The organism is Lentzea kristufekii (assembly GCF_033949925.1).
In the GTDB taxonomy this organism is placed as follows: Bacteria; Actinomycetota; Actinomycetes; order Mycobacteriales; family Pseudonocardiaceae; genus Lentzea; species Lentzea kristufekii.
Genome location: NZ_JAXAVV010000011.1, coordinates 1 through 54,808, shown reverse-complemented (window position 1 = coordinate 54,808; position 54,808 = coordinate 1). Strand labels below are relative to the sequence as shown.

Sequence of the window (54,808 nt, the reverse complement as noted above, 5' to 3'; positions counted from 1 at the left end):
CGTCAGCGCCCACCCGCCGAAACCCTTGTGGTGCGTGACGAGGCCCGCGACCGCCAGGTCGATCAGCTCGGACTCCACATCGGACTCTTCGAGCCCCGTGAACGACGCCACGCGGGTGAGTCCGGTGGTGCCGACGCAGCGCAACGCGTGCAGCACCGACAGATCGTTGCTCATGAGGTCGCCTCCCGCCGGCGCGCACCAGCCGCGTACCCGGCACCGCGGCCGTGGGCGCGCGCGACGATCACGCCGTCCCGCACGCTGATTGCGGACTCGGTGTCGTCGCCGGGATCGGTGAGGCCGATCGCCGACGCCACCAGCGCGTCGTCGTCGAGCACCAGCCGGACGTGCTGCCAGACCTCGGGCGCGAACACCCGCCTCAGACAACCGACGGCGTCCGTCACCCGGAGCCGGACGAGGCGCCCGGTCTCCTCCGGATCGCCGGTGACGACGGCCAGCGTGACCTGTTCGCCGGGCTTCGCGGACCGCACGGCTTCCTCGGCCGCGCCGAGACGCCCCGCGCCCAGCACCACCACCAGTCCGTTCGAGAGATCCACCCGTTCACCGCTGATCTGATCCACGAGCCCCTCGGGCGCGGTCCAGGCGTCCGCACATGTCCGCGCCGGGGCGACGTACGGCAGGTGCGGCGGCGCCCAGGTGTCCTCCAGGCCGATCTCGGCCAGGTGCCTGCACGCGTGCGCGACGTCGAACGGGTCACCGAACCCCGGCGACGTCTCGGCCCGGTGGCCGGCGCCGTCCAGCATCGTCAGCACCAGCTCCGCCAGCCGCACCCGCCGGGCCGGCGCGCCCCGTTCGAGGGCGATGGCCAGCAACAACGCCTCCAGCCGGGCGAGCTGCGCCAGCACGGCCGGACCGTGCGCGTCGTCGAAGACACCGTCCAGCGACCGCAACTGCAGCCGGCCGCCCGGCGCCGAGTCGCCCACCAGCGGCAGCCGTTCAAGCCAGACCCTCGCGAACACCCCGAGCGCGTCGACCCTCGACGTCGGCGACACCGTCGCCCGAGGTTCACCCGCGGAGGCCTTCTCGATCAGGTCGATCAGCACCGCCAGGTAGAGCGCGCGTTTGCTCGGGAAGTTCGAGTACACCGCCCCGCGCGTCAGCTCCGCCCGTTCGGCGATCCGGTCGACCTTCGCCGGCTGGAAACCGTGCTCGGCGAACTCCTCCCTAGCTGCCGCCAGCACCGCGGCACGCGTGCGCGCCTGCTGCTGCACCCGAGTCAGCCGAACCATCGCCACTCCCCGCCGAACGCAACTGAGATGTTCTGAACATCCAGATTACCTCAACATCCGATTGACAGCCGCAAGGCGTACAAGTACCTCCTCCACCCGCTGGACGGCCCAGGCAGCTACGAGCGCCGAGCCGCCCGTGCTGTCATGACGCTGGTCGAATCGACGCTGATGGGCATCGGCTAGAAGCGTCCATCGGCCTGCGTCACCGGATCATCACCGTCGGCGGATCAGGCCGATGTCGATCGCGGTCGCGACGGCGGCGGTGCGTGAGTCGACGCCGAGTTTGGTGTAGGAGCGGGCGAGGTGCGACTTCACGGTGCCTTCGGTCAGGTGCAGGCGCGCCGCGATGGCCCGGTTGGACAGCCCGTCGGCGACCAGGGCGAGCACTTCGATCTCCCGCCGTGTCAACGCGGCGTCGGGCATGCGCATCCGGTTCAGGAGCCGGTCGGCGACGGTGGGGGCCAGGGTGGTTCGCCCTGCTGCGGCAGTGCGGACTGCGGCGGCCAGGTCGTCGGGAGGGGCGTCCTTGAGGAGGTACCCGGTGGCGCCGGACTCGATGGCGGGCAGCGTGTCGGCATCGGTGTCGTAGGTGGTGACGATGAGAACGCGGGGCGCGCCGGGATGAGCGGTGATCGCGGCAGTCGCCTCGGCTCCGGTCATTCCGGGGCCGAACCGCAGGTCCATCAGGACGACGTCGATGTCGCCCTCGGTGGCGCGCGCCACGGCGGCTTCGGCGGTCGCGGCCTCGGCGACCACGACGAAGCCGGGCTCGGTCTCCAGCACGGCTCGCAGCCCTGCACGGACCACAGGATGGTCGTCGGCGAGCAGGAGACGGATCGGGGTGTCGGTCATGGAAGGACCTCGGGCTGCGTGTCGGTGGATCGCGGCAGGGGAAGCCGAGCGGCCACGGCGGTGCCGTGGCCGGGGGCCGACTCGACGGTGAGGGAGCCGCCCAGCGCGCGGGCGCGGGTGCGCATGGCAGCCAGGCCGAAGCCTCCCGCGCCGGGATCGGGAGCGGGAAGGCTTTCGGGGTCGAAGCCGGTTCCGTCGTCGACGACGCCGAGCGCGATCTCGTCGCCCAGGTGGCTCAGGGTGATCTCGACGGTGGTGGCGTTCGCGTGGCGGACGGTGTTCGCGATGGCGGCCTGGGCGATGCGCAGCAGGGCGACCTCGTGTGCCGTCGGCAGCGGGACCGGATCGCAGGTGAGGTGGACCCGCGCGGTGATGTGATGGCGGGCACCGGTGGTGGCGCACAAACGCTCCAGGGCGTCTGCCAGCGTGCTGTCGTCGAGGGCGGGTGGGGTGAGGGCGGCGACGAAACGGCGTGCTTCGGCGAGGTTGTCCGCTGCGGCCTGGCGGGCTTGGCCCACGTAGCGGGCGGCGTTGCCCGAGGTGTCGGGCAGCAACCGTTCTGTGGCGTGCAGCAGCAGCTGGATGCTGGACAGCCCTTGGGCGAGGGTGTCGTGGATCTCGCGGGCCAGGCGTTCCCGTTCGGCCAGCACCCCGGCGGTGTGCTGGGCGCGGGCCAGGTCGGCACGGGTCGCGGTGAGCTCCTCGATCAGGCGCCTGCGTTGCTCGCTCTCCCGGTAGAGCGCCTGGTAGCCCCAGACCACGGCGACCGCGACGGCGGCGCCGAGCATCGGGCCGATCGCGGTGACCGGGCTGAAGACGCCCTGGTGCGCGCCGAAGGCGATGACCGCGGCCAGCGCCGTGGCGATCACCGCGACCAGGCCGGCTCGGCGTGGCAGCAGGTGGAGCTGGAGGAAGTACAGGGGGAAGGCCACCCACACGGCGTCGGCGGTCAGCAGCACCAGGACCAGCCACATGGCGCTTACGGCGCCCAGCCATCCCGCGGCGGCAAGCCGAGACGTGCGGACACGGGGTAGCACCGGTCCAGCCGCGTACACCACCCCGCAGACCACCGCGACCGCGACGACCGCTGAGGCCTGCGGATCGCCCCCGGCCACGGCCCGTGCCACTGCCAGGACGAGCAACGCGATGAGCAGGAGGTGCAGGCACCAGGTCAGTACCCGGTTGGTCGGTGTCAGAGCGGGAGCGGCGGCGTTCACGGTGTGTCCAGGCTACGCGGGCCGCAGCGCAGTCACCTCTGTCGAAAGGTGGAGCCGGAGCGCTCTCTTCCGGCTCGTGAAGTGCCATCCCCGGCCAGATGCCGCGGCAGGGCGCTGACGGCGACCGTGGAACCGTACCGATCCCCGCTGGAAGGACAGATCGAGGTCTTGTTCGTCGCCTGGAGAGAACTCAGGTTCGCCAAGGGGCGTTTCGCCCTGATGGGAACCGTGATCGTGCTGATCACCCTGCTGGTCGGCCTGCTGTCCGGACTGACCGCCGGACTCGGCCGGCAGAACGTCTCCGCCATCACCGGCCTGCCCGCCGACAGGATCGTCTTCGCCGCACCCAGCGGTGATCAGGGGCTGTCCTACGCCAACTCCACCGTCACCGAGATGCAGTGGCGGCGATGGGCCACCACCCCCGGAGTCACCACCGTCGAGCCCCTGGGCATCACCACCACCAAGGCCACCGCAGGTGACCGGAGCACCGGTGTCTCGGTCTTCGGCGTCCGAAGCGGATCCCACCTCACCCCGGACAGCGGGAAGCTCACCGAGCACTCCGCGGTGCTGTCCGCCACGGCCGCCGCCGACCTGGGAATCCGGTCCGGTGGCAGCATCGTCCTGAGTGGACGGCAGCTGACCGTGGCCGCGGTGTCAGGCGACGCGTCCTTCAGCCACACCCCGGTCATCTGGACCACCCTCGACGTCTGGCGCGCAACGGCGCCGCCCGCCGGCACCGGCGGCGATCCGACCGCGACCGTGATCGCCCTCACCACCACCTCCGACGCCGATCTCGCCGCCGCCGACCAGGCTGCGGGAACCAGGACGGTCTCGAAGGACGACTCCTTGTCCGCGATCGGCTCCTACGCCTCCGAGAACGGCTCCCTGCAACTCATGCGCGGCTTCCTGTTCGCCATCTCCGCCCTGATCATCGGCGCGTTCTTCACCGTCTGGACCATCCAGCGCAGTGGTGACATCGCCGTCCTCAAGGCGCTCGGCGCCACCACGGCCGGGCTGCTCAAGGACGCGCTGGGCCAGGCCGTCGTCCTGCTCGCAGGCGGAACCCTCGTCGGAACCGGCCTCGCCGCCGGCCTCGGTGCCGCCATCTCCGGCTCCACCGTTCCCTTCGTGCTCACCCCCGCCACCGTGCTCGTCCCGGCCGCCGTGATGATCTTGCTCGGGGCACTGGGAGCCGCACTCGCGATCCGCCGCATCACCTCAGTCGACCCGCTGACCGCCTTGGGAAACACCCGATGAGCCTCACCCTGACCGACGTCACCCTCACCTACCCCGACGGTGGCTCCCGCCTCACCGCACTCGACCAGGTCACCCTGGACGTCCCCCGAGGAAGCCTGACCGCCGTGGTCGGCCCCTCCGGCTCCGGCAAGTCCAGCCTGCTCGCGGTCGCCGCCACCCTGATCACCCCCGACACCGGCACGGTCACCGTCGACGGCACCACGACCACCGGCATGACCCGCGGCGAACTCACCGATCTGCGCCGCCACAAGATCGGCATCGTCTTCCAGCAGCCCAACCTGCTGCCCGCCCTGTCCGCGTCCGAACAGCTCCAGGTCATGGCTCAGATCGACGGCCGCTCCCCGGTCAAGGCCCGCACCCGCGCGATGGAGTTGCTCGACGCCGTCGGCCTCGCACCACAGGCGCAGCGCCGCCCGCACCAACTCTCCGGCGGCCAGCGCCAGCGTGTGAACATCGCCCGCGCCCTGATGAACGACCCCGCTGTCCTGCTGGTCGACGAACCCACCAGCGCCCTCGACCACGACCGTGGAGCCGCCGTCATCGATCTCATCACCCGTCTCACCCACCACCAGGCCACCGCCACCGTCCTGGTCACCCACGACCGCGGCCACCTCACCGGCGTCGACCGGATCGCCGAAGTCCAAGATGGACGCCTCCGCCTCCTGTCCCGAGCCCGCTGAGGGCTGGGCCCGGACGTCGCCATCGAGGCCTGAAAAACGAAAGGCGCCGGGCTCGCCCGGCGCCTTTTCATGCCTACGGCCTTCTCCCCCAGCGGAAGTAGGCGAGCGGCCCGGCGAAGTTCACCAGGATCGCCAAGGCCCACCACGCTTTGCGGCCGCGCACGAACTCGCGGGGCCGCAAAGCGAGGTCCGTCCACGCCGCACCGGCGAGCGCGACCTGCACGGCGCCCATCGCGACGAAGACCTTCCGTTGTGCGTGTGTGAGATCACTCCATCGTCTGGCCATGATCAGATCCGTTCGGGCGTGGTGATGTGCACGTCGGTCACACCGGCGACCGCGCGGGCCAGCACCTCGGCCACGTGCCGGTCGGCCGGGTCGTTCATCTCGTCCACGATGGACACCCTGCCTCCGCTCACCTCGACCTGCCACCGGTGTGCGGCGCCGAGCACGCCGAGGCGATGGCGGATCTCCGCCTCGATGATCCAGTCCGCGCGGCTGATGGAGCGCAGCATGTCCCGCCGGGTCACGATGCCGGCGAGACGACCTTCGTGCACGACCGGCACGCTGCGCACACCGTGGTCGAGCATCAGGTCGGCGACCTCCGCCAGGTCGGTGTTCGGCGTGGCGGTCACCGTCGGCTTCGTCATCACCTGGGCCACCACGTCCCCTGGTGCGTGCCGGGGAACCACCGGTTCGCCGTGCACGAGCCGGCGGGGGTCCTGCGGCAGCCGGTCGCGCAGCAGTGCGGCCTCGTCCACGACACCGACGAAGGTGCCCGTGGCGTCAACCACGGGCAGTGCGGTGAAACCGTGCTCGGCCAGCAGCCGGGCAGCGTCGCGAGCGCCTGTGTCCGGGCTGACCACCACGACTTCGGTCGTCATCACGTCTCGGGTCCTCATCAGTCGCTCTCCCTTCACCCGAAGATCTCGGTCTGGCGGGGGTGGGTCGTGTCGTTCCACTTCGGCTGCAACCGGTTCTGCACGTCCACGACACCCGGCAGGGCGCGCACGAGGTGGTCGGCGATGTCGACCTCGCTCTGGCGTTCGAGAGTTCCCTGCAGTGCCACGACGCCGTCGGTCACCTCCACGTCGATGGTGTCCGGGTCGACCCACAGAGTTCGGCCGAAGATCTCGTCGCGGATGGTCGTCCTCAGCTCGTCGTCTTCACGCAGGTAGAGTTTCAGCAGGTCACGTCGGGACAGCACACCGACGAGGGCGCCGTCGCCGTCCATCACGAAGAGCCTTCGGACGCCGGCCTCGGCGAGTTCCCCGGCGGCCGCACTGGCCGTGGTGTCCGGCGAGACGCTCCTGACCGGGCTGGTCATCACGTCCTTGGCGGTCAGTCCCGAGGCCTGTTCCCAGCGGTGCCTGGTAGCACGCCCGGCGAACAGACCTGGTGCTTCTCCGGTGCCGCCGCGGAACTCCTCCTTCGGCGTCAGGTCGGCTTCCGACACGACACCCACGGGGTAACCGCCGTCGAGCACGGGCAAGGCGCTGATCTTGTTGTCCTCCAGCAGTCGCACCAGCTCCTTGAACGAGCTCTCGATGTCCGCGCTGATCACCTCACGCGTCATCAGCGAGGAAACAGTCGGTTCACGCATGACACCCTCCGGCGATCCGTTCGTTCATGTGTGGTCCAGCGTTGTCGCGCGCGGGGCGTCCGGACACGTGCCAAAGGCGCCACCGCGCGGGACAGCGGTCCCGGTCGGCAGGGGACCTAGGCCCCTCACCCGCATCCGTCGACGCTGCGAGGTTTGAGCGTGGAACTCAGACCTGGAGGTGAACCCGGATGAACCGCGGTCAGCCGGACGAGAACACGCTGCGGGCGGCGGTGGCGCTCGCCTGCCGCGCGCCGTCGGTGCACAACTCACAGCCGTGGCGCTGGGAGCTCGGTGCGCACAGCCTGCACCTGTACGCCGATCGCGCGCGCAGCCTGCCGGCGGTGGACCCGCTGGGGGCGGACCTGATCATCAGCTGCGGGGCCGCGCTGCACCACCTGCGCGTGGGGCTGGCGGCACTCGGGTGGCGGGCGATCGTCCACCGGCTGCCGAATCCCGGACAGCCCGACCACCTCGCGGCGATCGAGTTCCAGGCCTCTGGCCCCACCGAGTCGCACGTCGCTCTCGCGGCGGCCATTCCCCGCAGGCGCACAGACCGCCGAGCCTTCTCGTCCTGGACGGTACCCCCGGGCATCACCGCGCAGCTCACGTCCTGTGCCCTGGCAGAAGGTGTTGAGGCGCAGGAGGTGCTGGGGCGTGCGCGCGACGAACTGCTCATGGCCATCGCCAAGGCCGCCGGCGCGCAGGAGACCGATCCGGGATACCGGGCCGAGATCCACGAGTGGACCGGTGTGTATCCCGGCGCCTCGGCGGGTGTGCCCGCAGCGAACATCCCGGCGGGCTCACGGCAGTACGGAAACCTCCACATGCGGGAGTTCGCACCCGGCGAGCTCGCGCAGACCGACCGGCTGCTGCTCAGCGAGGACGCCGGATCGCTGATCGTGCTCAGCACCTCGTCCGACGACAGCCTGTCCCGGCTGCGGGCGGGCGAAGCGACGAGCGCCGTCCTGCTCGAAGCCACATCGGCCGGGCTCGCGTCCTGCCCGCTGAGCCAGCCGCTCGAGGTCGTGGAGACCCGGGAACTGGTGCGCGACCGCGTTCTGGGCGGCTCGACCTGTCCGCAGCTGGTGATCCGGGTCGGCTGGGCCGGGTTCAACGCCGATCCACTGCCCGCCACGCCCCGCCGCCCCGTCATCGACGTCCTCACCCGACAGGAGCAGCCGTGAGCACCTACATCCGCGACTTCACCACGCTCGGCAAGAACGACACGGCGATCGCCGGCGGGAAGGGCGCGAACCTCGGTGAGTGCACCCGCGCGGGCCTCCCGGTGCCTCCCGGTTTCGTGGTGACCGCTGAAGCATTTCTCACGTCGATGAGCCAGGTCCGAGAGGACCTCGCCGCGGAGCTCGCGATCGCGCTCGACCACTCGGCGACGCCCGATCGGCTCGCCGAGTCGGCAGAGCGGATGCGTGAAGTGGTGCGCAAGGCCGGGATCTCCGACGACGTGCGGCACGCGGTGCTGCAGGCGTACCGCGAACTCGGTCAGGACGAGTCCGTGGCGGTCCGGTCCTCGGCCACCTCGGAGGACACCGCCGGCTCGTCGTTCGCGGGCATGAACAGCACGTTCACCAACACCCGAGGCGCCCACGCCGTGCTGGACCGGCTCCTGGACTGCTGGGTGTCGTTGTTCGGCACACGTTCGATCGCCTACCGCGCCGAACAGGGCATCACCGACGAGCCGGCGATCGCCGTCGTGGTGCAGAGGATGGTGAACTCCGAACGGTCCGGTGTCATGTTCACCGCCGATCCGTCGACCGGCGACCGCGACAAACTGCTCGTCGAGGCGTCGTTCGGACTCGGCGAGGTCGTCGTCAGCGGAGCGGTGGAGCCGGACACGTACGTGCTGCGCCGCAACGGTGACGACGTGTCTCTTGTGGACACCCGTGTCGGGCGGAAGACTCACAAGCTCGTCCGCGGCCCGGACGGCGCGGACCAGCGCATCGAGCTCGATGCCGAGGAATCTCACGCTCAGGTGCTCACCGAAGCCGAGGCAGTCGCGATCGGGCGGCTGGGGTTGCGCGTGCAGCGGCACTACGGCGAGCCGCAGGACACCGAGTGGGCGATCGCCGACGGCAAGACGTGGCTGGTGCAGTCGCGGCCGATCACCACGCTCCCGGACACCGCGCCGCTGTCCGACGGCCCGCTGGTCGCGGGGCTGGCCGCCTCCCCCGGCATCGCGTCCGGACGTGTCCGGGTCCTGAGCTCGCCCGACGAAGGTTCACGGTTGCGCGACGGCGAGGTGCTCGTCGCCGAGATGACCAACCCCGACTGGGTGCCGACCATGCGCCGGGCGTCCGCGGTCGTCACCGACGGCGGCGGCATCACCTGTCACGCCGCCATCGTCGCCCGTGAGCTGCGGGTGCCGTGCGTGGTCGGCACCGGTGCGGCCACCACGGTGCTGAAGGAGGGGCAGCAGGTCACGGTCGACGGCAGTGCGGGCGAGGTCCGCGCCGGTTCGGCACCGATCATCACCGCGCCGCGGATCGTCGCGCCCGTCATGCCGTCCACCGAGGCTCTGGGCACGCGGGTGTACGTGAACCTGGCGCTGCCCGAGCACGCCGCCGAGGTCGCCGCGATGCCCGTCGACGGTGTCGGGCTGCTGCGAGCGGAGTTCATGCTCACCGAAGCGCTCGGTGCGGAACACCCGCGCCGGTTCCTCGCCCAGCACGGAACCGAGGACTTCCTCAACGCCATGGCGTCGTCACTGCTGCAGATCACCCATGCGTTCGCACCGCGTCCCGTCATCTACCGGACGATGGACTTCCGCACCAACGAGTTCCGCGAGCTCAAGGGCGGCGACGAGTTCGAGAAGCACGAGCACAACCCGATGATCGGTTACCGCGGCTGCTACCGGTACGTCGACGACCCGATGCTGTTCGGTCTGGAGCTCGAAGCCCTTGCCCGCGTGCGAGAGCAGACGCCGAACCTGCACCTGATGATCCCGTTCGTGCGCACCAAATGGGAACTCGAAGCCTGCCTGGAGCAGATCGACCGCAGCCCGCTCGGCCGCCACCGCGGCCTGCACCGGTGGGTCATGGCCGAGGTTCCCTCGGTGGCGTACTGGATTCCCGAGTACGCGCGGTCCGGCATCGACGGCGTCTCCATCGGCAGCAACGACCTCACGCAGCTGATGCTCGGCGTCGACCGCGACTCCGAGCTGTGCGCGGATCTGTTCGACGAGTCCGATCCCTCCGTGCTCGACATGATCGGCCGCATCGTCGGTGCCGCCCGCGACGCCGGCATCACCTCATCGCTCTGCGGGCAGGCCCCGTCCAACAAACCCGAGTTCGCCGAAAAGCTCGTGGAATTCGGCATCACCTCCATCTCGGTGAACGTCGACGCCGTTCCGGCGGCCAGGGCGGCGATCGGATCCGCGGAACGCCGGCTGCTGCTGCGCCACGCCCGCTGAAAGCGCACAGCAGTGCAGGTGACAACAGGTTCGTCGACCTGCGGGCGCCATCCGCCGATGGTGCCCGCATCCCCGTCCACTTCCAGCAGGAGACCATCATGCCGGTTCGCGTAGCCATCAACGGATTCGGTCGCATCGGGCGGGACGTGCTGCGCGCCGCCATCGACCGCAACGACACGGCGATCGAGATCGTCGCCGTCAACGACATCACCACGCCGGAAACCCTGGCGCACCTTCTCGCCTACGACTCGACCTACGGGCCGTGGCGCAGGCACGTCTCCGCCGAGGGGAACACCATCACGGTGGACGACCACAGCATCCTGGTGACCAGCGAGGCAGATCCGAAGGAACTCAACTGGGGTCTGCTGGGCGTCGACATCGTCATCGAGGCCACGGGCCGGTTCCGCACCAGGGAGACGGCCGGCGTCCACATCGAACGCGGCGCGCGGAAAGTCCTGATCACCGCGCCGGGCAAGGACGTCGACGCCACCATCGTGCTGGGAGTCAACGACGACATCTACGAGCCGGGCTCCCACCACATCGTCTCGAACGCTTCCTGCACCACCAACTGCGCCGCCCCGATGGCCGCCGTGCTCGACGAAGCGTTCGGCATCGTCGAAGGCGTGATGACCACGATCCACAGCTACACGGGCGACCAGGCGTTGCTGGACAGGCCGCACAAGGACCTGCGGCGGGCACGCTCCGCGGCGGTGAACATCATCCCGACGTCCACCGGAGCGGCGCGTGCCATCGGGCAGGTCATCCCCTCGCTCGAGGGAAAGCTCGACGGGCTGGCGGTGCGGGTGCCGGTCGAGGACGGCTCGCTCACCGACCTGACCGTCCGGCTCTCCGAACCGGCCACCGCGGACCAGGTGAACCGCGCGTTCGCGGAGGCGGCGTCCAGGCACCTCAAGGGAATCCTGCGCTACACGACCGATCCCGTCGTGTCGCGCGACATCATCGGCGATCCCGCGTCATGCGTGTTCGACGCCTCGCTCACCAAGGCCCAGGGCCACGTCGTGAAGGTGATGGGCTGGTACGACAACGAATGGGGTTACGCCAGCCGCACGGTGGACCTCGCGGACCGCATCGCCCGCACTCTGCCTTGAGCCCGGTCGTGGGTGGCTTCCGTCGCGTGGGCAACGGAGACCATTCACGACTTCTGCTCGGCGAGCGCGGCGGCTATGGACGCGCTCCAGTTCTCGATCGCGTTCCAGTCGCGGAAGTCGCCGAACCGGCCACCAACGGCTCGGAACAACAGCGCGCCGAACTTCCCGAACGTCGCCGCGGTGACCACTCCGGTGAACAGGCGGTGTTCCACCGGGTTCACGTCCTTGACGAGCTCCGCGAGGATGTCCACCTCTTCCAGAGCCGCCCATCTCCGCAGCGGGCCGCGCAGCGCGCCGGGCGAGCCGACGCTGAACAGCCACACCGGCTTGCCGCGCAGGCCGCGGCGGTTCTCGGTGAGGAAGTCCGCGGCCACCGGCAACCAGGCCTGGTCGTGCACCGCGCTGCCGATCACGAACGCGTCGTGACCCGTCACGCCGGTGATCTCCTCGACCGAGCGCAACACGACATCGTGTCCGCGCGCCAGCAGTGCGCCTGCGATCCACTCGGCGATGCCGGCCGTTGAGCCCGCGACGCTCGCGAAGGCCACCAGAACCTTCATCTCCGCCTCCTCTGCCACCTTCAGGATCGCCTGTTCTGAAGAGCGACTTCAGTGGCCCGCGTCCCGGCTCAGGTGAGCACAAGGTCTCTGTGCTGGCTGGTTCGACACGAAGAAAGTGTTGGTATGGCTGAAATTCTCGTCGCCTATGCGACCAAGATGGGCGCCACCGAAGAGATCGCCGAGGCGATCGCGGCGCGGATCCGCTCGGCCGCGCACGAGGTGACCCTGCTGGACGCCGCGGACGTCAGCTCCGTCGAGCCTTACAAAGCGGTCGTGCTGGGCAGTGCGCTCTACGCCGCCCGCTGGCGTCCGGAGGCGGTGAAGTTCCTGAAGCGCAACGCTCCCGCGCTCGCCAGGAAACCGGTGTGGCTGTTCCACAGCGGTCCCCTCGGATCCGACCTGTCGGCGCAGAAGGCACCGCCCAGGGTGCGGGAGCTGGCCACCCGCATCGGTGCCGACCAGCCGACCACGTTCGGTGGAAGGCTCACCCCGCAGACCGCTGTCGGCTTCTTCGCCAAGAAGATGGCCCAAGGCAGCATGGCAGGCGACTACCGCGACTGGGACGAGATCGAGCTCTGGGCGAACCACATCGCCGAGCAGCTCGTCGCCGCGCGCTGAGGCCGCTCGTTTCCGAATCTGACCAGCGAAGCGAAACAACCGGGAGGTAACGATGTCCGCTGTTCAAGTTCCCGTCAGGACCCGTGCGGACGCGGGTGCGATGTCGATCGCGGTGCTGCGCATCGCAACCGGACTGCTGTTCCTCTGGGCGTTCTTCGACAAGGCTTTCGGCCTCGGCTACGCGACGACGGAGAAGAACGCGTGGTTCTCCGGAGGGTCACCGACCAAGGGCTTCCTCGGCAACGTCCACGTCGGCCCGCTGGAGTCGACGTTCCGCGCGTGGGCCGGTACGTGGTGGGCCGACACCTTGTTCATGCTGGGACTTCTCGCGGTCGGCACGGCGCTGGTGCTCGGGATCGGCCTGCGCATCGCGGCGATCGCAGGCTCCCTCATGATGTTGCTCATGTGGGCGGCGGAGTGGCCGCCGGCCCAGCACAACTCACTCGGTGAGGCGACGAGGTCCACGAACCCGCTCATCGACTACCACGTCGTCTACGCACTGGTGCTCATCGTCGTCGCGGCCACCGCGAGCAGCGCGATCTGGAGCTTGGCCCAGTGGTGGTCCGGCCTGCCGCTCGTCCGGTCGAACACCTGGCTGAGGTGAGGACGCAGCGGAATGGGGCGCCGCCTCCGCGGCGCCCCATTTCCCTTGCTCAGAAGACTGTCTGGGCGACATCCATCTGTTCGGCGAGCCCTGGCCGGAGCAGGAGCACAGGACAAGGCGCGTGCCGCACGAGTGCCTGGCTCGTCGAGCCGAGCACCATGCCGGTGAGCCCGCCCGTGCCGCGGGAGCCCACCACGAGCAGGCTGGCACCCTCTGAGAACTCCGCAAGCCGTTGTGCGGCCGATCCGTGCACCACGTACTTCTTGACCTCCACGCCGGGGTGCCGGTCCGCGCACGCCTCCAACCGCTGGGCGACCAGCGCCTCACGGCCGGCGTCGAGCTCCGACCACACGATGCCGACGGACTCCGCGATCCTCGCCGTCCTCAGCGGCGGCTGCCAGACGTGCACGGCCACCAGTTCCACGTCGCGTGCCTCGGCCTCCTCGAACGCCCGATCCACGACGTACCAGTTCTCCGGAGCGCCGTTCAACCCGACGACCACCGGCCCGTCCGAGGCCGGGTCATCGCCGCGCACCACGACGACCGGGCACTTCGCGTGACATGACAACGCCACCGCGACCGAGCCGAGCAGCAGGCCGGTGAACCCGCCGAGGCCGCGCGAGCCGACCACGACCAGGGCCGACGTCTTCGACTCCTGGTCGAGCAGCCGGGCAGCGGAACCGACCTCCACGCGCACCTGGACGTCGAGACCGGGTGCGGTGTCCTCGGCAGCCGCGATCGCGCTGCGCACCCAGCGCATCGCCTCGTCGTGCAGGGCGTGACGGGCCATGCCTGACAGGTCCAGCGCGTCCGCGGGCAAGGGGAGCTCCGCATGCACGATGCGCAGCGTCGCGGCCCGGCGCGCTACCTCCGCCGCCGCCCAGCGAACCGCCCGTTGCGAGGAAGCGGATCCGTCGACGCCGACGACGACCGTGTTCGTGTGTCCAATGGGAATGGTCATGGCTCACCTACCCGTCCAGGCCGGGGCGATCCGCTCCCAGTCGTGCGCCCATCCGCGCATGCGGATCTGCTTGTGCGCGAACCTCGTGGCGAGGAAGAAGAGAGCCATCGAGCCGGCCGCCGCACTCCACAGCAGCAGCGCGAGGAAGATCGCGTCGAGCGCAGCGTCTTCCGCCGTGAGGGGAGGCTCGCTCACCTCACCGTTCTCACCGATCCAGATCGGCACCGCGGCGCCTGCCTTGGCGTCGTAAGGCGCCTGGACCGCGCCGTGCCGGGTACTTCCGTCCCGCGGGCGCCAAGTCGCGAGGACGGATGCGGCCTCGACTGCTCCGCCTCGTTCGGACATGCTGATAGCCGGCGGCGCGTCCTCGATCAAGATCGCCTCCGCTCGGCTCTTCGTGGCCTGCTCGACAGCTGCACGCGCGCTTTGCGAGGAGTAGATCTCGGAGCCGATGGCACCGGCCACGGGAACGGCCAGCAACGCCACCGCGATGCCCAGCACGAGCACCGTGCTCTCGATCCGGTCGCCTGCCGTCGCTAGCTCGTTGCGGTAGGGGAAGGCTTGATGGACGAGTCGGGACATCGAATTCGCGGTCATGGTCCACCTCCTGAAACCAGGTTTCCGGGCGGGAACCCCCATCCCCAGGGACCAACGTCTCGATCACGAAGAGCCTGTGGTCTCGGGTGGAGTCGCGGTGCGGTGTTCGCAGACGGGGCCCAAGAGAAGCCCGGAGCCGACGTCGAACCCAGGAGAACGCCATGACCACGCCCCTTCTCGTCGCCGGCCGGCAGCGCTACACCGACGTCCGCGACCGTGCGCTCGCCGCGATGCCGGCCGAGGAGGACGCGGCCGAGGATCTCGGCCTGAACCCGCTGGAACGTGTCTCCTGCCGCGTTCACCGGCGATGGCTGCACCACTGCGTGCACTCCGCCGACCACGTCATCAAGGTCACCGGCCACCGTTGGTGCCGCGCCTGCTCGTCGGCCGCGTCGGTCGGTGTCGACGAGCTGACCGGTGACGTGCTGGTCCGATGCGAGACCTGCCGGCGGACGCCCGACACCGCTGCCGTGCGAGTCTCGCGGCCGCGCAGGGCTTCTTCCCCGATCAGACGATCGCGAGATAGACAGGCACCTGGCTCCCTCAAGGGGCCTTCGTCCCCGCACACGCGGGCCCATCGACCGCGTTCACGGGCGGACACGTCGGTCCACGATGGACTAATGAACGGCGACGTTCTCGACGCACAGGCTTCACCCGTGCTGGACCGCATCCGGCGCGGCCTCATCGGTGACGACGAGGTCCTCGACGGCCCCTACGGTCCGCGCAGGATCATCTACGCGGACTACACGGCGTCGGGCCGGGCACTGACCTTCGTCGAGGACTTCATCCGCGCCCACGTCCTCCCCCGCTACGCCAACACCCACACCGAGAGCTCCGCCACCGGGCGGTACACCACGAGACTGCGCGAGCAGGCCCGGAGGCTCATCCGCGACTCGGTCGGCGGCACCGAGGACAATCTCGTGATCTTCTGCGGCTCCGGCGCGACAGCCGCGGTCAACAAGCTCATCGGCATTCTCGAGATCCGGCTTCCCGCGGGGTTGAGCGACAAGTACTCGATGATGGAGCGAATCCCTCCGGACGAACGTCCGGTGGTGTTCGTCGGTCCCTACGAGCACCACTCCAACGAACTGCCGTGGCGTGAGTCGATCGCCGACGTCGTGGTCATCGGTGAGGACGCCCGCGGTCACGTCGACGTCACCGACCTGCGCAGGAAGCTGGTCCGGTACGCCGGCCGCCCACTGCGGATCGGCAGCTTCTCCGCCGCGTCGAACGTCACCGGTGTGCTCACCAACACCGACAGCATCGCCGCGCTGCTGCACGACCACGGCGCGTTGTCCTTCTGGGACTACGCCGCGGCCGGCCCGTACGTGCCCATCCGCGTGCGGGAAAGCGGGCCTGGCCGCGGCGACCACAAGGACGCCGTGTTCCTGTCGCCGCACAAGTTCGTCGGTGGCCCGCAGACCCCCGGCGTGCTCGTGGTCCGGCGGGAGCTGCTCACCAACGCGGTGCCGACCGTGCCGGGCGGTGGCACGGTGGCGTTCGTCCGCCCCGACGGCCACCGCTATCTCGACGACCCCGTCGCGCGTGAGGAAGGCGGCACACCCGCCATCGTCGAGTCCATCCGGGCCGGTCTGGTGTTCGCGCTCAAGGACGCCGTCGGCACCCGGCTGATCCAGGCCCGTGAAGAACGTCTGTGGCGGTACGCCCTGGCCAGGTGGGAGGAAGAACCCGGAATCGAGATCCTCGGCAGCCACCGCGCCGCCAGGTTGTCGATCGTGTCGTTCCGCCTCCGGTCCGGTGAGCGCTTCCTGCACCACGACTTCGTCGTCGCCGTGCTCAACGACATGTTCGGTGTCCAGTCGCGTGGAGGGTGCTCGTGCGCCGGACCGTACGGACATCGTCTGCTCGCCATCGACACCGAGCACTCGTACGGCTACGACCACGAGGTCGAGGTCGGCTGCAGCGGCGTCAAACCGGGCTGGGTGCGGCTGAACTTCAACTACTTCATCACCGACGCCGTTCGCGACTACCTGGTCGAGGCCGTGCGACTGATCGCCCGGTACGGCCACCGGCTGTTGCCCGACTACGTCTTCGACCCGCACACCGGGCTGTGGACACACCGCGCCACGGCGACTCTCCCGCCGGGACTCCCGGACCTGCGTTCAGCCGCGACCACGAACGCACACGGCCACTCAGCCCGTGCCGGCGAAGCGGTGCTGGCCACCCAGCTGGACGATGCCCGGTGGCTGCTCGCCGCTCGTGCCGACCTGATCGACGACGGACCCACCGGACTGCCGGAGGACTTCGAGGCGTTGCGCTGGTTCGTCCTGCCGCCGGTGTGCCTGCTCGGTCAGGCCAGCGCCAGGAAGAGCTTCTCCAGCTGAGCCCGGTCGGCCACCGACTGCTCGGAGCCGTCGGAGATGCACTGCTCCAGTCCGCTGGCGATCAGCTTGAAACCGGCCCGGTCCAGCGCACGGGACGCGGCCGCCAGCTGCGTGATCACGTCCTTGCAGTCCCGCCCGGACTCGATCATCTGCACGAGCCCGCCGACCTGCCCCTGGACGCGTCGCAGCCGCTTGACCACGTCCGCGAGTACGTCTTCGTTCAGCTCCACCCGTTACCTCCTTCAGTACCCCCCAGGGTACCTGAGCAAAGGAGCGTCAAGCGGTGCATCACTCAGGGCCGCCACCCGCCGTGACCTTGCGACGCTTGCGGAGGACGAGCCATGCGCCGCCCACACCGGCTGCGAGCAGAGCCTCGACGATCCAGGCCACCATTGGCAGCTGCTGGGAGAGGACGAAGCCGCCCATCACGAGCACGAACCAGCCGAAACCTCTGCGCAGCAACGCCTCCGGGATCAGTCCGGTCAACCTGCCACCGATCAGGCTGCCGATCACCGCGGCGACGGTGACCATCACGGCGAGCTTCCAGTCGATGTGGACGGTCGCGAGGTACCCCGCCAGTCCGGCGAACGACTTCATCGCGATCACGACCAGCGATGTGCCCACGGCGATCGCCATGGGCAGCCCACCCAGCAACGCCAGCGCGGGCACCACGAGGAAGCCGCCACCGGCGCCGACCAGGCCGGTGACCGCACCGACCGCGAGGCCTTCCACGACCACCCGGCCGACCGGCAGCTCCCCGTGCGGCTGCACCGGGGCGCCGTCGCGGCGACCGCGGATCATCGCCGCCGCGGTCGCGATCATCATCACCGCGAAGCCCACCAGCAGCCAGGTGCCGGGGATGAGCTCCGCGAGGCGGCCACCGCCGTACGCCCCCGCCATGCCGGCGGCGCCGAACACCAGCCCAGTACGCCAACGCACTCGTCCAGCCCGTGCGTGCGACATGGCGCCCACAGCACTGGTGACACCCACGACGAACAACGACATCGCGATCGCCTGCTTGGGCTCCTGCCCGGCGATGTAGACCAGGATCGGCACGGTCAGGATCGACCCGCCACCACCGAGCACACCCAGCGCGAGTCCCACGAGCACCGCGGCGAGCAGCGTGAGCACCAGCATCCCGCTCACCCGCTCCCATCGCTCAGCGCGGCGACCACGGCCGGGAAGGTAGTGCGCGGGCCACGGTTGCAGGGCAGCTTGGCCAGCAGCATGCCCATGAGGCAGGTGTCGGTCAGCGACGCCACGACCAGCCCGGCGCCGACCAGGCCCGCGAGCCAGGTGACCGGCGGCACCAGCACGCCCACGAGGACGGCGGTCAGCACGATCGCACCGGCCACCAGCCGGACCTGACGTTCGAGCTCCCAGCGCGGTTCGCCGTGCCGTACCTCTCCACCGGCCGCCTGCCACGCGACGATGCCGCCGTCGAGCAGCCGGAGGTTGGGCAGTCCGGCGGCTGCCAGTGCCTGCTCGGCCTCCACCGCCCGCCTGCCGGTCCGGCAGATCAGCACGACCTGCTCGTCCAGGTGTGCGCGCAGTTCGTCGCGGTGCTCACGCAGCAGGTCCAGCGGCACGTTGTAGGAGCCGGGGATGTGCGCGGTCTCGAACTCGGCGGGCGTGCGCACGTCGATCAAACGCGGCCCGGCGCCGGACTCCACCTGCCGCCGGAGCTGCGCTACGTCGAGTTTCGTCGGAGTGCTCACGCCGGGTCCTCCACCACGTCGAGGCCTGCATCGCGCGCAGTGTCGAAGCCGTCGTCCACGTGCACGACGTGACGACCCGCCGCAGCCAGCACGCTCGCGGCGATGGAGGCCCGGTAGCCGGACTGGCAGTGCACCCACACGACACCGCCGGGCACGTCCGCCACTCGTCGCGGCAACTCGGGCAACGGGATGTGCACAGCACCGTCGACGTGACCCTGCCGCCACTCGCCGATCAGCCGCACGTCCAGCACCACATCCACGGCCGGCAGCCCGTGTGGAGGTCGCCCTGCCCGGGCGGCGGCCAGATCCGCGAACGTGGCCACGGCCAGCTCGCCCAAGCGGCTCTCCTCGTCAGCCCACTGCTCCGGTGTGCCGGTCGCGGCGGCCGCGGGACGATCGATCCCGATCCGCGCCAACTCCCGCTGCGCCTGCGCCACCTGCTCCGCCGACTCGCCGAGCAACGTGATCGGCGCGCCCCACGGCGCCATCCAGCCCAGCCAGGTGGACATCGGCCCGTCCAGCCCGAAGCTCAGCGTGCCGACCAGGTGCTGGTGAGCGAACGCCTTGCGCGAGCGCAGGTCCACCACCCACTCCTGGGAGTCGATCCGGCTTCGCAGCTCGGCGGGATCGGCGATCCGCACGGGCGTCAGGTCGATCAGTTCGGCACCCTGTGCGTTGCGCACTCCCATGTGCGCGTAGTAGGCGGGATAGGCGTCCAGTCCGGCGAGCATCTGAGCGACGAAGTCGTCCGCCTCCAGCCGCAACGCGGAGTTCGCCGCCTTCTCCCGGCCGATCGTGGACGACGGCGCGTCGGACTGCGTGGCCGAGCAGAAACTGCCGAACCCGTGCGTCGGCCACACCTCGGCGCCATCCGGCAGCAGGTCGGCCAACCGGCGCACGGAGGAGTGCTGGTGGTGGGCGAGGACATCCGCGTGCTGCTTGCCCAGCAGGTCCGTGCGACCGGTCGTGCCGAACAACAGCGACCCGCCGGTGAAGACACCTGCCGGCCCGCCTGAGCCGTGCAGGACGTAGGACACGTGGTGGAAGGTGTGGCCCGGTGTGGCCAGCACGGTCAGCCGCATGCGGTCGGACACCACGATCTCGTCGCCATCGCGCACCGGCAACCGCTCGAACGCCACGTCGTCCGCCGCGGCGACGGCGTACACCGCACCGGTCAGCTTGGCGAGCGCGAGCCCGCCGGACACGTAGTCGTTGTGCAGATGCGTTTCCACGACATGCGTGATCTTCACCCCGAGCCGGCCTGCCAGCTCCACGACGCGTTCGACGTCCCGCTGCGGGTCCACCACGACCGCCACCCACCCGTCGTGCGCCAGGTAGCTGCGGTCACCCAGGGACGAGGTCGCGACGACCTCGACTATCAACGACATGATCATTCCCCTCACTCGCACGGTCCGAGATTCGCCAGGAGACCCGGCGGAGGTACCCCCGGGGGTATCTCGTCTTTCACCGTACGCCGTCCGACCGCAAGACGACAACTACCCCCGGGGGTATGCGGCACGTGAGCTGGATCAGGCGGAACATCGCCCTGCAATGCTCCTGCATCCAGGCGTTACGCCTGCTGCGCCGGCATGGACGGTTCCGCAAGTAAAACTGTGCGGCCGTTACTCGTTCTGCCCTCGCAGAACTCCTGAAAAGCAGAACTCACCCGGAAGGACGGATGATCGCGAGCGGGCACGGCGCGTTGTAGACGAGTGCCTGACTCGTCGACCCGAGCAACATGCCGGTGAACCCGCCGCGCCCGTGACTGCCCACGACCAGAAGCTGCGCCTCCGCGCCATACCGCATGAGAGCGCGCACAGGACGGTCCCGCAGCACCACGCGATGCACCTGGACGTCCGGATACTTCTCCTGCCTCCCGGCCAGGCGTTGCGCCAGCAGCCGCTGTTCCTCCGCCTCGACCTGGCCCCAGTCCACGGTGAGCCTCGTAGCGCTGTCAGCGCTCTCCACCATGAAGTCCTGCCAGCACATGACCGCGGTCAACGAACGGCCACGCATCGACGCGGCCTCGAAGGCGAACGCCAGCGCGGCTTCGCTCGTCGGGGAACCGTCCACACCCACCACGACCGGACCATCGGGCACCGCGGTCCCGCGGACGACGACCAGCGGGCACTTGCCGTGTGCGGCCAGAGCGATCGCGGTCGAGCCGACCAGCAGGCCGGTGACGTTGCCGAGGCCCTGCGAGCCCAGGACCATCAGCCGGGCGTCGTGCGACTGCTGGATCAGCAGATGCGTCCCGTTGTCGTTGGAGACCTCGGTGGTCACCTCGACGCCGGGCGCCGCCGCGCGGGCTGCGGCAACCGCTTCGGTCAGCCACCCGTGTGCCTGGTCCTCGATGGCCTGCCGGATCTCGTTGCCCGTCAAGATGACTTCCGGATAACCCCTGACCGGCAACGAATACCCGTGCACCAGCCGCAAGGGCGTGTGGTGGCGGGCGCACTCTTCGGCGGCCCACTTCACCGCGGCCAGAGCCGACGACGAACCGTCGACACCGGCCACGACCGGGGCGTCGGGTCCGTTCATCGTTCTCCTCCGGTCAGAACGCGGACGCGCAGCACACCGGGAACGGACCCGGCGAGCGCAGCCAGGACGCGTTCGGTCTCCTCGTCGGCGTTGTCCGCACCGACAACGGCCTCACCCTCCTGGACGACGACCGTCCACTTGCGACCACCGCCGTAGAGGTCGAGCACGCGTTGCGCTTCGGCGGCCACGGTCGTGTCGGTGCGGGCGAGGACGCGCACGAGGTCTCGCCGGGTGACGACTCCGACGACCTGCGAGCCGTCGACGATCGGCAGACACCGGATGCGGTCGTCCACCAGCACGCGGGCGATCTTGCTTCCCTGTGCGCCGACATCCATCGCCACGGCGGGAGAAGTCATCACCTCGCCCACGGTCTTGCCGCTCGACTCGTCGACGTAGCCGTTGCGCAGCAGGTCCGCCTCGGTGACGATTCCGACGAGCCGCTTGTCGTGGTCCACCACCGGCAACGCGGTGAACCCGTGCGACACGAGCAACGCCGCTGCTCCGCGGACGGGCACCTCGGGTGTCATCGTGATGGCCGGACTGGTCATGATTTCGCGAGCACGCATGGCTTCTCCCTTCCGCTCTCGACGCTAGGAACGAGGCGCGCCGGCGGACGCGGCCGTTGGTCCCGCTCCATCCGGGTCCTTGGCACCCACGACCAGCAGCGCCTGCGGATAACCCGCGAGTTCGTGACGTTCGATCAGACCGGCGCGCCATTCCCGCCGATGCATCAAGTGGATCACCGGACGGACGCGCAGCCCCGCGACTCGCGCTGCGAGGACGGCCGCCTGCAACGCGGCGCCTCCGCGCACGTGATCCGGGCGCCTGTCGCCGACGGTGACCACGACCAGCGTGTCGTCGTCAACGGGGTGCAGTTCGGTGCCCGCCCAGTGGTTGGCGGACACGAGGTCCTTCGCCTCGCCGTCGCGCGTGCCTTCTGCGAGCAGCGTGGCCCGGTGCTGGTTCAGCTCCTGTTCGTCCGGTGGTTGCCGCCGATCGGCGCGCACGACCGCTATCAGGTCCGGGTTGGCGTGGTCAGCGGGGAACACGACTTTGGCGTGCCAGCCGATGCTCCGCACCGCGAGCACGATGTGCTCCAGAGCGGCACCACAGGTCAGCAGCCGGTCCATTCCCAGCGGGTCGTGCAGCGACCTGTGCGCGACCTCGTAGAGGTAGACCGACCGGTTGTGCAGTTCCAGCACCCAGGGCTTGCCCGCGCTGTACACGGGCGCCTTCCTGGCTGCTTCCACGATCTCCGCCGCTTCGGCGGCACTCCAGCGCATGCTTCGACGATCGGCCGGCGGTGGTCCACCGGACAGGGCGGAGCGTCTCGCTCTGCGCGGGCCGTTCGACTCTGCGAACCGGCACGGGTGGCGTTCGACGCTGGATCCCTCGGACGAGAAGGTTTCAGGCCTTTGGTCTCGGTCGCGGCTCGCCCGTGTGCAGGATCGTTCGATTCGACGTCGTTGAGCGATGAGGTGGCCGCGCGAGTCTTCCTGGTGGACGACCACGAGGTGGTCCGCGTCGGGATCGACGAAGGCCTGACGAACCGGCAGATCGCGACCAAGATGCACCTCGCCGAGAAGACGGTGGAGAACTACGTGTCGCACCTGCCCCGCGAGAGGACGGCTAGTCCAGGGGCACCTGCCACGTCACACGCGTACCGCCGCCGGGTTCTTCCGCGACGGCGCAGGACCCGCCGTAGCCGGCCGCGCGCTGCTCCAGGTTGCGCAGTCCGCTGCGAGCCACCTGCGGAGGCATGCCGACGCCGTTGTCCACCATGCTGATGATCAGCGTGTCGCCCGCCTCGACGGTGAGGGTCAGTTCGGTCGCGCGGGCGTGCCGCAGCGCATTGCTGGTCAGCTCTCTGACCACGGCCTGGGCGTGCTCACCGATGTAGTCGGGCACGAGGTTGTCGATCGTGCCGCTCATCCGCACCGCCGGTGTCACCGTTTCCCCTTCGGTGAGCTCGGCGACGATGTCGAGCAGCCTGCGCCGCAACCCGGTGTCACCGGAGTCGGCCTGCAGGTCGAAGATCGACGTGCGGATTTCCAGTACGGTCTGGTCGAGCTGGTTCACTGCCTTCTGCACCCTGCGCTTCGCCTCCGGGTGGTTCACCCAGGTCAACGCGCCCTGCAGGCTCATACCGGTCGCGAACAGGCGTTGGATCACGTGGTCGTGCAGGTCTCGGGCGATGCGGTCGCGGTCCTCCAGCACGTCGACCAGGCGTCTGGCGCTCTGGTTCTCGGCGAACTCCAGCGCCACCACCGCCTGGTCCGCCAGCGACGCGAGCAGCGGCATGAGGTCGTGCCCGAACGACGCCGCTCCCTTCTCCCGCACGGTCACCAGCATCCCGATCACCTTCGTGCCCGCGCGCATCGGCACGATGACGCAGGCACCCAGCCCGGTCCCCTGCGAACCGAACAACCCCTCCAGATCCTCGACCAGCATCGGCGCGCCTGACTCCAGGACCTCGGCGAGAACGGTCTCCTCGGTGTCGAGAGCCCCTTCGACAAGAGGCCCTCCTGCCTGCGCGGCGGCGTGCAGCCGTTGATCCTGATCTCCAGCGAGCAGGACGGCCACGCTGCCGGCCGCCGCGAGCTCCACGGCTCGGTGAACGATGAGCTGGAGCGCCTCGTCAGCCGAGGCACCGCCCAGGAGCTGCGCGTTGATCTCGGCGTTCGCCTCCAGCCACCGCTCGCGCAGCCGGGACCGTTCGAACAACCGCGCGTTCTCCACCGCCACACCGGCAGCGGCCGCCAGTGCCTCCAGCACCACCTCGTCGTCCGGGGTGAAGTCGGTGCCACCCGTCTTCTCGGTCATGTAGAGGTTGCCGAAGATCTCGTCGCGCACGCGCACGGGTACACCGAGGAAGCTGTGCATCGGCGGATGGTCGGGTGGGAAGCCGACCGAGGCGGCGTGCTCGCTCAGGTCGTGCAGCCGGATCGCCCGCGGATCCTTGATCAACAGGCCGAGCAGGCCCTTGCCCTCTGGCAGATGTCCCATCTTCGACCGCGTCTCCGGATCGATCCCGACGTAGACGAACTGGGACAGGTTGTCGTGCTGGCCGAGCACGCCCAGCGCCCCGTGACGAGCCCCCACCAGTTCCACGGCCGCCTGGACGATGCGCTGCAGGGTCGAGTCGAGTTCCAGGCCGGCACCGACGGCCATCACGGCGTCGAGCAGGCCCTGCATCTTGTCGCGCGTCGAACCGATCTCGGACAGCCGCTCACGCATCTCGTCGAGCAAGTCGTCGAGCCTCAACCCACCGAGGAGACTGCGCGGCTGGTGTTCTTCCCGCACCGTCATGACCCGAGCCTGGCACGCGGTCGTTGCGACGCCTAGCGATCCCGGCCAGATAGGGCCGTTCGGCAGTGGGGTCCGCATCGGGATCAGGTGACAGTGATGAATCCAGACACAGCAAGCCAGGCAACGGGGTGACGGACGGTGGAGATGATCGCAGCGTTGGGGTTGGCACCGGAAGAGGTGGAAACGGTGCTGAGGTCCGCGTCGCTGGCGCCGTCCGTGCACAACAGCCAGCCGTGGCGGTTCCGGGTGCTGCCCGACCGCATCGAGTTGCACCCCGACCTCGATCGCAGGCTTCCGGCCACCGATCCCGACGACCGCGAACTGCGTCTGTCCTGTGGTGCCGCGTTGTTCAATCTCCGCATGGCCTTGCAGGGGTTCGGCGTCCGGCCGCTGGTGAGCTTGCTACCCGGTCACGTGGCGCCCGGCGCGCTGGCGACGGTCCGCCGCGGCGGTGTGATCACCCAGGACGAAGAGATGCGGGCGCTGCTCAAGGCCGTGCCCACGCGCCGGACCAACCGCCGCCCGTTCTTCGAGTCGGGTGTGGACGCACGGCAGCGTCACGCTCTCGTGCGAGCCGCTGAGCTGGAACGGTCCTGGCTGCACATCGTCGGCGTGCGTGAGGAGGTCGCCAGGATGAAGGACTTCGTGCGACGTGCCCACCGGATCCAGCTGGAGAATCCCGCTGTCGCTTCCGAGCTCGAGAGCCTCACCGGGCACCGGCCGGACGCCGTGGACGGCGTGCCGCCCGCGTCCGCCGGTTTCCGACCCGAAGCGCAGGACGAGTGGATGTTCCGCGATCTCGACCCCGAGCACGGCCACGAACGTCCGTCCGGAAAGGACTACGAGTCCAATCCGCTGGTCGCGGTCGTCTGTTCCTTCTACGACGGGCAGCTCGGCGAGATCCAGGCGGGCCAGGCGATGCAGCGGGTGCTGCTGACAGCGACCACTCATGGCCTGTCCGCGTCGTTCATGTCCCAGCCGGTGGAGGTGCCCGCAGTGCGCGAGGAGTTGCGACGCGCCCTCGGGGGCATGCTCGTGCCCCAGACCGTGCTGCGCATCGGGTTCAGCACGCCGGTCCCCGCGACGCCGCGGCGACCGGTCACCGAACTCCTGATGGAACCCATGAGCTCCAGCGGCTGACCGGGGTCACACCAGGACCCGCTCGCCATCCCTCGGCACCACGGCAGTCCACCCGTGCTCGGTGTTGAGCCGGTCTGCCAGCGTCGCGGCACTCTCCGGTTCACCGTGCACGACGTAGGTGGTGGCCGGAGCGGGTCCAGTGGTCGCCCACGCCAGCAGTTCGCCGGCATCGGCATGGGCGCTGAACGCGTCGAGCACCTGCACCTCGGCCTTCACCGGTACGTACCGGCCGTGGATCTTGATCTCTCGGGCTCCGGCGACGAGTGAGCGGGCCCGTGTGCCGACCGCGGCGTAGCCGACGATGACGATCGTGTGCCTGTTGTTGGGCAGCATGTGCTTCAGGTGGTGCAGTACCCGGCCGCCGGTGGCCATGCCGGACGCGGAGATGATGATCGAAGGCTCCCTCGGGTCGTTGGCCCGCATCGACTGGGAGGCCGTGTGCAGCTCCGCCAGGTGGCCGGGGTCGAACGCGTCGTCGCCGTCCATCAGTTCGGGACGGATCTCCGGCCAGCTCTTCGCGACCGCCTGCCGGTAGACCCGCAGTGACGCCAGCGCCATCGGGCTGTCGACGAACACCGGCAGGTCCGGGATCTCCCCTGCCCGTACCAGCTTGGCGAGTTCGATCAGGATCACCTCGGTGCGATCCACCGCGAACGCGGGGATCAGCACGCTTCCGCCACGCGCGGCAGTGCGCCGGATGGTCTCCGCGAACAACGCGGTGGCAGCGGCGTCGTCGTGCGGGCGGTCGCCGTAGGTCGACTCGATGAGCAAGGCGTCGCAGGCGGGCCTCGGCTGGGGAGGCAGCAGCACCCGGTGCGCCGGCCTGCCCAGATCACCGCTCACCACGACACTGCGGTCGCCCAGGGCCAGATGTGCCCAGGCCGAGCCGAGGATGTGCCCGGCCCGCCCGAACTCGAGGTCGACGCCGTGCGCGATGGAGCGTGCCGCGTCGAAGTCGATCGGCCGGAACAGCCTGGTGGCGCGCTCCGCGTCGTCCGCGTCGTACAGCGGCAGAGCGGGCCGGTGCTTGGACCAGCCCGACTCGTTGGCTTGACGAGCCTCCTCCATCATCAGGTGCGCGCTGTCGGCCAGCACGATCCCGGCCAGGTTCGCGGTCCCCTCGGTGGTGAAGACCGGCCCGCGCCATCCGTGCCGCACCAGCACCGGGAGATAGCCGCAGTGGTCCAGGTGAGCGTGGGTGAGCACGACCGCGTCCAGCCGGCCCAGGTCGAGCGGGGGCTGCTGCCAGTTGCGCCGCCGCAACGGCGCCAGTCCCTGGAACAGACCGCAGTCCACCAGCACCTGCGAGCCGCCGGTGTCGAACAGGAACTTGCTTCCGGTGACCGTGCCCGTGCCACCTAGGAACGTCAGCGTGCTCATCGTCGTGCCTCCTCGTGCTGGAGACCACACGGTCCTTCTCCGGCCACCTGCGGGCACAGCGGCACGAGGCCCGGCGGCATCAGGACTTTCGTCCCGCTCAGGTGGTCACCCTCCGCTCTGGGTACCGCTGCCGCACAGGGCGACCGTGGACGTATGGAACCTGTCGTGGTGATCGCAGACGGCTCCCCGTGGACCGAGGAGGCCCTGCAGTGGGCAACCGCCCACGCGAAGCTCGTCGATGCCTGGGTCGAGACGCACCAGCTGGGAGACGACTTCCACGCCCAGCTCGTGGTGGTCGGTTGTCAGGGCAGGACCGGCTCTCCGCTCGGCCTCGGCAGCCACGTCCTGTCCGTTGTGTGCGCCGCGGGTTGCGACGCGGTGGTAGTACGCGGCACGCCGGACGCGCGGCACGGGTTGCACGGACGCATCACCGCCCTGGTCAGCGGAGGCGCGGACGACGCTCGTGTCCTCGCTCGTGCCGCAGTCTTCGCACAGAGCCGAGGTGCCACCTTGCGGGTGCTGCACGCCGCGCCGCCGTCCGTGGTGCGTGAAGACCTGGACGAGGACCACAGCTGGGTCCTGGAGCGCTCGACCGAGCTGCTCGCCGGGTTCCCGCACACCGCCGTCCTCGTGCGCAAGCAGCCGCACGAGGCGATCAGCCGTTGCACCGACACCGACCTGATCGTCGTCGGGCCCGGCGAGACCCGCTCGTGCGGCGCCGTGACCAGGGCCGCGCTCCACCACGCGCCTTGCCCCGTGCTCGTGGTGCATCGACCCGTTCAGGAGGAACACCGTGGCTTCCCTTACCTTCCCGCTCCTCGCAGACCGGTTCGCACCACGGTGTGAGGTCAGCCGCGCGGTCCGGCGCACCGTCAAGCGCTCCGCGGACTCTGGCGGTGTGCGATGAACGTCATCAGCACCCGTCAGCTCGGCAAGTCCTACGGGAAGATCGCCGCCTTGCACGATCTGAACCTCGAGGTGCGCCCTGGCGAGGTGTACGGGCTGCTCGGCCCGAACGGCGCCGGCAAGACCACCACACTGCGCCTGTTGATCGACGTCATCAGGCCGACCCGCGGCAGCATCACGCTGTTCGGCTCGAAGATGTCCCCACGGCTGCGCGGCCGCATCGGTTACCTGCCCGGCGACCTCGTGCTCTACGACCGCCTGACCGGCGCCGACTACCTGCGCTTCTGCGGGGCGGTGCGCGCACATCCGGACCTCTCCGAGGCCTTCCGGCTGGCCAAGCGTCTGGACCTGGACCTCGACCGGCCCGCGGGTGAGCTCTCCAAAGGCAACCGGCAGAAACTGGGCATCGTGCAGGCGTTCGGGCACCGGCCCGAGCTCGTGATCCTGGACGAACCCGCGAGCGGCCTCGATCCGCTGGCACAGAGGGAGTTTCACTCCTACGTGCGTGAATACGCCGACGGCGGCGGCACGGTGCTGTTCTCCTCGCACGTGTTGTCGGAGGTCGAGCAGGTCGCGGACCGCGTGGGCATCCTGCTCGCCGGCAGCCTCGTCGTCGAGGACACGGTCATGTCGTTGAAGGCCAACGCGATGCGGGAGCTCACCTTCACCTTCGGTGAGGAAGTCCCGGCCGCCTCCTTCGGCGACATCCCCGGTGTGCAGGCGGCGGTTCAGGTGAGCGGCACCGAGGTCCGGTGCCGGGCGACAGGCGCGGTCGGCGAACTCGTGCGCACAGCGGCCAGGTTCCCGCTGCTGAACGTCACGAGTCACGAGCCCGACCTCGAGGACATCTTCGTCCACTACACCGAGGAGCACGGCGATGACGACTGAACTGGTGACCAAGTCGTTGCGGGACAACCGCGGCAGCACCATCGGCTGGGGAATCGCCCTGGTGGCGAGCGTGATGCTGCAGCTCGCCGTGTACCCGGCGGTGCGCGACGCCGCAGGCGAGTTCGAGAAGGTGCTCGACTCGTATCCGGAGGCGTTCAAGGCGCTGTTCAACGTCCAGCAGTCGCTCGCCAGCGGCGTGGGCTACCTGCAGGGCGAGGTGTTCGGGTTCCTCGCGCCGCTGGTGCTGCTCGGTGTCGTGATCGGCCAGGCGGCCAGGGCCACCGCGGGCGAGGAGAAGGCGCACACGATGGACCTGCTGCTTGCCGGCCCGGCCTCCCGCACCCGCCTGCTCCTGGACAAGGCCCTTGCGGTGCTCGCGTCGCTCGCGATCGTCACGGTGGCTTTCGGAGTCGTGCTCGTGGTGGGCAGCAGCGTGGCCGGCCTCGGAGTGCCGTGGCTGGACCTGGTCTTCGCGGTCAAGGCGAGTGCTGTGGTGGCGCTGCCGTTCGGTGCGCTGGCGCTGCTCGTCGGTGCGCTCACGGGCAGGCCTGGTCTGGCGGTCGCGATCCCTGTGGGTGTCGGTCTGCTCACCTACCTGCTCGATGCCTTGTCCGCGCTGTCAGAGGAATTGCGCCCGTGGCGGGTGCTCTCACCGTTCCACCACGCCGCGGTGAACAACGCGCTGACCGGTGACCCGAGCTGGCTCGGCCTGGCCGGGCTGGTCGTGCTCACCGGCGTGCTCGTGGTAGCTGCGGCCATGGCGTTCGAACGGCGGGACATGAGGGCTTGAACACGACGCATCCACCGAGTACCGCCTCCGCGCTGTCTCAGCCGAGCGTTTCGGTGTCGGTCAGGTCCTCCGCGATCTGATTCGCCCAGACGTCGATCGCCGCCCAGTCGCGGAAGTCGCCGAACCGGCCACCCATGAGTCGGAACACCACCGCGCCGCCCCTGCCGAAAGCTCTCGGGGTGACGACGCCGGTGAACAGCTGGTGTCCCAGTGGACGCACGTCATCCGCGAGACCCGCGAGAATGTCCGACTCCTCCATGCCCGCCCACTTCCTCACGGGACCACGCAAGGCACCGGGCAATCCAACGCTGAACAACCACACCGGCTTGCGAGCCAGCGCCTGGCGTTCCCGCGACAGGAAACCGGCTGCGTTGGGCAACCAGGCCTGGTTGTGCACCGCACTGCCCAGCACGAACGCGTCGTAGCCGTGCACGTCGGACACCTCGTCCACGTTGCGTGTCTCCACCTCGTGGCCGTGTCCCCGCATTGTCCCGGCGATCCGCTGCGCAACGCCTTCGGTCGATCCGGCGGCTGTTGCGAAACCGACGAGCACCTTCATCCTGTCCTCCTACGATTGCGTGCTGCGCCACGCGGAACCAAGTCGTCCCGCGGCCGCGCCTCCGTCGATGCGTTGAGCTGGCTCTGAGTGCTCGTCCTGTTCTCGGACCACGATCGAGTCTGTTCGTGACCGCTGGACACGCGGAACAGTCCTTGGTGCGCATCGGAGAGGGACCTTCGCCTCTCCGGACATGCCGCACCACCCAACGAACTCCTCTTCGAGAGAGAACAGGAACGGCAATCCTGTCGCCTCCGGCACTTCGAGGAGCTCGGCGTCCAGGTGCGCTCCGGACCGGTCACCTGGTCCGAGTGAAGCGAAGTAGCCCAGTCGCGCCGGAAGGTGTGCGCATGGTGCTCGTAACCGAAGTAGTCCACCTCGACTCGTGGGAGCCGCTCACGGTGTTGCGGACGCGGCTCACCGCCCCGGCGGCGCGCATGAGCGATGCCGTGAGAAGCACGGAGGAAATGCTGGTGATCGCCGCAGGCCGTGCCTCGATGCGATGTGCCGGCCCCACAGAGGTGGCCGTGCTCGGGCCACCCAGGAGGTGCACACAGGTCGAGGTTCGCATTCCCGTCACCGGCGTCCCCACCGCGGGCGTGCTCAGCAGCCTCTGGCTCAGGCCAGGAGGAACTGTCGCCCGCATGTTCCTCGATCCCGGAGCCGGCGATCTGGCGACCACCTGCGAGGTGCTGTTCGCCTGGGTCGCCAGCCGCGGCTACCAGCCCGCCGGACCGCTCACCGTGGTCCACCTCTGCACACCGGAGCAAGGCCTCGACCCACGTGATCACCTCGCCGAGATCGCCGTTCCCGTCCGACGCGGGCAAGGAGGACAGCCATGCGCTACGCAGTCCACGTCAAGCAACTTGAACCGAGCACAGCACTGTGCGTCCGGATGACCGCCCCCACCGGCCGGGTCGTGGAGGCCGTGCGACGCACGCAGGCAGGACTTGCCGAAGGTGCTGAACTGGTCGGTCTCAAGACCTCCGGGCCTCCGGAGGTCTGCTACCTGAGCGAGCCTCGCCGCAGTGCCGCGGTGCAGGTCGAGGTGAGTCTCCCGGTGGCACCGGACACCCGGCAGCTCGCCGGCGGTGTGGTCCGCCGGACTGGCGGAGAGGTCGCGCACGTCCATCACAAGGGCCCGCACGAGGACATCACCGGCGCCTACGACGCGCTGTACATCTGGGTTCATCGGGCGGGCTACGAGGTCGCGGGTCAACCGACCGAGGTGTACCTGACCGGTCCGGCCGACACGAGGTGTCCGGAGGATTACCTGACGGAGGTCATCGTTCCCGTCCGCCGGGCAACCGCAGCAGGTGCACACGCGGTCTCGCGCACCTGACGTTCCCACCTCGGTCGCCCGTCGTCGTTCTCGGCGCCGTGCCCAGCCACCTGACATCCGCAGTTCGAGCAAACAGGTGCCGGCAGGTGGATCGCGCGATCAAAGCTGTCGAAGGTGTGCACGTCTTCCTCCGTCGTCAGGTGGAATGCCCTGTGTCGGTGTTGTTGCTTCACCTGACCGGGGTGAAGCAACACCGCTCGGTGCGTGCCGAAGCTTCCGCGCGGTCCGCCAAGCGATCAGGAGTCGGCCACCTCTCGGGCGTGCCCCTGCCTCGTCGTGCCGTCGCCATGCCGAACCCAGAACTCGGCCAGGTGGCGTCGTTACGGCGTAAGGGGCCGCTCTGGCCGTGTGAAGTGGGCGTTGCGGATGAGAAACGCCTTTGCGAGAGCATCGGCCAGCACTACGACGGGAACCGTCGCCAGCGCCAGTCCCCAGCCGAGCGCCGAGGGTGCGTGCCCACCCAGCAGGTCAGGCAGCGGTGGCAGGAACAGGAACACCGCGAGCACGGCGAGTTCGAACGCGACCGCCCAGAGCAGCAACCTGTTGCCGCGCAGACCCACCTGCGGCACCGGCCGGATCACGCTGCGGCACGCGTAGGCGTTCGCGAGCTGACCGAGCACGATCGCGGCGAACGCGGTGCCGGACGCCGTCGCGAGCAACGCCGCATCCGGGGTCTCGCCGAAGTGCCAGCCACCCACGAACAGCACCGAGAGGAACGCCACCATCGACATCGCTGCCTCCGCAGGGCCGAGCACGAGGAAAGCTCGGCGCACCAGGCCTCCGTCGATGAGCGCCCCGGAACGCAGGCGTCCACGCATGGTCCGCTTGTTCGGCGGCTCCGCACCCAGCGCGAGCGCGGGCAGCAGGTCCGTGCCGATGTCCAGCGCGAGCACCTGGAGCACGGTGATCGCGAGCGGGATCGAGCCACCGGACAGCGCCCACACCACGAACGGCGTGAGTTCGGCGACGTTGTCGGTGAGGTGGTAGGTGAGGAAGCGGCGGATGTTCGCGAACGTCGCACGGCCCAGCTCGACCGCGGCGACGATGGTGCCGAAGTGGTCGTCGAGGAGCACGAGGTCCGCCGCCTCGCGCGCCACGTCGGTGCCCGAGGCACCCATCGCGACGCCGATGTCGGCCGCGCGCAGTGCCGGGCCGTCGTTTACTCCGTCGCCGGTCATCGCGACGACGTGTCCCCTGCGCTGCAACGCTGTCGCGATGCGCAGCTTGTCCTCCGGCGTGACGCGGGCGACCACGACGCCGTCCCGGTCCAGCAACGAGCCCAGCTCGTCCTGGTCGGCCGGCAGCTCCCTGCCCTCCAGCACCAGGCCGTCGGGACCCAGCAGACCCACCTGCTCGGCGATGGCCCGCGCCGTGGCGGGATGGTCACCGGTGATCATGGCGATGCGGATGTCCGCCAACCGGCACGACACGATGGCCTCGGCGACGTCGTCCCGCGGCGGGTCCTGCAGGCCCACCAGACCCAGCAGCTCGAGATCCTGTTCGGCGTGCCGCCAGGACTCCTCGTCTCCCGGCCGTGTGGGCCTGCGTGCCACAGCCAGGACGCGCAGCCCGCGCTGAGCCAGCGCCGCCAGGGCGTCCTGCGCACCGAGCACCATCCCGCAGAGGGGCAGAACGGAGTCCGGTGCGCCGGTCACGTGCACGCCGTCTGAGTCCACAACGGACGAACGCCGGCGCCTCGGGTCGAACGGGAACCGCACGGCGTCCGCCGACGGGCCGTCCACACCCAGACGTCCGGCGAGGACGTGCAGGGCGACCTCCATCGGGTCGCCGACCGGGAGCCACTTGTCGTCATGGTGGCGTACGTGGGCGGCGGGTGAACACCGCTTGGCGCTCGACGCCAGCGCACGCACCTGGCCGACCGCGCCGGAGGCACCGTTCACGGTGCCGGTGGGTTCATATCCGTTGCCATGCACGGTCACCTCGCCACGAGGCGTCCACACCTGCACAACGGACATCTCGTTGCGGGTCAACGTGCCGGTCTTGTCGGTGCAGATGAACGTCGTCGCGCCCAACGTCTCGACCGCGTCGAGCTTGCGCACCAACGCGTTCCTCGCCGCCATGTTCTGCGCCGCACGCGCCAGCGACAGCGTCACGGTCGGCAGCAGTCCCTCCGGCACCAGCGCGACAGTGACGCCGATGGCGAAGAGGAAACCTTCGGCGAGCGGGAGTCCCAGCAGCACTGCGACACCGAAGAAGACCGCACCGACGACGACCGCCATCACCGCGACGACCACGACGACCCTGTGCAGCTGGGACGCGAGCGGGCTGCGCGGCGGTTTCGCCTCCTGGGTCAACGTGGCGATGCCCGCCAGCTTCGTGTGCCCGCCAGTCGCGGTCACCAGCACCGATGCTTCACCTTCCGCGACGTAGGTGCCCGCGTAGACGTGTCGTCCCGTTTCAGGTCTCGCCGGAACGCTCTCACCGGTCAGCATCGACTCGTCGACGGCGAGCCCAGCCGCGGTCAGCACCTCGCCGTCAGCGCACACCCGAGCACCGGCCTCGAGCACCAGCTCGTCACCGACGACCAGTTCGGACGCGTCGACCTGCCGAAGGTGTCCGTCCCGGCGCACCGTGGCGCGCAACGGCATCAGATCACCCAACCGCTGCGCGGCGCGGTCGGCCCGATATTCCTGGGCGAACGCGAAAAGCCCGTTGAGCACCACCACCACGACGATCGCGACCGCCAGCGCGGGCATGCCCGCAACCAGCGCCAGCACCGCCGCGCCCCACAACATCAGCGCGAAGAAGTGCACCAACTGCTCCACCAAGAGCAGCAACGGATGCCTTCGCCGCGCGGCCGGCAGCGCGTTCGGGCCGTCGGCGTGCAGCCGCCTCGCCGCCTCGGCCGAGGAGAGTCCCGTTGTCGCGACAGTCATGACTGCATCTCATCCGGACCGGCGAAGGACACACAGGGCGTGACGTCCCACCGGATCGGGGCCGATGTTCCCTGTCCCGCTGTCCGTCCCGCCTCGACCCTGAGGGCATGGACACGGACAGCTACATCGCCTTCCTCGTCGTCAGCACGCTGCTGGTGGTGATCGATGCTGTGATCATCACGATCAGCGGGCGCAAGTACCTCGGCGACGACGACCACCCCGGCATGAGCGTGGCCGCCAGCTGGCTCACGACCACGTTGTTCTCGCTGATCGTGCTCGGGCTCGTCGCGCTGATCTCCACCGTCGACCTGCCCGTGGACGGCGAGCTGCAGAAGCTCGTGACCAAGCTCGGGATCGTGCTGCTCCTGCTGGCCTTGGCCCACGCGATCACGATGACGGTCCTGGCGCGCTACCGGGGAGAGGAGCGTCAGGAACACCTCGCCGACGAGCTGGCGGAGAAGAGCCGGGGACACAGGCGGAAGCCCGAGGTGTCGCCGTCGATCGAGCGCGACGAACCGTACTCGACTGCGTAGGGGGAAGAGATGTCCCGATTGCTCAGATCGGCTGCAGCCGGGTTGCTGACGGCAGTGCTGTGCCTCGGCATGTCCACCGGACCAGTGCTGGCCGACGGCCAGGCTCCGACCGGCCCGAGCGGCACGGTGTCGCCCAGTCCGCCGGAGACCGCACCCAGCGAGACCGCACCTACCGAGACCGCGCCTACTGAGACCGCGCCTACCGAGACCGACCCGGCAGAGCCCGGCCCGACCTCGTCCAGAACGCCCGAACCGACAACCACGTCCTCCGGGTCTTCCGCGCCCGTCGCGCCTGTCGTGCCGGCAGAACCGGCGGCGGAGCTGGCAGACCTGCGCCTGCGGGTGTGGTTCGACAAATCCTCGTACCGTGCGGACGAGACCATCTTCGTCCACGCGGCCGTGACGAACGCGGGTACCGCGACCGCGAACAAGGTCGTGCTGAGCTGGACCGGAAACCTGGACAACAGCTGGTGGCCTCCCTTCGACCTCTACGGGGTGCCGATCGAGCCGGGACAGACCGTCGAAGGAACCACCTACGGCAGACTGTCGACGGACGCGGAGGCGGTGCGGCTCGTCGTGACCGTCCGGCAGTTCGACGGTGAACCGGACGCCGATCCCGGCGACAACACGGTGACCGTGTCCGTACCGGTCGTCATCCCGCGCGGCAGCTTCCGCGGCACCATCTACGGGGACCGCGACGGCGATCACGTGATGGATCCCGGCGAGGCACTTGCCGGTGTCGGCGTGCACATCTCGGGTGGTTCCCCGCACACCGACCGCACCACCACCACCGACGCGTACGGCGTGGCCGTGTTCCGCGATCTGCCCGCCGGCAGCTACTACACGTTCGTGAACTGGTACGGCTCCGGGTGGTACGTGCCCAGCTGGGGCGGGACGGTGGACGGTGTGGACGACCCCGACGTCCTCCTCCGGGCAACGCCAGAGCTGTCGCAGGACAGGCTCAAGGCATCGTTGGCCTTCCCACAGGCGTCGTATCGGCGCGGCGACATCCCGCGAGCGGTCCTGTCGTTGCACAACACCAGCACCGTGCTCCTCACCGATCTGGTTGCCGACTGCGACAGCGCGGACGAGGGGGAGCTGACACCGGGCAGCCGGGGCGCCACCCTGCGGCCTGGTGAGAAACGCGACTTCGTCGTGACAACGGCACCGATCGGCGATGCCGAGGCTTCGACCGGCTACATCCGGTTGTACTGCATGGTCAGCGCCAGCGGCAGCAGTCTCACCCCTGGGCTCACAGCGCTCGCACGCGTTCCCGGTGGCGTGGCGCCGCGGGTGGCCGGCAGTCTCGTCAACCTGACGCACGACCCCATCCTCGGACCACCGAACGGCGTGGCGTTGCCGGGCATCAAGGTCTACCTGCGTGACCAGATCGACAAGAAGGTCGTCGCTCGAGCTGTCACCGATGCCAACGGCCTTTTCTCGTTCTACAACGTGCCGGCAGGCCCGTACCACCTCGGTGTGGTCGGCCCGTGGCGGCTCTACTACGGCGAGGAGTTCGTCGTGCGGGACGGTGAGAACGGCTACCCCTCGCACTACGTGGTCGTCCGCCCCGGACCCGATCAGCCCGATCCGGATGCCGTTCCGCCCGGAGGCACACCGCCGGGCGGTGGCCCGCCGCCGGACACCGCTCCACCTGGCGGCACACCGGAACTGGCCGCGACCGGTACAGGTGCTGCGCGACTCGCGTTGAGCGGTCTGCTCACCCTGCTCATAGGTGCCGGCCTGGTGCTTCTCGCACGTCAGGGTCCCAACGGTCCCGGCTCACGCAGGACCTAGGCCCCTCACGCCGTGCTGCCGCCGATGCGAGGTTCGAGAGCAGGCCATCGCCAGAGGCGGGAGCAAGAACCGTGTTCACGACCGAACGCATCGAGGTGCACGGCGCCGTGCAGGGTGTCGGGTTCCGGCCGCACGTCTTCCGCCTCGCGACCGAACTCGGCATCCACGGCGATGTGCGCAACGTCGGCGGGCACGTCGTGATCACCGCGTGCGGGCCGCCGGACACGCTCAGCGCGTTCCGGCAGGCTCTGCTCGAACGCGCACCACGCCACGCACGCATCGACAACATCACCGTCACCCCGCACGAAGACTCCAGGCGCAACGGATTCGTCGTGCGGGACAGCGGATTCGCGGCCGGGCCACGCACCGTCGTTCCCGATCTCGCGACCTGCGACGCCTGCGTGGCGGAGCTGTTCGATCCCGGTGACCGGCGCCACCGCTACCCGTTCATCAACTGCACCGACTGCGGACCGCGGGCGACGATCGTGGAGTCGATGCCCTACGACCGGTCCCGCACGACGATGCGCGGGTTTCCCCTGTGCGACTCGTGCTCGGCCGAGTACCACGATCCAGCCGACCGCAGGTTCCACGCCGAGCCGGTGGCCTGTCCCGGCTGCGGACCGCGGCTGCGCTGGGGCGCCGTGCCCGGCGGTGAGGCCCTGCGACTCGCCACCGCGGCGATCGCGCGTGGCGGCATCGTCGCGGTCAAGGGCATCGGCGGCTATCAGCTGGTCTGCGATGCCTCGGACGAGGCCGCCGTCGCCCGGCTGCGCAAGCTCAAGCACCGGCCGCGCAAACCGCTCGCCGTGATGGTCCGAGATCTCACCGCGGCACGCGAGTTGTCCGATGTGGACGAAGAAGCAGCCGAGCTGATGCACTCCCCCTCCGCCCCGATCATCGTGCTGCCCGCACGCGCCGGCGTGATGGACGTCGGGCTCTTCCTTCCGCACAGCCCGTTGCACCACCTGCTGATGCACGACCTCGCGCGTCCTCTCGTCGTGACCAGCGGCAACCGGTCCGGTGAACCGATCGTGATCTCGGACGAGGAGGCTGAGGCGACACTCGGACCGCTGGTGGACGGCGTCCTGTCGCACAACAGGCCGATTCTCACGCGCTATGACGACTCGGTTGTGCGCGCCGGGCGAATGGTGCGCAGGGCACGGGGATTCGCGCCGGCGTCCATGCCGTTGCCGGTGTCATCGCCCGCACCGGTGCTCGCGCTGGGCGCACAGCTCAAGCACACGACGGCGCTGGCGATCGGCGACCGCGCGGTTCTCGGACCGCACACCGGCGACCTGGAGAACACCGAGACGCTCACCGCGTTCGAACGCACCGCGGAAGCGCTGTGCCGTTGGCAGGGCGTGGTCCCGGAGTACTGCGCACACGACCTTCATCCTCGCTACCTGTCGACCCGGTACGCCGGACGGTGGGCGCGGAAGCACCGGATCCCTGTTCAACACCACCACGCGCACGTCGCGGCGACCGCTGCGGAACACGGTGTGCGGGGCCGGTTCATCGGTGTCGCGTACGACGGCCTCGGGCTGGGTGACGACGGCACCCTGTGGGGTGGCGAGATCCTTCTGGCCACGTACGGCGAGTACCGGCGGGTCGGCCGGTTCGGCCGCGCACCGCTGCCTGGAGGCGAAGTCGCGGTGCGCCGGCCGTCCCGCATGGCGCTCGGCTACCTCCACGGCGCAGAGGACTTCGGCGCACCGTCCATTCCGGACGTCCGGCCGACGCCGGAAGGCGATCTCGTGCGCCGCATGATCGAGCGGCAGGTCAACAGCCCGCTCGCGTCGAGCGCCGGGAGGTTGTTCGACGCCGCCGCCGCGTTGCTGGGGCTGTGCGAGGAGAACTCCTACGAGGGTGAGGCGGCGGTGGTGCTGGAGGCCGTGGCCTCGAACCACGAAGGCCCGGCGCTGGACTGGAAGCTGCACCGGCGTGACGGCATGTGGGTCTACGACCCCGTACCGACCCTTCGCGATCTCGTCACGTGCGGCGACGCGGCCGGTGTCACCGCCGCCCGGTTCCACACCACGATCGCGGAGGTCACCGCGGCCCTGGTGCGCGAGGTGGCGGGTGGGGTCCGCACCGTGTGCCTGGGCGGCGGGGTGTTCCAGAACCGCAGGCTGGTCGACGCCGTCGTCCGCGAACTCGGAGACTTCCAGGTGCTCGTCGGCGAGCGCGTGCCGGTCAACGACGGCGGGATCAGCTATGGCCAGGCCGCCGTGGCGGCGGCCCTGCTGGCAGGAGGGGACCGCTGATGTGTCTGGGGATTCCGGGACGGATCGTGACGCTGGACGACGCCGAGCCCCGCTCGGGGACCGTCGACTTCGACGGGCTGCGCCGGCCGGTCTGTCTCGCCTACACGCCCGAGGCCGAGGTCGGCGACTACGTGATCGTGCACGTCGGCTTCGCGATCACGCTGGTCGACGAGGAGGAGGCGGCCAAGACGCTCGCCGTGTTGCGCGCGATGCCGGACGCCATCGAGACGGAGCTGGGACCGTGAAGCACCTGCAGGAGTACCGCGATCCCGTGCTGGCCCGGCGCCTGCTGGCCGAGCTGCGGGCCACGGCCACGCAGCCGTGGACGATCATGGAGGTCTGCGGTGGCCAGACGCACACGATCGTGCGGCAGGGCATCGACGAGCTGCTCCCGGCCGGCGTCCGGATGATCCACGGCCCCGGCTGCCCGGTGTGCGTGACACCGCTGGAGATCATCGACAGGGCACTGGCGATCGCCGCGCGACCGGAGGTGATCCTCACCAGTTACGGCGACATGCTGCGGGTACCCGGTACGTCCGGCGATCTGCTCTCCCTCAAGGCCCGCGGCGCGGACGTGCGGGTGGTCTACACGCCCCTCGACGCCGTGCGCATCGCACAGGAGAACCCCGCACGCGAAGTCGTGTTCCTCGCGGTGGGCTTCGAGACGACCGCACCTGCCAACGCGATGGCGGTGCTGCACGCCGCCTCGGCGGGCGTGACGAACTTCAGCGCGCTGGTCAGCCACGTGCTCGTGCCGCCCGCAATCACGGCGCTCATGGACGAACCGGACACCCGGGTTCAGGCGTTCCTCGCGGCGGGTCACGTCTGCGCGGTCATGGGCTGGACGGAGTACGAGCCGATCGCGCTGAGGTACGGCGTGCCGATCGTGGTGACCGGATTCGAGCCGCTCGACCTGCTCGAAGGAATCCTGATGGCGGTGCGGCAGCTCGAACAGGGCCGCGCGGAGGTCGAGAACCAGTACGTCCGCGCGGTACGCCGTTCCGGCAACTCCGCCGCGCAGGAAGCGATGCGACGTGTCTTCCAGGTGACCGACCGGACGTGGCGGGGCATCGGCACGATTCCCTCGAGCGGCTTCGCGCTCAGCCCCGAGTTCGCCCGCTACGACGCCGAGACCCGTTTCGCGGTCGGTGATCTCGTGACGCGCGAATCGCCCGACTGCATCGCGGGCGACATCCTGCGCGGCACCCGTGTGCCGACCGACTGCACCGCCTACGGGCGCACCTGCACCCCCAGAACGCCACTGGGCGCGCCGATGGTGTCCAGCGAGGGCACCTGCGCCGCGTTCTTCAACGCCGGCCGAACCCTGGAGCACCGATGACACTCTCCTGCCCCGTCCCCCGCGTGGAAACCGAACGCGTCCTGCTCGGGCACGGCTCCGGCGGCCAGCTCATGGCCGAGCTGCTCGCCGAGGTCATCACGCCCGCGCTGGGCATCACCGGCCCGCTGGAGGATGCCGCCCTGATCGGGCTGGACCAGGTGTTCAGCACGGACAGCTACGTCGTGACGCCGCGGTTCTTCCCCGGCGGAGACATCGGTTCACTCGCCGTGCACGGCACGGTGAACGACCTCGCCATGCGCGGCGCCCGGCCGATCGCGCTCAGCCTCGCGTACATCATCGAGGAGGGCCTGCCGATCTCCGAGCTGCGCGACATCACGCACTCCGCCGCAGCCGCCGCCCGCGCGGTGGGCGTCCCGATCGTCACCGGTGACACCAAGGTGGTCGGGCGCGGTGCCGCCGACGGGCTCTACATCACCACGACCGGTGTGGGCGTCCGGCTTCGTGACGCGTGGCCGTCGGCGGCGAGCGCTGTGCCGGGTGACGTCGTGCTCGTGTCCGGGCCGATCGGCAGTCACGGCATCTCGATCCTCAACGCCCGCGAAGGACTGGGTTTCGACGCCGACATCGCGTCCGACAGTCAGCCGTTGCACGACCTGGTGGCCGCGATGATCACGGCAGGGGGCGCGGACGTGCACGTGTTGCGCGATCCCACGCGGGGAGGCCTCGCCACGTCGCTCAACGAGATCGCCACGGCTTCCGATGTCTGCGTGGAGATCGTCGAGTCGGCCGTGCCGGTGCCGGCCCTGGTCGCCGCCGCGTGTGAACTGCTCGGGCTCGATCCGTGGCACGTGGCCAACGAGGGCTGCCTGGTCGCGTTCGTGGCGCAGGCTTCGGCCGACGCGGTGGTGGCGGCGATGCGAGCCCTGCCGGAGGGGTCGGAGACCACGATCATCGGCGAGGTGACGCACGGAGTGCCCGGCCGCGTTGTGGCGCACACGCTGGTGGGGTCGTCGCGTGTCGTCGACGTGCTGGTCGGCGAGCAGCTGCCCCGGATCTGCTGATCCGGGGCAGCTGTCCGGCTTCCGGGTCTGGCAGCTCCGCGCGGACGACGTGAGCGCCTTCGTCGACGAAGTCCCCGATGTGCATCGGGTGCCGGGGTCCGAACGGCGACGCCGTGTCCTTTGCTGTTGCCCACCACCGGCATCACAGCCCGCACAGGGACCGAAGCGCCTCACCGGAGGGTCCTTGGTCACTGGGAGCGCACCGGCCGGGCCGTGACGATGAGGGATGAACTCAGGAGGTGGCGGACATGGACGTCGTGCTGGACCTCGACGGTCTCGACGCGCTCATCGGCGTGCTGCGCGAAGGCGGCCGTGCGGTCGTCGGACCGGTCTTGCGGGACGACGCGATCACGTTGGCCGAGCTGAGCTCCGCCACGGACCTGCCGAGCGGGTGGGGCGTCGAGACAGGTCCTGGCCACTACCGGGTACGTGAGCGGGCGGACGCCGCGGTCTTCGGTCATTCGGCCGGACCGCAGTCGTGGAAGAGATTCCTGCATCCGCCGCGTCGAGCGCTGGTTTCCAGCGACGGCGAAGGATTCCACTCCGCCGGGGACGACGCGCCGGACTACGCGTTCCTCGGCGTGCGGCCGTGTGACCTCGCCGCGATCGCCAAGCTGCGCCAGATCGTCGGCGGTAGAGCCCCGTTCGTGGTCGCCGCTCAGTGCACCGAGCCCGGCGAGGTGTGCTTCTGCGCCTCGATGGGCTGCGGACCCGCTGCGGGCGCCGGCTACGACATCGCGCTGACGGAACGGATCGATTCCGGCGGACACCGGTTCCTCGCGACCTCCGGCACCGAGGACGGCGCCGCGGCACTCGCCCGCGTACCCGCCCGCGCTGCGGCGCCGAACGACATCACCCTCGCCGAGCAGGACGTGGAGGCAGCGAGGGGGCGCATGGGCCGGGCGATGCCCGAACTGGACCTGCGCGACCTCCTAGCCTCCAGCCGGGACTCCGCGCACTGGGAGACCGTGGCCGAGCGGTGCCTCACCTGTGGCAACTGCACGATGGTCTGCCCGACCTGCTTCTGCGTCTCCGTCGAGGACACCACCGATCTCGACGGGAACGCGGAACGCTCGCAGCGCTGGGCATCGTGCTTCGAGATCGACTTCTCCCACCTCCACGGCGGTGCGGTCCGCACGTCCGGCGCCGCCCGCTACCGCCAGTGGATGACCCACAAGCTCGGCACGTGGCACGACCAGTTCGGCACGTCCGGGTGTGTCGGCTGTGGACGGTGCATCGCCTGGTGCCCGGCAGGGATCGACATCACCGAGGAAGCAGCAGCCTTGGCGGGAGGCAAGCGACCATGACCACACCCATGACCGACCTCGACGCACTTCCCCTGTTCACGCGCCTGTCGCACACCCAGCGCGCGGCGATCGCGGGGGTCAGCCGGATCGAGAACTACGAGCCCGGCACGCGGCTGTTCGAGGAGGGCGGACTCGCCGACCAGTGCTGGGTGGTGCTGACCGGATGCGTCATGGTCGACACGGTCGTGCCCCCGCGCGGCCGGATCACCCTGCAGAGCATCGGGCCCGGTGAACTCGTCGGATGGTCGTGGCTGGTGCCGCCGTACCGGTGGCACTTCGGCGCGACCGTCGTGTCCCCGACCAGAGCAGCCGTCGTGGACACCGGGGCGCTGCGCGCGCTCGCCGACGAGGACCCGGCACTGGGCTACCAGGTGTCGCTGATCCTGCTCGACGCGCTGCTGAACCGGTTGCAGGCCACCCGGATCCGTCTGCTCGACCTCTACCGGAACCCCGCATGACGACGTGGGTACCGACGCCCTACCGCGTGGTGACGCGCACCGTCGAGACACACGACTCGGCGACCCTGGTGCTGCGGCCGGTCGCCGAGTCGTTGCCCACGTTCCGGCCGGGCCAGTTCGCCATGCTCTACGCACACGGCATCGGCGAGGTGCCGATCTCGATCAGCGGTGTGCCCGGTGACGGCACGCTGGTGCACACCGTGCGCGCGGTCGGTGCGGTGAGCCGGGCACTGCACGACGCGGCGCCGGGCACGGTGATCGGAGTGCGCGGCCCCTTCGGCACGGCCTGGCGGCTCGACGACGTCGAGGACCTGCTCGTGGTCGCGGGCGGCATCGGGCTCGCCCCGCTCCGGCCGGTGCTCGGCCACCCCAGCCGACGAACGGTTCTCGTTGCGGGCGCTCGCACGCCACAAGACCTGCTGTACGCGGACGAACTGGCAGCACTGTCCGATGTGGACGTCGTGCTCACCGTCGACCACGGCGACCACGACTGGCACGGCCGCATCGGCTTCGTCACCGAACCACTCGCGTCGATCCCGCTCGACCCGGACCGCACCACCGCGCTGCTGTGCGGCCCGGAGCCCATGATGAGGTTCTGCGCCAGGACGTTGCTCGGCCGGGGTGTGCCCGCCGCGCGGATCCAGGTGTCGCTGGAACGGAACATGCAGTGCGGCATCGGTCTGTGCGGGCACTGTCAGCTCGGGCCGCTGTTGTTGTGCCGCGACGGTCCGGTCACCGGCTACCCGGTGGCCGAACCCCTTCTGCTGGCGAAGGAGTTGTGATGCCCACGATCGCGGTGTGGAAGTTCACCTCGTGCGACGGTTGCCAGCTCACCCTGCTGGACTGCGAGGACGAGCTGCTGCCGTTGACCGAACGCGTCCACATCGCGCACTTCCTCGAGGTCACCAGCGTCAGCGAACCCGGGCCGTACGACATCTCGATCGTCGAGGGATCGGTGAGCACGCCCGAGGAGGCAGAGCGGATCCGCTGGATCAGGGAGCAGTCCGCGGTGCTGGTCGTCGTCGGCGCGTGTGCGACGTCGGGCGGCATTCAGGCGTTGCGGAACTTCGCCGACGTCGAAGAGTTCCGCTCGATCGTCTACGCCCGTCCCGAGCACATCGCGACGCTCGGTACCTCGACACCCATCTCCGCGCACGTCACCGTGGACCACGAACTGCGCGGCTGCCCCATCGACAAGGGACAACTGCTCGAGGTGCTCACCGCGCTGCTGGCCGGGCGAGCGCCCGATCTGCCTGATACGAGCGTGTGCACCGACTGCAAGCGCCGCGGCCTCACCTGCGTGATGGTCGCGCACGGCACCCCGTGCCTCGGGCCGGTCACACACGCCGGATGCGGTGCGCTGTGCCCAGCGGTCAACCGCGGCTGCTACGGCTGCTTCGGTCCGATGAACCGGCCCAACGTGCCCGCGCTGGTGCCGTTGCTCAGACGCAGCGGCATGGGCGACGAGGAGCTGCACCTGGTGTTCCGCACCTTCAACGCCAACGCGGAGTGGATATGACCCATCGAGCGAACCGCACGCTCCAGGTCGCCGGCCTGGCCAGGGTGGAAGGCGAAGGCGCGCTCCACGTGCGCACCGTCGACGGCGAGGTGGACCACGTCGAGCTGAACATCTACGAGCCGCCCCGGTTCTTCGAAGCGTTCCTGCGCGGCAGGAGCTTTCGCGAACCGCCGGACATCACCGCACGCATCTGCGGCATCTGCCCGGTGGCGTACCAGATGAGCGCGTGCCTGGCGATCGAGGACGTGTGCGGCGTGCGGGTGGACGGTCAGCTGCGAGCGCTGCGCAGGCTCCTGTACTGCGGCGAGTGGATCTCCAGCCACACCCTGCACATCTACCTGCTGCACGCTCCGGACTTCCTCGGCTTCCCGGACGGCATCGCCATGGCGGGTGCTCACCGGGCGGTGGTCGAACGCGGGCTTGCGCTGAAGAAGGCCGGCAACCAGATCATGGACGTGATCGGCGGGCGCGCGATCCACCCGGTCAACGTGCGCGTCGGCGGGTTCTACCGGGTGCCGGCAGCCGACGAACTGCGTCCACTCGCCACAACGCTGCGGCAGGCGCTGCGCGACGCGCTGGCCACACTCGAGTGGGTGGCCGGGTTCGACTTCCCCGACCTCGAAGTGCCGCACGATCTGATGGCGTTGCGCGACGTCGGCGGCTACCCGCTCGACCGCGGCACGCCGCACGTCAGCACCGGACTCGCCTTTCCCGTCGCCGAGTTCAGTGACCACGTCGTGGAGCACCAAGTGCCACATTCCACGGCCCTGCACGCACGGCTGGACGACCGGATGTTCCTGGTCGGCCCACTCGCCCGGTACAGCCTCAACTCCGACCGCCTCTCCCCTGTCGCCCAGGAGGCGGCCGCGGCTGCGGGACTCGGCCCGGTGTGCCGCAACCCGTTCCGCAGCATCGTCGTGCGGGCCGTCGAGGTCGTGTACGCCGTCGAGGAGGCGCTGCGGATCATCGAGTCCTACGAGCGCCCGGACAGGCCGTTCGTTGATGTGAGCCCGCGTGCCGGGGCCGGGCACGGCGTCACGGAGGCACCGCGCGGCTTGCTCTACCACCGCTACGAGCTCGACGCGTCGGGCCGGATCCTCAGTGCCGACATCGTGCCGCCCACGTCTCAGAACCAGTCGGCGATCGAGGCCGACGTGACGCAGGTGGTTCGATCGCACCAGCACCTCGACGACCACGCGCTGCAGTCGTTGTGCGAGCGGACGATCCGCAACCACGACCCGTGCATCTCCTGCTCTGCCCACTTCCTCGACTTCACCAGGGAACGCAGATGACCTCCGTGGTGATCGGGGTCGGCAACGAGTTCCGCCGCGACGACGGTGTCGGCCCGGCCGTGGCCCGTGCGCTGGCAGCGTCCGGTGTCCGCGCGGAGATCAGCGACGGCGACCCGGTCCGGCTGATGGAGGCGTGGGACGGCGCCGAGGTCGTGGTGATCGTCGACGCGGTCCGCTGCACGCCTTCAGCACCCGGCCGGTGGCACCGCACCACGTTGCCCCACACCATTCCGGCCGCCAGCTCGCACGGCTTCGGCGTGCCCGAGGCCGTGGAGCTGGCCGAGGCGCTCGACCGCCGGCCCGAGCAGCTCGTGGTCTACGCCGTGGAGGTGGCGGACGTCCGGTTCGGCACCGGGCTGAGTCCCGCCGTCGCCGCCGCCGTCACCGAGCTGGTCACCGCCGTACGGGCAGAGCTCGGCTGACGATCAGTTGTGCATCTTGACCAGGAGGCTCCGCAACTGGTCGTGAACGGCGTCCACCGCCTCGGTGAACGTCGGTGCCTCCGCCTTGGCGACCACCTGCGTGCCGTTGACGTCCAGGTTCACGTGCGCCGCGATCGCACGCGGGCCGGCCTGGATCAGCCGGACGTGGGCGAACTCGGCCGGTTCAGGTGCGTAGCGCGCCAGCGGTGCGATCTTGTCGTGTGCGTACTGCTTCGCGGCTACCGCGATCCGGTCGTCGAGCTCGACCACGACGTTGCCGATCTCCGTCGCGCCTGCGTGCTTCATCGAGAACCTCCATCGAAGTGATACCCGCACTCTCACCCATGACGATCTCCGATCGACAGGTCCGAAGGAGCCGGGCGAGGTAGGACCTGGGTCCCTGGTCCTGGGAGCCGGAGTCCGCGCGCAGCAACCCGAGCAGGATGCGCAACGTCGTGGTCTTGCCCGCGCCGTTGGGGCCCAGGAACCCGTGCACCTCACCGGCGCGGACGGTCAGGTCGAGACCGTCGAGTGCGGTCGTCCGGCCGAACGCCCTGCACAGGCCGGACACGGCGATCACATCTGCCATGGGTCGACGGTAGGCAGCCACCCGAGTGCCTTCAGGCATCAACGCGAACGAGCCTGGTCCCTGTTGCGGGAGGACCTGAGGCCCTGTCTCGCCACCCCGCTCCCGTTCGACGCTGATATCTGGAAAACGACCTCCAGGAGCGGTGATGAAGATCGACGAGCTGATCGCCAGGACCAAGGACTCGCTCGAGGCGAAGAAGGTCTACGCCGAGCCCTACGAGAAGGACGGGATCACCGTGATCGCCGCCGCGACCCTGTCCGGCGGATCGGGCGGTGGCAGCGGACGCGACGAGAAGGGCCAGGAAGGTGAAGGCGGCGGCTTCGGCCTCAACGCCAAGCCCGCCGGCGCGTACGTCATCAGCGACGGCAAGGTCCGCTGGGAGCCGGCGGTCGACGTGAACCGGCTGGTCGCCACCGCGGGCGCTGTCGCCGTCGCCGCTCTCTTCGTCGCGCTGCGCATCGTCAGGGCGAAGGCCCAGCCGCGATGATCTCGGCGCGGTGGTTGTTCCTCACGGGATTGACGTCACGACTCAAGGAGAAGCCATGAAGCCCCAGTCCCGCATCGTCGTCGGCGTGGACCCGTCGCCCGCCGCGAAGTCCGCCCTGGCGTGGGCCGTCCAGGAAGCGAAGCGCACCAACGCTTCTGTGCTGGCGATGTCGGTCAGTCAGCTCAGCCCGGCGTCCGCCGGTGCACACCGCAACGAGCTCACGGCCGCGGTCGACGCACTCGGCACGGCCGTCGACGGCGTGAGGATCGACCAGGAGGTGCCGCAGGGCCAGCCTGGTCAGGTCCTCGTCGAACGTTCGGCGGACGCCGGCCTCCTGGTGGTCGGCGACCACGGCCACCACCGGGCGGGCGTGCACGTGATGAGCTCCGTCACGGCGTACTGCCTCAGGAACTCCCGCTGTCCGGTCGTCGTGGTGCCGTTGGAAGGAGCGCACCGGGGCGGTCCTTTCATGCTCCGGGCTGAGACGCCGGTTCGATGACGTTCGGGCCGTGGACGACGTGTGGTTCGCGATCGCGGAAGGCGGAACCTGCGGCGGGAGAACCTGCGGTTCTTCGCCGATCTCCACGGTGCCGGTCGAGTTCTTCAGCCCCGCGTCGCGGACGGCGGCGTTCGCGACCCCGCACGGCTGGGCCAGCGACGGCTTCGCGGCACTCACCAGGCGCGGCGGCGACCTGTTCACCATCGCGCCGCATCTGGGCGTGCTGCTGGGCTTTGCGACCCTGCTGTTCAGCCTCGGCGCGTGGGCGCTGCGTCGCGCCGTGACTCGATGAGCAGTTCGGCGATCGCCTTGTGCAGCGCCTCGGCCAGCACGTCGACGTCCGGGGTGCTGTCGCGGTCGGCGGTGATGCCGATCGCCACCCTGTCGGTGTACGACAGCACCGCGATGCCGGTCCTGATCCGGATGGCGATCGGTACGTACGGCAGGATCTCGACGATCCGGCGCCCCAGCACCTTCAACGGTTTGCGCGGACCTGGCACGTTCGTGGTCACCGTGACGATGCTGCGCTGCGGCATCATGGCGCCGAGCCGCACGCTCCAGGCGAGCGGCGCGAACGGCTCGTGCCGCGCGAGCAGGGCCAGCGTCTGACCGGACTCGGCCTGGTGTTCCTGCTTGGCGTCGGTGAAACGCCGATGGACCTGGGCAAGCGCCTCGACGGCAGTCTCCGCGTCGACCGGCAGGAACGCGAGCCGCAGGCTCACCTGGTTGTCCAGTTTGCGATCGCCGCGGACCGACACCGGCACCATGGTCCGGACACTGTGCGGTGACGGCCGTTCCCCACGCTCCAGCAGGAGCGCGCGGTAAGCCTGGGTGATCGCTGCCAGCACCACGTCGTTCACCGTCACGCCGAAGGTGTGCGCGATCTCCTTGACCTCGGGCAACGAGGTGCGCACCAGCCGGTAGAGCCGGGGTGAGCCGAGCTGCCCGAACAGCGTCGACGGGCGAACCGGCAGCAACGACCACACGAGCGAGAGCAGACCGCCTGCCAGATCAAGTGGTGCACGCACCACGTTGGCCAGCAACGAAAGCAGGCTCGAAGGCGAGGCGTCGTCCGGAGGCTCCGGCGCGGGCGCGTCGCCGTACATCACGTCGTACATCATGGTGCCGCTCACGCCGTCCGCCATGCAGTGGTGCACCTTGGCCAGGACGGCCCATCGCCCGTCAGCGAGGCCCTCCACCACCCAGTACTCCCACAACGGCCGTTCACGGTCGAGGCGCTGCCCCATGATCCGTGCGATCAGCGCGCACAGCTCGGCGTCGCCGCCCGGTGCGGGCAAAGCGGTGCGGCGCAGGTGATAGGTGAGATCGAACGCCGGATCGTCCTGCCACTGCGGTGTGCTCAGGTCCAGCGGCGTGCGCACGAGCTTCTGCCGGGCACGAGGCAACACGTGCAGCTTCGAACGGATCAGTGCGAGGAACTCGTCCTGGCTCGGTGCCGGTCCCTCGACGACCGCCACCGAGGCGATCGCCAGCGAAGCGTGCGGGTCAGCGTCCTCGACCTCGAGGAACGCGGCGTCCAACGGGCTGAGCTGGTCCATCTCCTCAGTGCAGCACCAGCGGACTTCACCGCCCACGGCCCAGCGTCCTGCTTTCCGCGAGGCCTTCGGCCCTGCCCGCGCGGGCCTGCGGCGATCACGCTGAGAGGACGTACCAGGCGACGAGCACACCGCCGAAGTTGGTCGCGAGATGCACGAGTGCCGGGGCGAGCACGCCCCGGCCGGTGTGCCGCCACCACTGGTTGCCGGCGCTGTTCGCGCTCGGTGCGAACTCACCGTTCTTCGACGGCAGGGACACCGGGCACGCCAGCTGACGAACGACCGTCTGGTCGCGCTGGCCGGTCTGCGGTGTGCCTCCGCGGTTCCACAGCGCGGCCCACTACGACGACCTCGTCGCGCGGCTGGTCGACGCCGGTGTCATCGCCGACGCCGGAATGGTCCATTACCACGTCCGCCCGTCCCGGCACGTCCCCACGGTCGAGGTACGGGCCGCAGACGTCGCGACGACCGTGGAGGAAACGCTGCTGCAGGCCGCACTCACACGAACGCTCGTCGGCACCGCACTGGTCTGCACACCAAGGGAAAACCGTCCGGACGCAATCATCCGCGCCGCATGTACACGAGCCGCCACGGTCGGGCTGGAGGGCCGCTGCCTCGACGCGGTGACGGGCCGGGCCTGCACGGGATGGGCCCTGGTCGACCACTTGGTGTCGCACGTGCACGACACGCTGCGCGACGCCGGCGATCTCAGGTTCGTGGAGCACCACCTGGCCTGGCCGAGGAAACACGGCGGCGGGGCGGCAAGACAACGCCTCGTGTTGCGGGAAAGCGGTGACCTCCGCGCCGTCGTCGACCACCTCAGCGTGACGTCATCAGGGCGGCAGTGGCCGACGACCCTTCCACGTGGGACCGAAGGCCACTGACCCGTGAGCGCGCCTGGGGACATCGTGGTCGTGGAAGGGAGACAACCATGTCCATCGAACAGAAGACGGAGGCCCGCCTGCGCGGCGAGGCGCTCGTCGACAAGGTCAGGCAGCTCATCCACGAGGGCAACGTCCGGCGTCTGATCATCAAGAACGACAAGGGACACACCGTGATGGAGATCCCGGTCACCGCCGGCGTGGTGGCCGCGATCGCCGCGCCCGTCGTGACGGCCATCGGTGCCATCGCCGCGCTCGCGGTCGACTGGTCCATCGAGGTCGAGCGGCAGGGAGAACAGCCGTGAAACCCGTGCGGCTGTGGGTCGGGCTGGTGCTCGTCACACTCGGCGTGTTCGGCATCCTCGACGCGGTCGACGTACTCCACGCCGGACCCGTCGTCGCGGACTGGTGGCCTGCTGCCGTGGTGGTTCTCGGGGTCGTCGCGATGGCCTCGCAGCGCCGGGTGTCGCTCGGGCCCGTCGTGCTCGTCGTGCTCGGGCTCGTGCTGCTCGCCGGCACGCTCGACTGGACGACAGGGGACCTCCTGGTGCCCACTCTGCTCGCCGGGGTCGGTATCGCCGTGCTCGTCGGACTGCGCAGGCACCACGGGACCCGCACACCCATCGCGGTGTTCGGCGGCGCGACCACGCGGGAGCGCTCTCAGCACCTGCGGCACGCCGACGTCTCGGCCATCTTCGGTGGCGCGACGCTCGACCTGCGCGAGTCGCACATCGACGAGGACGCCGACATCGACGCCTTCGCGCTCTTCGGCGGCGTCGACGTGCTCGTGCCGGAGGGCTGGCGCGTGTCGGTCGGGGGCCTGCCCTTCATGGGCGGCATCGAGGACAAGACCGACAACAGCGACCACGCCCTCCTCGACGACGCGCCCGTGTTGACCGTCAACGGCACCGCGCTGTTCGGCGCCGTAGTGGTCGCGAACCACCCGAAGCCATGACAGACCGCTTGCGCCAGCAGCACCGGGGCGGCATCGCCGCCCCGGTGCTGCTGGCGCTCGCGTACGTGTGCCGGCAGGCCGCGGTGGTACTGGTCGGCCGACTGTCGACGACCTGCTCAACCTGGTCACCGGCCAGACCAGACAGATCCTGGGCGGTGCGACCGCCGCCGCGATCGGCACCGCTCTCGCCGGTGCGCTCCTGAGCCGCCCCTTGCGCTGACAGGCGCGCGTCAAGCCGGGGGTGCACAGGGCTGCACCACGACGGAACACACCCCTGGCACGGACCCCGCCAGGGCGGTCGCGGTCAGTTCTTCCCCGCGGTCGTGGAAGGTTCCCAGCACGGTGGCCGCACCGCCCAGCACGACAACGTCCCACGAGCGCGCGCCGAGGTTGTCGCACAACAACTTGCTCACCCTCGCCGCGGTGGCTTCGTCCTGCGGCATGAGTGCTCGCATCAGATCCTCGCGGCTCACCACGCCGATCACCGCACCACCCCACACGACGGGCAGTGACCGGTAGTGGTGGCCGAGCAGTTGCCGGGCCACCTCCCCGACCGGCATGTCGGCGTCCACCGCCACGACGCGCGGGGTCATCGCGTCCGCTACCCGCGGAGCCGAGCTCCTCGCCCGCAGCTGCTCGCGCAGCAGGTCCTCCCCCGACACCAGGCCGACCAGCTCGCCGTTCCCGCCGACGACCGGCAGAGCGGCGAAGCCGTGCTCCGCGACGAGCGCTGCCGCCTCCTCGACCGTCGCCTGTGGCGACACAGTCACCGCAGGCGACGACATCACGTCGAAAGCACGCATCCTGACCACCTCCGTTGCTCCACCACAGGCGTTTCGCCCTCACTTCGTTGCCCACCGTCAAGTGGCCCGGCTCCTGGAGACGTTGGACTCTGCCCCGCTCGCCGTCGGCGACCGATCCTCAGGTTCATGACCTACGAAGTGAAACTCACCGAACTGGCCTCCACCGTCACCTGTCACCAGCGAGTCCGCACCGCACCGGCCGACATCGCCGACGCCGTCGGCCGAGGTCTGGAGGAGCTCTACGAGTTCGCGACGGCCTCCTCGGTCACGCCGGCAGGACCGCCGCAGCTCGCCTACCCCGGGCCTCCCACCGACGGCGAGTTCGAGCTCGACCTGTTCCTGCCGATCTCGGGCACGCCCGCTGCGCGTGGCCCGATCGACGTGGTCGTCCTGCCCTCGGGACCGGTGGCGCAGACGTTCCACCGCGGCCGCTACGACACCATCCCCGCCGCGTACGAGGCCGTGTTCGCCTGGATCCACGAACACGGCCTCCACCAGGCAGGTCCGCCGCGCGAGCTCTACCTCACCGGCCCGGACGCGGCAAGCAGCGCCGACGACTACCTCACCGAGGTAGTCGTGCCGTTGCGCCGGGACTGACGAGCCGTCAGCGCGGCCACGAGCATCACGACCAGACCCAGCAACAACATGACGCCACCACCGATGATCAGGCCGATCGACAGCGGTCGCAGCACGGGCACCTCGGCCTGTGCTGCGAGACTGGTGTCGACCACCCGTGACCGGTCGGCGTTGAGCACCACCGCGGTCCAGCTGCCCTGCTCGGCTCGCCAGGTCACCTCGCCGGTACCCGACGCGGCCCAGAACGTCTGCACACCGGGATCGGCCGGTGCGCCGCCGTCGCGGTGCCAGTACGTCACGCGCGATTCGGCCGTGCTGACCTCGTCGTGCTCCACACCGGACAGATAGCGCGTGACGTCGTTCGTTCTGCCGATGCCGACGAACACGTCGTCGTCCGCCTTCAGCCGGACCTCGCCGAGCCAGTTGTCGGCGAGCACCCAGTCCGCGTCGGTCCAGCGCAGCTCCAGCGTGCCGAACTCCAGCGCGTATCCCGCGCTGCGGAACGACTCCGAGCCGGTGCTCAGGAATCCGGCCACATCACGTTGCGTCGAGTCGGCCCAGAGCCCGACCCCACCCGTGCCACCGACAGCGCCACCGGTCATCATCAACAGCGCGCCGATCACGACCGCGATGACACGTCCAGGAGTCCAGCCCTGATGTCCAGGAGCGGGTGGCGGCGGTTCCTGGTCGATCGTCGTGGTGCCGGGCTCGTCGCCGCCCGAGTCGAACCGGAACGGCGGATAGGTGTCCGTCATCAGTCCGGCATAGGCGGCCAGGCGCAACGCCCAGCGGTCCATGCCGAGCACGAAGTCGAACAGCCCCTTCGGATACCGCCCGGTGAACAGCAACGCCACGCCTGCGAACAACGCCATCAGCCCGACCAGCCCGCCGCCGGAGTTGTAGACGGTTTGCCCTGTCTGGTAGGCGACATAGCTGCCGCCACCGACGAAGAACCCGACGATCAGGTAGTGCGGGATCGCGAGCAGCCACCACTTCACCAGCACCAGTCCGCGAGAGAGGTGTTCGGGGTAAGCGATGTCGAGCGTCGCCGGGTAGTCCGGCTCGGCCCCGAGGCTGAACGGCGGGTAGCGGTCGGTCGCCAGCGCGCCGTAGGTGTAGTAGGCGACGCGCCACGACCAGCGCAGCACGCCGACGTTGAAGTCGAACAGCACGCGCGGATAGCGGCCGGTGAACAGGATCGCGAAGAACGCCACCACGCTGAACACCACGAACCCGAGCCACAGGAACGCCAGCACCACGTAGTGCGGTATCGCGAGGAACCACTTCACCAGCCACAACCACCGGCTCAGTCCGGGGTCGAGCCGCGCGTGCACGTGCACCGGATAACCGGTGGCGGCGGTAGTCATCGTTGCCTCCCTATGTCTCGTCGCTTGCTGGCGGGCAGTTCCGGAGGGTCGCCTCGTGCGTCGCCCAGCGCAGGGCCTGGTCGGAGGCGGGCGTCCCGTCGACACCGACGACGATCGGCGCGTTCTCGGTGGTCATGGCGGCTCCTCGTCGACACGGATCTCGATCTCCGGCGGTTGCCGGAGCGTGTTGTGCACGGTGCAGTGGTTCGCGACTGCCTGCAGCGCTGCTTTCTCCTGCGGTGTCAGCGAAGCGGTCACCTGCACGGTCACGCGGATCCTGGCCACGCGGGCCGGCCGGTCCGTCGCCATCGCGTAATCGGCGTGCACGGTGTGACCGGCTCGCGACAGTTCATGACGGCGTAGGAACGTCCCGGAGTAGTGAGCGACGCACGTCGCGAGTGACGCCACGAACAGCTCGATCGGAGACAACGCGCGATCGGTGTCCGGTTGGTCGGTGTGCAGTTCGTGGGCACGGAGCCGGATCATGAACTCGTCGTCGCGGACGTGCTGGACGGTGAGCCGGTGCAACACCGGAGGTGTGGGGACTGTGGTCATGACGGTGTCCTCGAGTCGGGAACGGGTCGGCCGCGGCGACGTCCG

The 54,808-nt window shown here is 69.7% G+C and carries 59 protein-coding genes and 3 pseudogenes (1 of these 62 cut by a window edge); 33 read left to right on the top strand and 29 right to left on the bottom strand.

Translation table 11 applies throughout. The features are described 5' to 3' along the window. The 4 genes from SK571_RS22715 to SK571_RS22700 form a co-directional block, all read right to left on the bottom strand. On the bottom strand, positions 1–174 hold the start of the coding sequence (locus SK571_RS22715) for a transcriptional regulator (protein WP_319986094.1). The gene continues 435 nt to the left of window position 1, outside the view; 174 of the gene's 609 nt are visible here — the first part of the coding sequence; its start codon is at positions 172–174; the stop codon falls past the left edge of the window. Further along, the gene (locus SK571_RS22710; RefSeq protein WP_319986093.1) at positions 171–1,247 is read right to left on the bottom strand and encodes a TetR/AcrR family transcriptional regulator; all 1,077 of its coding nucleotides are present in this window, start codon (positions 1,245–1,247) and stop codon (positions 171–173) included. Before SK571_RS22710 ends, SK571_RS22715 begins: the two co-directional genes overlap by 4 nt. 213 nt (positions 1,248–1,460) lie before the next feature. Continuing rightward, positions 1,461–2,099 carry a response regulator transcription factor gene (locus SK571_RS22705; RefSeq protein ID WP_319986092.1) on the bottom strand — a complete coding sequence of 213 codons (639 nt, stop codon included), beginning with the start codon at positions 2,097–2,099 and terminating at the stop codon, positions 1,461–1,463. After that, positions 2,096–3,316, bottom strand: a complete 1,221-nt coding sequence (locus SK571_RS22700) for a sensor histidine kinase (RefSeq protein ID WP_319986091.1) — start codon at positions 3,314–3,316, stop codon at positions 2,096–2,098. The genes SK571_RS22705 and SK571_RS22700 overlap by 4 nt, the downstream gene beginning before the upstream one ends. 168 nt (positions 3,317–3,484) lie before the next feature. On the opposite strand from SK571_RS22700, the gene SK571_RS22695 reads away from it, so the two are divergent. Together SK571_RS22695 and SK571_RS22690 are read left to right on the top strand one after the other, a co-directional pair. Next, positions 3,485–4,573 carry an ABC transporter permease gene (locus SK571_RS22695; RefSeq protein ID WP_319986317.1) on the top strand — a complete coding sequence of 363 codons (1,089 nt, stop codon included), beginning with the start codon at positions 3,485–3,487 and terminating at the stop codon, positions 4,571–4,573. Further along, the gene (locus tag SK571_RS22690; protein ID WP_319986090.1) at positions 4,570–5,253 is read left to right on the top strand and encodes an ABC transporter ATP-binding protein; all 684 of its coding nucleotides are present in this window, start codon (positions 4,570–4,572) and stop codon (positions 5,251–5,253) included. Before SK571_RS22695 ends, SK571_RS22690 begins: the two co-directional genes overlap by 4 nt. 73 nt (positions 5,254–5,326) lie before the next feature. On the opposite strand, the gene SK571_RS22685 is transcribed toward SK571_RS22690, so the two are convergent. From SK571_RS22685 to SK571_RS22675, 3 genes are read right to left on the bottom strand one after another with little or no spacing between them, the layout of a single operon-like run. Then, positions 5,327–5,539 (bottom strand): PLDc N-terminal domain-containing protein, encoded by a 213-nt coding sequence (locus SK571_RS22685; RefSeq protein WP_319986089.1) that lies wholly within the window; start codon positions 5,537–5,539, stop codon positions 5,327–5,329. A gap of 2 nt (positions 5,540–5,541) precedes the next feature. Continuing rightward, positions 5,542–6,153, bottom strand: a complete 612-nt coding sequence (locus tag SK571_RS22680) for a CBS domain-containing protein (RefSeq protein WP_319986088.1) — start codon at positions 6,151–6,153, stop codon at positions 5,542–5,544. A 14-nt stretch (positions 6,154–6,167) separates the two neighbouring features. Next, positions 6,168–6,854 (bottom strand): CBS domain-containing protein, encoded by a 687-nt coding sequence (locus tag SK571_RS22675; RefSeq protein ID WP_319986087.1) that lies wholly within the window; start codon positions 6,852–6,854, stop codon positions 6,168–6,170. A gap of 188 nt (positions 6,855–7,042) precedes the next feature. Between SK571_RS22675 and SK571_RS22670 the strand changes: the two genes are divergently transcribed. From SK571_RS22670 to gap, 3 genes are all read left to right on the top strand, one after another. After that, entirely contained in the window at positions 7,043–8,038 is a 996-nt protein-coding gene (locus SK571_RS22670) for an Acg family FMN-binding oxidoreductase (protein ID WP_319986086.1), read from the top strand. Then, the gene (gene ppsA, locus SK571_RS22665; RefSeq protein ID WP_319986085.1) at positions 8,035–10,281 is read left to right on the top strand and encodes a phosphoenolpyruvate synthase; all 2,247 of its coding nucleotides are present in this window, start codon (positions 8,035–8,037) and stop codon (positions 10,279–10,281) included. Before SK571_RS22670 ends, ppsA begins: the two co-directional genes overlap by 4 nt. 98 nt (positions 10,282–10,379) lie before the next feature. Then, on the top strand, positions 10,380–11,390 hold the full coding sequence (gene gap, locus SK571_RS22660) for a type I glyceraldehyde-3-phosphate dehydrogenase (RefSeq protein WP_319986084.1): 1,011 nt from the start codon (positions 10,380–10,382) through the stop codon (positions 11,388–11,390). A gap of 44 nt (positions 11,391–11,434) precedes the next feature. Here gap and SK571_RS22655 read toward each other — a convergent pair whose 3' ends face one another. After that, positions 11,435–11,950: a flavodoxin domain-containing protein gene (locus SK571_RS22655; RefSeq protein WP_319986083.1), complete on the bottom strand. Its 516-nt coding sequence runs from the start codon at positions 11,948–11,950 to the stop codon at positions 11,435–11,437. Between the two features lie 123 nt (positions 11,951–12,073). On the opposite strand from SK571_RS22655, the gene SK571_RS22650 reads away from it, so the two are divergent. Together SK571_RS22650 and SK571_RS22645 are read left to right on the top strand one after the other, a co-directional pair. Next, a complete protein-coding gene (locus SK571_RS22650; protein ID WP_319986082.1) occupies positions 12,074–12,568 on the top strand; it encodes a flavodoxin domain-containing protein in 495 nt (164 codons plus the stop codon). A gap of 52 nt (positions 12,569–12,620) precedes the next feature. After that, positions 12,621–13,172, top strand: a complete 552-nt coding sequence (locus tag SK571_RS22645; RefSeq protein WP_319986081.1) for a DoxX family membrane protein — start codon at positions 12,621–12,623, stop codon at positions 13,170–13,172. A 49-nt stretch (positions 13,173–13,221) separates the two neighbouring features. On the opposite strand, the gene SK571_RS22640 is transcribed toward SK571_RS22645, so the two are convergent. Next, the gene (locus SK571_RS22640; protein WP_319986080.1) at positions 13,222–14,133 is read right to left on the bottom strand and encodes a universal stress protein; all 912 of its coding nucleotides are present in this window, start codon (positions 14,131–14,133) and stop codon (positions 13,222–13,224) included. Between the two features lie 3 nt (positions 14,134–14,136). After that, the gene (locus SK571_RS22635) at positions 14,137–14,730 is read right to left on the bottom strand and encodes an Rv1733c family protein (RefSeq protein ID WP_319986079.1); all 594 of its coding nucleotides are present in this window, start codon (positions 14,728–14,730) and stop codon (positions 14,137–14,139) included. 161 nt (positions 14,731–14,891) lie between these two features. Here SK571_RS22635 and SK571_RS22630 point away from each other — a divergent pair, with 161 nt between their 5' ends. Continuing rightward, entirely contained in the window at positions 14,892–17,075 is a 2,184-nt protein-coding gene (locus SK571_RS22630; RefSeq protein ID WP_319986078.1) for an aminotransferase class V-fold PLP-dependent enzyme, read from the top strand. Here the strand turns inward: SK571_RS22630 and SK571_RS22625 are convergent. From SK571_RS22625 to SK571_RS22595, 7 genes are all read right to left on the bottom strand, one after another. After that, on the bottom strand, positions 17,042–17,305 hold the full coding sequence (locus SK571_RS22625) for a metal-sensitive transcriptional regulator (protein WP_090072999.1): 264 nt from the start codon (positions 17,303–17,305) through the stop codon (positions 17,042–17,044). The genes SK571_RS22630 and SK571_RS22625 overlap by 34 nt on opposite strands. Before the next feature lie 58 nt (positions 17,306–17,363). After that, positions 17,364–18,212, bottom strand: a complete 849-nt coding sequence (locus tag SK571_RS22620) for a sulfite exporter TauE/SafE family protein (protein WP_319986077.1) — start codon at positions 18,210–18,212, stop codon at positions 17,364–17,366. A 5-nt stretch (positions 18,213–18,217) separates the two neighbouring features. Next, positions 18,218–18,793, bottom strand: coding sequence for a rhodanese-like domain-containing protein (locus SK571_RS22615; protein ID WP_319986076.1), 576 nt, complete (start codon positions 18,791–18,793; stop codon positions 18,218–18,220). Next, on the bottom strand, positions 18,790–20,181 hold the full coding sequence (locus SK571_RS22610) for an MBL fold metallo-hydrolase (protein WP_319986075.1): 1,392 nt from the start codon (positions 20,179–20,181) through the stop codon (positions 18,790–18,792). Before SK571_RS22610 ends, SK571_RS22615 begins: the two co-directional genes overlap by 4 nt. 274 nt (positions 20,182–20,455) lie before the next feature. Further along, entirely contained in the window at positions 20,456–21,334 is an 879-nt protein-coding gene (locus SK571_RS22605; protein ID WP_319986074.1) for a universal stress protein, read from the bottom strand. Beyond that, positions 21,331–21,900 (bottom strand): CBS domain-containing protein, encoded by a 570-nt coding sequence (locus SK571_RS22600; RefSeq protein WP_319986073.1) that lies wholly within the window; start codon positions 21,898–21,900, stop codon positions 21,331–21,333. The genes SK571_RS22605 and SK571_RS22600 overlap by 4 nt, the downstream gene beginning before the upstream one ends. A gap of 24 nt (positions 21,901–21,924) precedes the next feature. Next, positions 21,925–22,617, bottom strand: a complete 693-nt coding sequence (locus SK571_RS22595; RefSeq protein WP_319986072.1) for a hypothetical protein — start codon at positions 22,615–22,617, stop codon at positions 21,925–21,927. Between the two features lie 246 nt (positions 22,618–22,863). Between SK571_RS22595 and SK571_RS22590 the strand changes: the two are divergent. Continuing rightward, positions 22,864–22,947: pseudogene (locus SK571_RS22590) on the top strand (LuxR C-terminal-related transcriptional regulator); the annotation flags it as partial. A 16-nt stretch (positions 22,948–22,963) separates the two neighbouring features. On the opposite strand, the gene SK571_RS22585 reads toward SK571_RS22590, so the two are convergent. Continuing rightward, positions 22,964–24,643, bottom strand: coding sequence for a GAF domain-containing sensor histidine kinase (locus SK571_RS22585; protein WP_319986071.1), 1,680 nt, complete (start codon positions 24,641–24,643; stop codon positions 22,964–22,966). Between the two features lie 144 nt (positions 24,644–24,787). Between SK571_RS22585 and SK571_RS22580 the strand changes: the two genes are divergently transcribed. After that, positions 24,788–25,783 (top strand): Acg family FMN-binding oxidoreductase, encoded by a 996-nt coding sequence (locus SK571_RS22580; RefSeq protein ID WP_319986316.1) that lies wholly within the window; start codon positions 24,788–24,790, stop codon positions 25,781–25,783. A 6-nt stretch (positions 25,784–25,789) separates the two neighbouring features. On the opposite strand, the gene SK571_RS22575 is transcribed toward SK571_RS22580, so the two are convergent. Then, positions 25,790–27,163 carry an MBL fold metallo-hydrolase gene (locus tag SK571_RS22575; RefSeq protein ID WP_319986070.1) on the bottom strand — a complete coding sequence of 458 codons (1,374 nt, stop codon included), beginning with the start codon at positions 27,161–27,163 and terminating at the stop codon, positions 25,790–25,792. 165 nt (positions 27,164–27,328) lie between these two features. Between SK571_RS22575 and SK571_RS22570 the strand changes: the two genes are divergently transcribed. From SK571_RS22570 to SK571_RS22560, 3 genes are read left to right on the top strand one after another with little or no spacing between them, the layout of a single operon-like run. Then, positions 27,329–28,009, top strand: a complete 681-nt coding sequence (locus SK571_RS22570) for a universal stress protein (RefSeq protein ID WP_319986069.1) — start codon at positions 27,329–27,331, stop codon at positions 28,007–28,009. Between the two features lie 57 nt (positions 28,010–28,066). After that, positions 28,067–28,957, top strand: coding sequence for an ABC transporter ATP-binding protein (locus tag SK571_RS22565; protein ID WP_319986068.1), 891 nt, complete (start codon positions 28,067–28,069; stop codon positions 28,955–28,957). After that, positions 28,947–29,747 (top strand): ABC transporter permease subunit, encoded by an 801-nt coding sequence (locus SK571_RS22560; RefSeq protein ID WP_319986067.1) that lies wholly within the window; start codon positions 28,947–28,949, stop codon positions 29,745–29,747. The genes SK571_RS22565 and SK571_RS22560 overlap by 11 nt, the downstream gene beginning before the upstream one ends. 37 nt (positions 29,748–29,784) lie before the next feature. Here the strand turns inward: SK571_RS22560 and SK571_RS22555 are convergent, their stop codons facing one another. After that, positions 29,785–30,306, bottom strand: coding sequence for a flavodoxin domain-containing protein (locus SK571_RS22555; RefSeq protein WP_319986066.1), 522 nt, complete (start codon positions 30,304–30,306; stop codon positions 29,785–29,787). Positions 30,307–31,141: 835 nt separating this feature from the next. On the opposite strand from SK571_RS22555, the gene SK571_RS22550 reads away from it, so the two are divergent. Continuing rightward, on the top strand, positions 31,142–31,645 hold the full coding sequence (locus tag SK571_RS22550; protein ID WP_319986065.1) for a GyrI-like domain-containing protein: 504 nt from the start codon (positions 31,142–31,144) through the stop codon (positions 31,643–31,645). 320 nt (positions 31,646–31,965) lie between these two features. Here SK571_RS22550 and SK571_RS22540 read toward each other — a convergent pair whose 3' ends face one another. Then, a complete protein-coding gene (locus SK571_RS22540) occupies positions 31,966–34,542 on the bottom strand; it encodes a cation-translocating P-type ATPase (protein ID WP_319986064.1) in 2,577 nt (858 codons plus the stop codon). A gap of 107 nt (positions 34,543–34,649) precedes the next feature. On the opposite strand from SK571_RS22540, the gene SK571_RS22535 reads away from it, so the two are divergent. The 12 genes from SK571_RS22535 (at position 34,650) to SK571_RS22480 (ending at position 46,495) form a co-directional block, all read left to right on the top strand. Continuing rightward, a complete protein-coding gene (locus SK571_RS22535) occupies positions 34,650–35,075 on the top strand; it encodes a hypothetical protein (protein WP_319986063.1) in 426 nt (141 codons plus the stop codon). Between the two features lie 9 nt (positions 35,076–35,084). After that, positions 35,085–36,872 carry a hypothetical protein gene (locus SK571_RS22530; RefSeq protein ID WP_319986062.1) on the top strand — a complete coding sequence of 596 codons (1,788 nt, stop codon included), beginning with the start codon at positions 35,085–35,087 and terminating at the stop codon, positions 36,870–36,872. Positions 36,873–36,943: 71 nt separating this feature from the next. After that, positions 36,944–39,136, top strand: coding sequence for a carbamoyltransferase HypF (hypF, locus tag SK571_RS22525; RefSeq protein WP_319986061.1), 2,193 nt, complete (start codon positions 36,944–36,946; stop codon positions 39,134–39,136). Continuing rightward, entirely contained in the window at positions 39,136–39,381 is a 246-nt protein-coding gene (locus tag SK571_RS22520) for a HypC/HybG/HupF family hydrogenase formation chaperone (protein ID WP_319986060.1), read from the top strand. Before hypF ends, SK571_RS22520 begins: the two co-directional genes overlap by 1 nt. After that, positions 39,378–40,475, top strand: a complete 1,098-nt coding sequence (hypD, locus tag SK571_RS22515; RefSeq protein WP_319986059.1) for a hydrogenase formation protein HypD — start codon at positions 39,378–39,380, stop codon at positions 40,473–40,475. Before SK571_RS22520 ends, hypD begins: the two co-directional genes overlap by 4 nt. Beyond that, positions 40,472–41,497 (top strand): hydrogenase expression/formation protein HypE, encoded by a 1,026-nt coding sequence (gene hypE, locus SK571_RS22510; protein WP_319986058.1) that lies wholly within the window; start codon positions 40,472–40,474, stop codon positions 41,495–41,497. The genes hypD and hypE overlap by 4 nt, the downstream gene beginning before the upstream one ends. Positions 41,498–41,745: 248 nt before the next feature. Continuing rightward, entirely contained in the window at positions 41,746–42,804 is a 1,059-nt protein-coding gene (locus tag SK571_RS22505; RefSeq protein ID WP_319986057.1) for a 4Fe-4S dicluster domain-containing protein, read from the top strand. After that, a complete protein-coding gene (locus tag SK571_RS22500; protein WP_319986056.1) occupies positions 42,801–43,262 on the top strand; it encodes a Crp/Fnr family transcriptional regulator in 462 nt (153 codons plus the stop codon). The genes SK571_RS22505 and SK571_RS22500 overlap by 4 nt, the downstream gene beginning before the upstream one ends. Then, positions 43,259–44,044, top strand: coding sequence for an FAD/NAD(P)-binding protein (locus tag SK571_RS22495; RefSeq protein ID WP_319986055.1), 786 nt, complete (start codon positions 43,259–43,261; stop codon positions 44,042–44,044). Before SK571_RS22500 ends, SK571_RS22495 begins: the two co-directional genes overlap by 4 nt. Next, positions 44,044–44,781, top strand: coding sequence for an NADH-quinone oxidoreductase subunit B family protein (locus SK571_RS22490; RefSeq protein WP_319986054.1), 738 nt, complete (start codon positions 44,044–44,046; stop codon positions 44,779–44,781). Before SK571_RS22495 ends, SK571_RS22490 begins: the two co-directional genes overlap by 1 nt. Further along, entirely contained in the window at positions 44,778–46,073 is a 1,296-nt protein-coding gene (locus SK571_RS22485) for a Ni/Fe hydrogenase subunit alpha (RefSeq protein ID WP_319986053.1), read from the top strand. Before SK571_RS22490 ends, SK571_RS22485 begins: the two co-directional genes overlap by 4 nt. After that, positions 46,070–46,495: a hydrogenase maturation protease gene (locus SK571_RS22480; protein WP_319986052.1), complete on the top strand. Its 426-nt coding sequence runs from the start codon at positions 46,070–46,072 to the stop codon at positions 46,493–46,495. Before SK571_RS22485 ends, SK571_RS22480 begins: the two co-directional genes overlap by 4 nt. Before the next feature lie 3 nt (positions 46,496–46,498). On the opposite strand, the gene SK571_RS22475 is transcribed toward SK571_RS22480, so the two are convergent. Continuing rightward, positions 46,499–46,801 (bottom strand): HPF/RaiA family ribosome-associated protein, encoded by a 303-nt coding sequence (locus SK571_RS22475; protein ID WP_319986051.1) that lies wholly within the window; start codon positions 46,799–46,801, stop codon positions 46,499–46,501. Between the two features lie 106 nt (positions 46,802–46,907). Further along, positions 46,908–47,084, bottom strand: a pseudogene (locus SK571_RS22470) (ATP-binding cassette domain-containing protein); the annotation flags it as partial. 145 nt (positions 47,085–47,229) lie between these two features. Here SK571_RS22470 and SK571_RS22465 point away from each other — a divergent pair. Genes SK571_RS22465 through SK571_RS22455 form a run of 3 tightly spaced genes read left to right on the top strand, consistent with a single transcriptional unit; the run spans position 47,230 to position 48,362 of the window. Next, on the top strand, positions 47,230–47,571 hold the full coding sequence (locus tag SK571_RS22465; protein WP_319986050.1) for a spore germination protein GerW family protein: 342 nt from the start codon (positions 47,230–47,232) through the stop codon (positions 47,569–47,571). A gap of 55 nt (positions 47,572–47,626) precedes the next feature. Further along, positions 47,627–48,070: a universal stress protein gene (locus SK571_RS22460; protein ID WP_319986049.1), complete on the top strand. Its 444-nt coding sequence runs from the start codon at positions 47,627–47,629 to the stop codon at positions 48,068–48,070. Between the two features lie 10 nt (positions 48,071–48,080). Further along, complete coding sequence (locus SK571_RS22455) at positions 48,081–48,362, top strand: hypothetical protein (RefSeq protein ID WP_319986048.1); 282 nt, start codon at positions 48,081–48,083, stop codon at positions 48,360–48,362. Here SK571_RS22455 and SK571_RS22450 read toward each other — a convergent pair. After that, positions 48,319–49,629, bottom strand: a complete 1,311-nt coding sequence (locus tag SK571_RS22450; protein ID WP_319986047.1) for a wax ester/triacylglycerol synthase family O-acyltransferase — start codon at positions 49,627–49,629, stop codon at positions 48,319–48,321. The two genes, SK571_RS22455 and SK571_RS22450, sit on opposite strands and share 44 nt — an antisense overlap. A gap of 94 nt (positions 49,630–49,723) precedes the next feature. Then, positions 49,724–49,885, bottom strand: coding sequence for a hypothetical protein (locus tag SK571_RS22445; protein ID WP_319986329.1), 162 nt, complete (start codon positions 49,883–49,885; stop codon positions 49,724–49,726). Here SK571_RS22445 and SK571_RS22440 point away from each other — a divergent pair. The 3 genes and pseudogenes from SK571_RS22440 (at position 49,812) to SK571_RS22430 (ending at position 51,462) form a co-directional block, all read left to right on the top strand. After that, positions 49,812–50,510 (top strand): annotated as a pseudogene (locus tag SK571_RS22440) (carboxylate-amine ligase). The gene SK571_RS22445 and the pseudogene SK571_RS22440 overlap by 74 nt on opposite strands. 47 nt (positions 50,511–50,557) lie before the next feature. Continuing rightward, a complete protein-coding gene (locus SK571_RS22435) occupies positions 50,558–50,812 on the top strand; it encodes a DUF4342 domain-containing protein (protein WP_319986046.1) in 255 nt (84 codons plus the stop codon). Continuing rightward, positions 50,809–51,462 (top strand): LiaF transmembrane domain-containing protein, encoded by a 654-nt coding sequence (locus SK571_RS22430; RefSeq protein WP_319986045.1) that lies wholly within the window; start codon positions 50,809–50,811, stop codon positions 51,460–51,462. Before SK571_RS22435 ends, SK571_RS22430 begins: the two co-directional genes overlap by 4 nt. A 230-nt stretch (positions 51,463–51,692) precedes the next feature. Here the strand turns inward: SK571_RS22430 and SK571_RS22425 are convergent, their stop codons facing one another. Next, a complete protein-coding gene (locus SK571_RS22425; RefSeq protein ID WP_319986044.1) occupies positions 51,693–52,265 on the bottom strand; it encodes a CBS domain-containing protein in 573 nt (190 codons plus the stop codon). 126 nt (positions 52,266–52,391) lie between these two features. Between SK571_RS22425 and SK571_RS22420 the strand changes: the two genes are divergently transcribed. After that, a complete protein-coding gene (locus tag SK571_RS22420; protein WP_319986043.1) occupies positions 52,392–52,862 on the top strand; it encodes a GyrI-like domain-containing protein in 471 nt (156 codons plus the stop codon). Here the strand turns inward: SK571_RS22420 and SK571_RS22415 are convergent. The 3 genes from SK571_RS22415 to SK571_RS22405 are packed head-to-tail and all read right to left on the bottom strand — an operon-like array spanning position 52,823 to position 54,763. Then, positions 52,823–54,208 (bottom strand): DUF4389 domain-containing protein, encoded by a 1,386-nt coding sequence (locus SK571_RS22415; protein WP_319986042.1) that lies wholly within the window; start codon positions 54,206–54,208, stop codon positions 52,823–52,825. The two genes, SK571_RS22420 and SK571_RS22415, sit on opposite strands and share 40 nt — an antisense overlap. Positions 54,209–54,218: 10 nt before the next feature. After that, positions 54,219–54,344 (bottom strand): universal stress protein, encoded by a 126-nt coding sequence (locus SK571_RS22410; RefSeq protein ID WP_319986041.1) that lies wholly within the window; start codon positions 54,342–54,344, stop codon positions 54,219–54,221. Beyond that, the gene (locus SK571_RS22405) at positions 54,341–54,763 is read right to left on the bottom strand and encodes an OsmC family protein (RefSeq protein ID WP_319986040.1); all 423 of its coding nucleotides are present in this window, start codon (positions 54,761–54,763) and stop codon (positions 54,341–54,343) included. Before SK571_RS22405 ends, SK571_RS22410 begins: the two co-directional genes overlap by 4 nt. Positions 54,764–54,808 lie beyond the last annotated feature (45 nt).

Bases quoted from the DNA above. Each gene is read 5' to 3' on its own strand.
- SK571_RS22710 (WP_319986093.1), bottom strand. From the start codon at position 1,247: ATGGTTCGGCTGACTCGGGTGCAGCAGCAGGCGCGCACGCGTGCCGCG.
- SK571_RS22705 (WP_319986092.1), bottom strand. From the start codon at position 2,099: ATGACCGACACCCCGATCCGTCTCCTGCTCGCCGACGACCATCCTGTG.
- SK571_RS22690 (WP_319986090.1), top strand. From the start codon at position 4,570: ATGAGCCTCACCCTGACCGACGTCACCCTCACCTACCCCGACGGTGGC.
- SK571_RS22685 (WP_319986089.1), bottom strand. From the start codon at position 5,539: ATGGCCAGACGATGGAGTGATCTCACACACGCACAACGGAAGGTCTTC.
- SK571_RS22680 (WP_319986088.1), bottom strand. From the start codon at position 6,153: ATGAGGACCCGAGACGTGATGACGACCGAAGTCGTGGTGGTCAGCCCG.
- SK571_RS22675 (WP_319986087.1), bottom strand. From the start codon at position 6,854: ATGCGTGAACCGACTGTTTCCTCGCTGATGACGCGTGAGGTGATCAGC.
- SK571_RS22670 (WP_319986086.1), top strand. From the start codon at position 7,043: ATGAACCGCGGTCAGCCGGACGAGAACACGCTGCGGGCGGCGGTGGCG.
- gap (WP_319986084.1), top strand. From the start codon at position 10,380: ATGCCGGTTCGCGTAGCCATCAACGGATTCGGTCGCATCGGGCGGGAC.
- SK571_RS22655 (WP_319986083.1), bottom strand. From the start codon at position 11,950: ATGAAGGTTCTGGTGGCCTTCGCGAGCGTCGCGGGCTCAACGGCCGGC.
- SK571_RS22650 (WP_319986082.1), top strand. From the start codon at position 12,074: ATGGCTGAAATTCTCGTCGCCTATGCGACCAAGATGGGCGCCACCGAA.
- SK571_RS22645 (WP_319986081.1), top strand. From the start codon at position 12,621: ATGTCCGCTGTTCAAGTTCCCGTCAGGACCCGTGCGGACGCGGGTGCG.
- SK571_RS22640 (WP_319986080.1), bottom strand. From the start codon at position 14,133: ATGACCATTCCCATTGGACACACGAACACGGTCGTCGTCGGCGTCGAC.
- SK571_RS22635 (WP_319986079.1), bottom strand. From the start codon at position 14,730: ATGACCGCGAATTCGATGTCCCGACTCGTCCATCAAGCCTTCCCCTAC.
- SK571_RS22630 (WP_319986078.1), top strand. From the start codon at position 14,892: ATGACCACGCCCCTTCTCGTCGCCGGCCGGCAGCGCTACACCGACGTC.
- SK571_RS22620 (WP_319986077.1), bottom strand. From the start codon at position 18,212: ATGCTGGTGCTCACGCTGCTCGCCGCGGTGCTCGTGGGACTCGCGCTG.
- SK571_RS22610 (WP_319986075.1), bottom strand. From the start codon at position 20,181: ATGTCGTTGATAGTCGAGGTCGTCGCGACCTCGTCCCTGGGTGACCGC.
- SK571_RS22605 (WP_319986074.1), bottom strand. From the start codon at position 21,334: ATGAACGGACCCGACGCCCCGGTCGTGGCCGGTGTCGACGGTTCGTCG.
- SK571_RS22600 (WP_319986073.1), bottom strand. From the start codon at position 21,900: ATGCGTGCTCGCGAAATCATGACCAGTCCGGCCATCACGATGACACCC.
- SK571_RS22595 (WP_319986072.1), bottom strand. From the start codon at position 22,617: ATGCGCTGGAGTGCCGCCGAAGCGGCGGAGATCGTGGAAGCAGCCAGG.
- SK571_RS22585 (WP_319986071.1), bottom strand. From the start codon at position 24,643: ATGACGGTGCGGGAAGAACACCAGCCGCGCAGTCTCCTCGGTGGGTTG.
- SK571_RS22580 (WP_319986316.1), top strand. From the start codon at position 24,788: ATGATCGCAGCGTTGGGGTTGGCACCGGAAGAGGTGGAAACGGTGCTG.
- SK571_RS22575 (WP_319986070.1), bottom strand. From the start codon at position 27,163: ATGAGCACGCTGACGTTCCTAGGTGGCACGGGCACGGTCACCGGAAGC.
- SK571_RS22565 (WP_319986068.1), top strand. From the start codon at position 28,067: ATGAACGTCATCAGCACCCGTCAGCTCGGCAAGTCCTACGGGAAGATC.
- SK571_RS22560 (WP_319986067.1), top strand. From the start codon at position 28,947: ATGACGACTGAACTGGTGACCAAGTCGTTGCGGGACAACCGCGGCAGC.
- SK571_RS22555 (WP_319986066.1), bottom strand. From the start codon at position 30,306: ATGAAGGTGCTCGTCGGTTTCGCAACAGCCGCCGGATCGACCGAAGGC.
- SK571_RS22550 (WP_319986065.1), top strand. From the start codon at position 31,142: ATGCGCTACGCAGTCCACGTCAAGCAACTTGAACCGAGCACAGCACTG.
- SK571_RS22540 (WP_319986064.1), bottom strand. From the start codon at position 34,542: ATGACTGTCGCGACAACGGGACTCTCCTCGGCCGAGGCGGCGAGGCGG.
- SK571_RS22535 (WP_319986063.1), top strand. From the start codon at position 34,650: ATGGACACGGACAGCTACATCGCCTTCCTCGTCGTCAGCACGCTGCTG.
- SK571_RS22530 (WP_319986062.1), top strand. From the start codon at position 35,085: ATGTCCCGATTGCTCAGATCGGCTGCAGCCGGGTTGCTGACGGCAGTG.
- SK571_RS22520 (WP_319986060.1), top strand. From the start codon at position 39,136: ATGTGTCTGGGGATTCCGGGACGGATCGTGACGCTGGACGACGCCGAG.
- hypE (WP_319986058.1), top strand. From the start codon at position 40,472: ATGACACTCTCCTGCCCCGTCCCCCGCGTGGAAACCGAACGCGTCCTG.
- SK571_RS22505 (WP_319986057.1), top strand. From the start codon at position 41,746: ATGGACGTCGTGCTGGACCTCGACGGTCTCGACGCGCTCATCGGCGTG.
- SK571_RS22500 (WP_319986056.1), top strand. From the start codon at position 42,801: ATGACCACACCCATGACCGACCTCGACGCACTTCCCCTGTTCACGCGC.
- SK571_RS22495 (WP_319986055.1), top strand. From the start codon at position 43,259: ATGACGACGTGGGTACCGACGCCCTACCGCGTGGTGACGCGCACCGTC.
- SK571_RS22490 (WP_319986054.1), top strand. From the start codon at position 44,044: ATGCCCACGATCGCGGTGTGGAAGTTCACCTCGTGCGACGGTTGCCAG.
- SK571_RS22485 (WP_319986053.1), top strand. From the start codon at position 44,778: ATGACCCATCGAGCGAACCGCACGCTCCAGGTCGCCGGCCTGGCCAGG.
- SK571_RS22480 (WP_319986052.1), top strand. From the start codon at position 46,070: ATGACCTCCGTGGTGATCGGGGTCGGCAACGAGTTCCGCCGCGACGAC.
- SK571_RS22475 (WP_319986051.1), bottom strand. From the start codon at position 46,801: ATGAAGCACGCAGGCGCGACGGAGATCGGCAACGTCGTGGTCGAGCTC.
- SK571_RS22465 (WP_319986050.1), top strand. From the start codon at position 47,230: ATGAAGATCGACGAGCTGATCGCCAGGACCAAGGACTCGCTCGAGGCG.
- SK571_RS22460 (WP_319986049.1), top strand. From the start codon at position 47,627: ATGAAGCCCCAGTCCCGCATCGTCGTCGGCGTGGACCCGTCGCCCGCC.
- SK571_RS22450 (WP_319986047.1), bottom strand. From the start codon at position 49,629: ATGGACCAGCTCAGCCCGTTGGACGCCGCGTTCCTCGAGGTCGAGGAC.
- SK571_RS22435 (WP_319986046.1), top strand. From the start codon at position 50,558: ATGTCCATCGAACAGAAGACGGAGGCCCGCCTGCGCGGCGAGGCGCTC.
- SK571_RS22425 (WP_319986044.1), bottom strand. From the start codon at position 52,265: ATGCGTGCTTTCGACGTGATGTCGTCGCCTGCGGTGACTGTGTCGCCA.
- SK571_RS22420 (WP_319986043.1), top strand. From the start codon at position 52,392: ATGACCTACGAAGTGAAACTCACCGAACTGGCCTCCACCGTCACCTGT.
- SK571_RS22415 (WP_319986042.1), bottom strand. From the start codon at position 54,208: ATGACTACCGCCGCCACCGGTTATCCGGTGCACGTGCACGCGCGGCTC.
- SK571_RS22410 (WP_319986041.1), bottom strand. From the start codon at position 54,344: ATGACCACCGAGAACGCGCCGATCGTCGTCGGTGTCGACGGGACGCCC.
- SK571_RS22405 (WP_319986040.1), bottom strand. From the start codon at position 54,763: ATGACCACAGTCCCCACACCTCCGGTGTTGCACCGGCTCACCGTCCAG.